The organism is Nocardioides terrigena (assembly GCF_003047265.1).
Classification (GTDB): Bacteria; Actinomycetota; Actinomycetes; order Propionibacteriales; family Nocardioidaceae; genus Nocardioides; species Nocardioides terrigena.
This window is the reverse complement of record NZ_PZYY01000003.1, coordinates 168,120-225,790: the sequence shown is the minus strand read 5'-3', so window position 1 is coordinate 225,790 and position 57,671 is coordinate 168,120. Positions and strand designations below refer to the sequence as shown.

Below are 57,671 nucleotides of genomic sequence, written 5' to 3'. Positions count from 1 at the left end.
GATCAACACCGTGATCGCGTTCGGCGTCACCGTGACCCTGTGGCTGGTCCCGGCCGTGGTCGGACTCGTCTCCGGCACGAGCTCCGAGGCCTATGCCCTGGTCGACGACCGCCTCAACGAAGGAGTCGTCGCCGTGATCGGCGCGTCCCTGCTCTTCATCCTGCCGGTCAACTGGAGTCGCCGGGAGGCGACCATGGACTGGAGCGACGCCGCCAAGATCGACTGGGGCACCATCGTGCTCTTCGGCACCGGCATCATCTTCGGCGCGATGCTGTCCGCGACCGGTCTGGCGGAGACCATCGGCGGCGCTGCCTCCGACCACCTCGGCATCACCAGCTCGTTCGCCATCATGGCCTTCGGAGTCGTCCTCGCGATCCTCATCTCCGAGACCACCAGCAACACCGCCTCCGCGGCCGTCGTGGTCCCGATCATCATCCCGCTGGCGATCGCGGCGGGGGTCGACCCCGTCCTGCCGGCCATCGCGGCCACCTTCGCGGCGTCCTTCGGCTTCATGCTCCCGGTGTCCACGCCGCAGAACGCGATCGTCTACGGATCCGGCTGCGTGCCGATCACCAAGATGATCAAGTCGGGCATCTGCTTCGACGTGCTCGGTGCCCTCGCCATCATCACCATCGTCCCGATCATGGCCTCCCTCACCGGGCTCGCCTGATGCCGACCGCCACCGTCCTGCTGGCCCCCGACAAGTTCAAGGGTTCCCTGGACGCGGCCGCTGTGGCCCGTCACCTCGCCGAGGGGATCCGGTCTGCGGACGCCGGGGTCGTGGTCCTTACCTGCCCGATCGCCGACGGAGGAGAGGGCACCGTCTCCGCGGCGATCGCGGCAGGGTGGGACCCGCGCACCACGACCGTGGAGGGCCCGACGGGTCGACCCGTCTTCGCGACGTACGCCGTCCGCGGCACGTGCGCGATCGTCGAGCTCGCGGAGTCCAGCGGCCTGCACCGACTGCCGTACGACGCGCTCGCCCCGTGGAGCGCCTCGACGTACGGGCTCGGCCAGACCATCAACGCAGCCGTGGCCGCTGGCGCGACCACGGTCGTCGTGGGCCTGGGGGGTAGCGCGAGCACCGATGGCGGGTCGGGGCTTCTCCAGGCCCTCGGCGCCGTCATCCTCGACGGCGAGGGCCACGAGATCGGACGAGGAGCGCGGCACCTGGGCAGGGTCGGGAGCATCGACCTGGCCCGCGCCCACGCACTCCTCGGCGGCGTGCGTCTGGTCGCCGCCTGCGACGTCACCAACCCTCTCCTGGGCCGGACCGGAGCCGCCCACGTCTTCGGTCCCCAGAAGGGCTTCGCGCCCGACGACCTCCTCGCGGTCGAGGCCGGGTTGCACGCCTTCGGGCAAGCCACCGCTCGTCACCTCGGCCGCGACCTCACCGAGGTCGATGGGGCCGGCGCCGCGGGTGGTGCCGGGCACGCGCTCCTGGCCCTGGGAGCCGAGTTCAGGCCCGGGATCGACGTGGTCGCCGACGTCACGGGGCTCCACGACCACCTCGCCAAGGCGGACCTCGTCGTCGTGGGCGAAGGACGGCTCGACGAGCAGAGCCTGGCCGGCAAGGGCCCTCTGGGCGTGACGAGGCTCGCGCAAGCGTCAGGCGTGCCTGCCGTGGCGGTCGTGGGTCGTTGCGACCTGACCCCGACGCAGCTGCGTGAAGTCGGACTCGCTCACGTCATGGAGCTCCAAGCCCTCCAACCGGACCCCTCGCTCAGCATCACCCAAGCCCCAGCACTGCTGGAGGACATCGGACGACGCATCGCACTTATGACCGCCACACAAGGTGACCACGCCCGCTCCTGAGAGAGGGCCGCCGCGCGGTCGCGCCTGAAATACAAACCGATCCCTGCGATGACATAGATCGTTCGAATGTCCACATCTAGCCGCACTTGGGGCGTTCTCGGAGTGCGTCATAGCGCCGCTAGGGGACCAGTCATCAGCCCGGGCGCGAACCCTGGTTGGTGGACCAGCACCACTCTCCGACTCGCACTTACCACCCGAGGGTGCCGCCGGTTCAGTACGGTCCGGCCATGAAGGCGATCGTTCAACACCGGTACGGATCCGTCGACGACCTCGCTCTGAGCGAGGTCCCTCGCCCGGAGCCAGCCGCGGATGAGGTGTTGGTCCGGGTCCGGGCAGCGTCGGTGCACCCGGACGTGTGGCACGTCGTGGCGGGCCGGCCCGCGGTCCTTCGCCTCATGGGCTCGGGGGTCAGACGCCCGCGTGAGCGAGTGCCCGGGACCGACGTCGCCGGGGTAGTGGAGTCCGTCGGGAGCGCGGTCACCCGGTTCGAGCCGGGTGATGAGGTCTTCGGTGAGACCATTCGCGGGGTCCAGTGGCGCAACGGCGGTGCGTTCGCCGAATATGCCACTGCACCGGAGGAGGGGCTGGCGCTGAAGCCTTCCGGTGTCAGCTTCGAGGAAGCGGCCGCGGTGCCGACCGTCGGGCTGATCGCGTTGAACAACCTCCCTCGACGACGAGTGCCCCCCGGGACGCGCGTCCTGGTCAACGGCGCTGCGGGAGGCGTCGGCGCGGTCGCCGTGCAGCTCGCCAAGTCCTACGGTGCCGAGGTGACCGGTGTCGACCATGAGAGCAAGCTCGCACTCGTGCGGTCCCTCGGCGCGGACCGGGTCATCGACTACACGTCCGAGGACTTCACCCGCTCCGGTGAGCATTGGGACCTCATCTTCGACGTGCCCGGCAACCACTCCTTCAAGGCGATCCGACGTGCCCTGGACCCGCGAGGCAGCTACGTGCTGATCGGGCATGACGCGTTCGGCGCAACCGGACACCGCTGGCTCGGCAGCATCCCGCGACTCCTCGGCCTCGTGGCACGCTCGGCGGTGTCCCCGCAGCTGCGGGGCGGGTCCTTCGCGTCACCGGACAAGCGGCAGTTGGTGGGCACGCTCGTGGATCTCATGGAAGCGGGCCAGCTGCGCGTGGTGGTCGACCGGATCTTCCCCTTGAGCCAGGCGCCACAGGCGATGCGCCACCTCATGTCCGGCCATTCTCTAGGTCGGGTCGTTCTCCGCATCGACCACTGAGACCGCGTCTAACCGCCGCCTGTCGGGAACATCTGGATCTGCCGATGTCCGGCTGTGCTGTCAACGCCGGTTCTGCGGGATGAGCGCAGGAGCACAGGTGCAGGCGCGGGACTGTCCGCTGCAAACCGGTCCGAGCGGGCGGCGGACCGCTGGCGAAGGCAGCGAGATCGAAGTCAGGCAGTAGTCGAAGGATGTGCGCGGTGGACGCTTATTAAGCCCGGCTCACCTGTTCCCAGGGCTTGGCGATCTCGAGCACATCGAGCAGGTCCGGCGCCATGAAGAAGGTGCGGTTCGATGCGACGAACTCGGTTAGGACGATCTGTTGCTTCTCGGTAGGCGATCGCTCAATCTTGAAGGCTTCAGCGAATTGGATCACCATCGGTACCGCCTTCTCGACGAAGTGGCGGCGCGCGTAGTTCGCGCCGACCCCGGTAAGTCGGCCAAGGCTTTCGGGGATCCCTTGAGCGCGGGGTGTGGCTTGCCACAGGCGTCCCCACGGCTCGTCAGCGAAGAGGTGGTCGATCATCCAGCCGTCTGTGGACAGCTTGGTCGTCCACGCCTGCGGCATGGCGCTGCCGCCGCGGCCGATGTCGAGCAGGTGGGCTTTGGTGGCGTGCGGCTTGTGGACCAGCCCACGCATGCCGAACCAGCGGTACGCGGCCGTAGCGAACATGGTGCGGCCGTTCTCGTCAACGTTGGTCAAGCCGACTAGGCGAGTTCTAGGGCTCCATTCGTGGAGCAGCGCGAAAGCGGACAGGCCGGAGTACGCGCTCTTCTCACCGAGGGAGAAGTCGAGGAAAGCTACGTCCCAGCTGATGGAGGCACGTGAGAGCGACGAACGCAGCGACTCGACGCTCTCGTACACGTCCACGTTCTCTTCACCGAAGATGCTGTAGAAGTGGCTATCGAGCGGCTCGTCCTCGAGCAGAAGAACTTTCGGCATCCTGTGTCCCCCTATGTGACCGGATCGGAGTGGGTGCGCCACCGCGCGACGATCAGTTTGGTGTCATCACGACCGCCGGTGCGCACGAGGTCCACGGATGCCTGGGGCCCAGTGCGCTCGAGCCGGAGCAGCATCCGTCTAATTCCGCCGCCTTCTCGCAGCCACACGGCCTGGTTGACGGGACGGCCGTCGTCCGTGGCCTCGACGACGAGCGTGTCACCGTCGCGTCGCAGGTCCATGCGGCATGTCTGAGCGCCCGCGTTGGCGGCGTTGACGGCGAGGTTGTGCAGTAGGTGGTGCGCAATCATCCGATCGACGCGGCTCAGCTGCTCGGGGTAGATGAGGTCGAACTCAGTGAAGTAGAGCCGTGTCAGCCGGCGCAGGCGATGTTGAAGACGCCCGGGCCAATCAATGTCGCGGTCGAGTTCGGTCTCCATCGACAGCACGTCGCTGTAACCGCCTTCTAAGTCAGACACGGTCTCGTCGAGGAGCTGCAGCAGCGATGGGTCGTCCGCGAGTTGCACGCGCAGCATCGCGGTCGGTTGACCCACCATCTCGTGCACCGCCTCGACCATCTTGTGCCGTCCCGCGACTTCACGCTCCCCGGAGACCCGCCGGGCTTGGTGGAACCCGCGGTCGGTCTCGTTGACCCTGAACTGCACGCACCCGAACACGACGCACATGCCGGCCACGACCCAGCGCTCGTCCTTGGTCCAGTCCGCCGGGAGACCCATGAGCGCGGCGGCAGCGATGAGTACGAGCCATAGCGCCCGCTGCCGAGCAAGGTCGACGATCCGCCATCGAGGATCGACTTCCGGGTTGTAGAAGGCCGGGTCGGTGAAGACCGCGTTGACGCAGCTGGCGACCCAAGCGAGCGCCGCCGCGAACGCGAGGAGCCGCAGGGCGCCTGCTTCTGCTGGCATCAGCCAGGGCCCGATGCTGGCCAACGGCAGGTAGGACAATGCCTCGACGGTGCCGGGGACGTCGGGAAGCATGCGCCCGCTGCCGGTGACGGTCACTCGCAGGCTCCAGCGACTGACAGCGTTCTTGGGATGGTGTTCTTGGTCGACCTGCCAGTAGTTTGACGCCACCGACAGCAGGCCGCCGATCAAGGCGAACGCGACGATCAGATAGGCCCACGCGGATGCCTGGCCGGCAACGGCGCAAGCGCCGATGACGCATAGCATGGACACGCGGAAGCGTGCAGCGCGCAGGCCCATGTCGCCCACCCGCATCATCGCCACGTCGTAGGCGAACGCCGTGCGCGGGATCAACGGCGCGCAGTCCGACACAGGTGCCTCGATGACTGTCATGTCATAGGTACCTATCACCGGACCCGACCGGTGCGCGCCACTTTTGTGCGCCCTCCCCCTCTGGTGCGCCGTCAAGGTGGCACATCGAGCAGTGCGCTGCGGCTGGAATGGGTGCGACTCGGTGTAGGAGCCGGGCCGAATCGAGGTCACCAGCTCACCGCTCACCTGTCAAAGAGAAGGGCAACCGAAATGACGACCGAAACTCGACGCCTTCCGGTGCCCCGGAGGGAGTTGTTCGCTGATGACCGTCAACTCGGGGTCGCTCACACCATCCGCGAGCAGCCCGCCCGCGCTTGGGACACCCACGACCTGACCGACGACGAGTCCGCAGGACTCGCGTTGGCCGCATCCCGCGTGACGGCTGATCCGTCCACCGACATGGCGTCGTTCCGCATGGAAGCGCGTGCCGCGTTCGATGGCCTGCGGGACTCGACACGAGCGAAGCTCCGCAACCTCGCCGACGGCACGTCGGTGCGGCCCGAGTTGTACGTACGCAACCTCCCCGTTGTGCCCCTGCCTCTAACTCCCACGGTCGGCCAGCTCGCGCTCACGAAAAACAATGTCAGCGAGTTCATCCAGATCGCGTTTTCCATACCGTTCGGCTTGCCCATCTCGTACGCCGACCAGCGCGAGGGGCGCCTGTTCCACGACATCTACCCAACCGCGAGAAACGCCGAAGTCGTGTCCAGCCAAAGCTCGAAGGCGCATCTGGGCTTCCACACCGAGATGTTCTTCCACCCCGAGCCGCCCGACTTCCTCTTCCTGCACTGTCTGCGACCCGACCCGGCCGGGCTTGCCGAGACGGGGGTGGCAGCGCTAGCAGACATCATGAGCCTGCTCACCGCGGACGAGATCGTCGAGCTGAGCAAGCCGCACTTCGCCCTGGATCTGGCGCGCCTGCACGGGATCTACCGTCACGACGGCCGAGCCATCACGGAGGACGACCCCCGGCCCGTCCTGGCCGTCACTCCCGAGGCCGGTACGAGCCAGGAATGTGGGCGCTTCCGCTTCGAGCCCGGACTGACCACCCCCACAACCCCGGCTGCAGCCGCAGCGATGCAGGCGGCCGACGATGCCGCCGAGAAGGCCGTCGTCGCCGGCAAGCTCGAGTCGGGAACGATGCTCATGGTCGACAACCGCCGCACCGTGCACTCCCGCTCACCGTTCATCGCGAACTACGACGGCACGGACCGATGGCTGCGACGCGTGATGCTCGGGTCCTACGACACCGGTCCTTCCAACGACATCTCCAGCGACATCTCCAGCGACGTCACCGGCGACAAGCCTGGCGACGTCGGCTACTTCATCCGCAACGACCTCGAACTGTGCAAGGCGTGGCAGGACGACGGCGCCCACATTGCCCCCATTCCCTACGTCGCCCGCGGGGGTGTGGCATGAGTTCGGCGACCACCAAGACTGAGCTCACGTCGGCCCACACCTCGGACTGGTTGACAACCCTGGAGTACGACAAGGCGACGGCGAGCGAGGTGGCCTCGTCGGTCAGCGACATCGTGCGTGATCGGGGAGTCGTACGCGTGTCGTGCTTCCCCGGTGATGCGGCTGAGCTCATCGGCTTCGTCAACCACGTTGGAGACCCGCTGGAGTACTACGGCGGCGACACGGGCTCCCACCCCGACCAGCCGGCGGTGTGGCGAGTCCGCTATGAGCACGAGGCGTCGCTGCGGGGCGACACCCACGCCCTCGACGGTCCGCTGTCTGTCCACTCCTCGCAGTCGCTCCTCGAGCCCCGTCCCCGCTACTTCTGCATGCTCATGGTCAACCCCGGCTGGCAGGACAACGCGCCGGGCCTCAACGGCGAGTCCCTGCTAGCACCTTGGGCGAGGGCCTTCGAGAGTCTCGACCACGAGCACGTCGCCTACCGCGACATCCGCGACACGCTGCTCGCGCCGATGCGCTACCCCGACGGCACCATCAGAGCGCTGGCCTACGACCTGCCCGATGCCCGGAGCCAGTACGACTACGGCATCAGGCTCAAGAGCGATCTGGAGTCGTACCTTCGCGAGAGCCGACCTGCCAGCGTCGATTTCGACGCCGTCCGCACCTTCGCCCAAGCAGCGCAACGCACGGCACTGTCCGTGCAACTCGCCGCCGGCGACCTGATCGTCGTCGACAACAACCGGTGGGGCCACGGACGTCAGAGCGTCATCGGCCGACGTGGCGACGGTGCCGGCCTCATGCATACCAACCCGCGAGAACTGTGGAGCCTCACCCTCAAGTAGCGCAGCCCGCGCTTCCCAGCCGTGGTTCTCCGGGGCGCACGTACTCCGGAGCACTACGGCACCAGGACTCATCGCCCACCTCCCAGAGCGGCCCGTGGCACCGACCCACCCAGGTGCGATCCGGCACGGACCGCTGACTGACCCCTCACATCCCGCAATCCGGCATGCAGCCCCGGCACGGCTTCATGCCAGCTCATCACGAAGGAGCTTGACCCCCCATGCACCCCACAACCATGCGGCTCGTCAACAGGCCCGTCCTGGCCAAGTCTTCCGTCGCCAGGTCACTCATCGCGGCGTTCGGCCTCCTCCTAGCTATCTCCGGCCTTGTCGCGCCCCCGCCCGCAGTGGCGGCCGACTACGCCATCGCGTGGACCCAGATCGGCATCTACCCGCGCTCGGCCCCCAGCATGGATGCCCCCCGGGTCGGTCAGGCCATGCTGGACGACACCCACGTCACCGTCGACTGCGAACTGACCGGCACCCCGGTCAGCAACGGCTACCAGACCACCGACATCTGGGAACGCCTCAGCGACGGCACCTTCTTGCCCAACGCGTTCCTCGACACTGGTGTCGATGGATGGACCCCCGGTATCCCTCATTGCGACGAACTGACGACCCCCGCGGAGTCGACCCCAGCCGAGAGCCCGACGGCAAGTTCGGGCAGCTGGGTGCCCTACTGCGGCGCGAGCGAGTACCTGTCCGAGATCACCGTGACGGTGTGGGCGGACGAGGCGTTCATGATTAGCGCAGCACCGACAGAAAATGCACGCAGGTCGTCTGATCCCGGCGGCGTCACTGCCGCCCAATGGCATGCCATCCAGGCCTGCGTCTCCGGTCTCTACGGCGACCTCGCCGACAGCATTTGGGACCAGCTCGAATGCCACCAGCACCTCGCACTCGTTCCCGCGGTTCACGACTTCGCCTTCGGGTGGGCGACGGGCGAGACATACGACCTTGAGAGCTGGCGCGGCACATTTTCGGCTGGGGACTGGATTAGTGCTCGGTGCGGCAACGAGCTCAATATGGAGCATAACCACTTCGACGAGACCCCCGTCTTCGTCGGACGCCCCGACACTGGGGTCGGCGACCTTTTCTACGGCAACATCGCGTAGGGCACCGGCTCACGCTCCATCCTGCGGGCGATAGAAGCGTGGAGACGCAGATCCAGGCCCAGGACCAGGCCAACGACATTGCCCTCATGCATGGTGAAGCAAGCCAAGCACGACGGCGGTGTCGGCGCCGATGGACGAAGAAGGGCACAGTCAGCGCTAGGCACCGGTCGCGAACTTGAAAGGATCCGCCACACCCTCTTGGCACGCCGAACCTTTGTCTGCGGGCGAGGTCAGTGACCGACAACGCCACGTTCCACGTATTGGCCCTAACGGCGTGCACCTGTCGCTGCAGCAGGCGGACCACCCGGTCCCGGCAAGTGCTCGCGGGCGCTTCCCGTGTTCATCTTCGACCAGATGGCGACAATTGCACGGCTAGTCGAATTGGGCGCCACCCGTCGGACGCCACAATCGAGACCTGCTCGACCATGACGTGGTCATGGGTGACCACGACGCAACGCGGTTGCGGGCGCAGTCACCGGTTGGGGTCGCACCGCCGGCGACAACCACGAGAGGCCAGCACATCCGGACTAGCCGTGATGAGTGCGTCCTTCCGCCGCCTGCGGACGTGGTCTTAGACGAGCGGAGCGGGCTAGCGTCGGCGCGTCCATGAGCCCGGTCGTGTTGGCGGCGGGCGGGCCGGGCGAAGCGAGGTCGCCGCGTGAGGTGCCTCCATGTCCGGATCGACCATCCTCTTGCCGTTCCAGCCGACCTCGATGTCGACAGCCCAGCTGGCGGCGGTCTCCTACCTGGCCCGCTACAGCGGGCACACCCACAAGCTGTACGCCTCCCAGCTGCGCCGCTGGTTCGCCTGGTGCGAAACCAACGGGCTCGATCCGCTCGTGGGGATCCAGCGCGCCCATGTCGAGTTGTACATCCGGCAGCTCGGCGATGCCGGGCTCATGGACTCCTCGGTCACGACCATGATGCACGCCGTGCGTGGATTCTTCCGGTTCGCCCACATCGACGGGCTCATCGCAGCCGATCCGGCCGTCTACGCCAGGCTCCCCAGGGTGCATCGCGACGAGTCTCGCACCCAGGGACTGGACCGCCTCGAACTGATCCGGTTCCTCCAGGTGGCTCAGACCATCACCGTCCACCACGGCGCCTTGGCCTACCTTCTGGGCATCAACGCCCTCCGTGCCTCCGAGGCAGCATCGGTGCGGATCGAGGACTACGCCGACACACTGCGCGGCCACCGAGTGCTCCACCTCGTCGGCAAGGGCAACAAGCCCGCCACCATGCCGATCACCGTCCCGGTACTGCGCGTCCTAGAAGCGTGCCGAGGCCAACGAACCACCGGACGTCTCATCCTGCGGCCCATCTCAGGCAAGCCGATCGACCGGCGCGACGCCTACCGGATGGTCATCAGGATCGCGAAGGTCGCCGACATCCCACGCCACATCAGCCCCCACTCCCTGCGTCACGCAGCAATCACCAACGCTCTCGACGCGGGCGTCCCGCTCCGTGATGCCCAGATCCTCGCCCGCCACGCCGACCCACGCACGACCGAGCACTACGACCGCGCCCGCGGCAACCTCGACCGACACGGCGTCCATTTCCTCACCGCCTACGTCGCCGGAGTCTGAACAGCCACGCGATCGTGCACCGGGTTCGCCCAGGATGACGTCAGGTCTTGGGCGTAGGAACTAGCGCTTCAGGTTGAAGCTCGCGCTGTGAATACCGCCGTCGGTGAGTGTCACGAATAGTTCGTAGCAGCCCGCCTGTGAGGGCGACGCCCAGTTGTAGATGTACCGCCCGTCGTAGCGCAGCCCGGTGTTCCCGGTCGCGGTTGTCTCGAGCGCGTCGGCCGGGTCGCCGGAGAAGGTCCCGCAGGAGACCACCTTGTATCTGATCGAGGCGACTGCGGCCAGGCTGGTCACCTCGTTCCCATCGGCATCCACGATGTGCCACTTGACCGCGTAAGTCCTGCCCGCCTTGCCGTTGTTCACCACCGGCGGGCCGTCCACCGGTGCGAGGAAACCGCCGAAAGTGGAGGTGTCGCACACGTCGCCGCGGCCGTCGCCGTCGCCATCGGCCTGGCCCGGGTTGGCCACCTCCGAGCAGTTGTCGGTGCCGTTCGGCACCCCGTCGCCGTCGGGTCGGTGTCGGTGTCGGTGTCGCAGGCATCGCCCTGCCCGTCACCGTCGGCATCGGCCTGGCCCGGGTTGGCCACCTCCGAGCAGTTGTCGGTGCCGTTCGGCACCCCGTCGCCGTCGGCGTCGGTGTCGGTGTCGGTGTCGCAGGCATCGCCCTGCCCGTCACCGTCGGCATCGGCCTGGCCCGGGTTGGCCACCTCCGAGCAGTTGTCGGTGCCGTTCGGCACCCCGTCGCCGTCGGCGTCGGCGTCGCCAGTTGGGTCACCGAACTCCTTGACGTACACGTCGGACAGAGTGTCGGTATCGGCGGGATCAAGGTTGCTCGCGTTCGACGCGAAGGCGACCTTGGTCGTGTCGGCGGACAGGAAGGGTTCAAAGCTGGTGCTGTTAGCCTTCACGCCGGTGTCGGAGGTGGAGACCAGGGAGACGTCGCCGGTGACGAGGTCCTTGACGTAGACGTCTGCGAGGTTGTCGCTGTCGGCGGGGTCGAGGTTGCTGGCGTGCGAATAGAAGGCCGCCTTCCTCCCGTCGGCGGACAGGAACGGGTCAAGGCTGGAGTTGTTGGCCTTGACCCCGGTGTCGGAGGTGGAGACCAGAGTGATCTCGCCGGTGATGAGGTCCTTGACGTAGACGTCCGGGCCCGTGTTCGTGTCGGCGGGGTCGAGGTTGGTGGCGTGCGAAGGGAAGGCCACCTTGGTCCCGTCGGCCGACAGGAACGGCTGAATGCTGTTGCCGTTGGCCTTGACGCCGGCATCGGAAGTGGAGGCCAGGGTGATGTCACCGGTGACCAGGTCCTTGACGTAGACGTCCGTGCCCGTGTCCGTGTCGGCGGGGTCGAGGTTGGTGGCGGTCGACGAGAATGTCACCCGGGTTCCGTCGGCCGACAGCGACACCTCAAGGCCGGGGCTGTTGGCCTTGACGCCGGCATCCGAGGTGGAGGCCAGGGTGATGTCGCCGGTGATGAGGTCCTTGACGTAGACGTCGGTGCCCACGGTGTCGGCGGGGTCGAAGTTGGTGGCGTTGGAATGGAAGGCCACCTTGGTCCCGTTGGCCGACAGGAACGGATCAAAGCTGGCACTGTTGGCCTTGACGCCGGCATCGGAGGTAGAGGCCAAGGTGAGGTCACCGGTGATCAGGTCCTTGACGTAGACGTCCGTGAGCGGGTCGGTGTCGGCGGGGTCGAGGTTGGTGGCGGTCGATTGGAAGGCCACCTTGGTCCCGTCGGTCGACAGGAACGGCTGAATGCTGCTGCTGTTGGCCTTGACGCCGGCATCGGAGGTGGAGGCCAGGGTGATGTCGCCGGTGACCAGGTCCTTGACGTAGACGTCTGGGTTCGTGTCGGTGTCGGCGGGGTCGAGGTTGGTGGCGGCCGATTGGAAGGCCACCTTGGTCGCATCGAGTGACAGCGATACAACAAAGCTGGTGCTGTTGGCCTTGACGCCGGCATCCGAGGTGGAGGCCAAGGTCGTGTCTCCCGGCGCCGCCGACGCAGGGGCCGTTGGCAGCGTCACCATGAGCGCAGCGGCGGCGACGGTGCCTGCCAACAGGTGGCGACCCCGGGCGCGGGCGAATCCGGAAAGCGCTCTCCCCCTGGTCAGATTCGGTGCCAGAATCCCCATACCCACCACAGCTTCCCGCGACACGGATGCCGCATTCATCGAAGCCCCCGAGCGGCACAACCGCGCTCACGCTAAGGCGAGGCGCGGCGCGACGAGTAAGGCGGAGAGGGCATCTCCCCAAAAGTGGCCATGCCCCGACACCCGGCGTGTCATCCTCAGCACGGCTCCTCGACCCAGAGCGTCATATCGCCGCCTGTCGGCGCGGCTCGCAACACCCGCTGATGCCGATGAGCGGTCGGCGGGGTCTTCGCGGCCCCGGGCGGCGGGATGTCCCCAAATACTGACCTCGACACATCGAGGCAGTCGTTCGTAAACTGAGAGGCTGAAACGGGGTCCTCACGATGCACAAACTAGCCTGCATGCTGGTCTCTCATAAGTGGGTAGTGCGCCGAGATCCAGGCGTGAAACCGTACGTCGTATGTAAGCGCTGCCAGAGGACGAAACTGATCGACTTCAGCCCCGACGGCGTGGCAAGCGGACTCTTTACTCCGTACGACAAGTAGCGCCGTTTCCCTCGGGACGAGGAGGTCTCGCTTGATCATGGAGCCGATTCGCTGGACGGCTGGCCCCGCGCGAGGCACGCCTACTCCGTTGGCGGGCCTCCTGCCCGTCACCCGGGGGAGCTCGTTGGACGCGGGTCATGGTCCGAAGACCTCCCGCCTCGACAAGAGGTGTCGAAATTCGCACCCGCCGAACTCGGTCACGGGGGTTACGGAATCGCTAGCCTGCCGACATGGAGCGCACGCGTTCCCGCAGAGCGTCGCCAGTTGCCCGCCGGAGGCTGGCCTCGCCAGACGACCCGATGACCGAGACGATTCCTCCACTGCCGCAGCAGCATGGTGTAAGCCTCGCGAGGCGCGGGTGAGATGAAGTTCGACCTGATCACGCGAGCCTCGCCAGCGCAGGTGCTTGAGGCAATGACGGACTTCACGGATCGCAGGCTCGAGATCTGGAACACGACGCTCGACCCGAACATCTACAAGGTCATCGAGCTAGGTGACACCTGGGCGGTAGCCCGGGAAGGATCACCGCGCTCGCCGTACTGGGTCATCGCCCGATACGACTGGTCCGACCCCGGTGTGGTCCGGTGGACGGAGTTGGAGACCAATCACGGAGATCCTGGCGATGGATTCATGCGGATCGAACCGAGCCGAGCGGAAGGCAGTCACCTTCACGTCGAGTGGAGCACCCATCCAGTTCGCATACGGGACAAGCTGGCCATATTCCTGCTGCACCACACGATGAACCGCGTCATCGCCCGTATGTGGCGGAATGCGCTGGATCGATTCGCCCTTGCCTGATTTAGCAATCGACGGGCTGAGCCTCAGCCCGTCGAAGATGCCCTATGAAGGCACCCTGATGACCCGCAAGGCCCATCGAGCGACCACCCGGTGAGCGGGTTTAGCTGGGTGCGTCGGGCGAGCAGCCGCTCCGGCACGCGCGAGTGCGTCCTTCCGCCGCCTGTCGGCGTGGCCGTGCGTCCGCCCATGCCGACCGCCAGATAACCCGATGACCGCCCAGGGTGAGGCTGCGACGCCCCGGCCAGACGCGACAGTCCTGGCTTTGCCTCCCAAGCCACTTCGGTCATCTCGGCTGGGTCAGTGTTGCCTGTAGTTGCTGCGCGACCGCGTCGGGGCTGGGCATCGCGGCGATGACGGCTCCCAGTCGCCGTGCCGCTTCTCGTTCGGGGGCGTGCTGTGTGGTCAAGGCGGTGGCAGCCGCAGCGATCGAGCCGGGCGGCGCGCCCGGGGGCACGATGCGGCAGGCACCTGCCGCGGCGAGGTGGTCGGCGTTCCAGAACTGGTCTGCGCCTTGCGGCATGACGATCTGCGGCAGCCCGTTGGCGAGGGAACCGATGACCGTGCCGGTTCCGCCGTGGTGCACGACGAGGTCGACATGCGGCAGAAGGTGCGCTTGCGGGACCTCCTGCTCGAGGTGCACCGCTGCCGGCAGGTCACCGAGCGCGCTCGGCTCTATCCCAGGGCCCGTCGCCACGAGGACATCACATCCCGAGCCGGCGATCTCGAGTGCCGCCGCGCGGAGCAGGTCCACGCTGCCGAAGACCGTCCCCATGGTCAGATACACCCGCGGAGCCCGCCGTGGCTCGAGCAGCCACGGCTGCACTGGACCGTCCGGGGACCAGGCCGTCGGGCGCATCGCCATCGTAGGAAACGGCGGGGTGGCGTCGACATCGGCCAGGAAGGGCGGGTGCGGGTCGATGAGACCCTCGGCCAACGCGCCGGCCACGGGTGCGTGGACCATCGCTGCCACGGTTTCGTAGATGGTCGACCACTGGCGGCCCCAGCCAACGATCGCCAAGCAGAAGGCCCTGATACCGGTCGTGTGGGCGGCCATGGCAGCACCGACGTTGCTCTGCTCGAAGACGACGAGGTCGGGTCGTTCTCGTTCCAGTACTCCAGTCATGACGTCCACGACGTGCGGCGCGCAGAGCTCGACGAAGAGCGTCTGTCCGAGACCCTCGTCCGACGCTGCCTTGCCAAGATGTTCGACTCGTCGCGCGATCTCCGACGTGGCGTCGGAGAAGGACCACGATTCCTCGGCTCCGGGGACAGCCCGCGCGGGTAGCCGACTCGCGAACTCCTCGCCAGTCGCGAACACCACTTCTGCCCCAGTCCGCTCGAGGGCGAGGGCCAGCGGTACCAGGGGATAGAGATGGCCGAACGCGGGCAGCGACGCCAGGACGACCTTCACGGCGTCATCGTGTGGGCCCACCGCTCCACATCCGCCTCATCGTCTGACCATAGGACGGATCCGGAGCCGGATCATCACCTCACCCGGGGATGACGGCTGTCCTCGCGGGGTGGAACCCCCTTGCTTGGCTGGTCCCGAGGATCGCGCCCATCGCTGGCGAGCCGAACACCCAACAGGTTGCGCCACACCGCCGCCAATCGGCGCCAGTCGTTTACCGGACCTGACGATGACAAGGCCGCTCAGCCGCTGCGGACAACCCGATAGATCGTCTCGGATGAGGGGGTAGGTCGAGGCACGTCGTTCCAACCGATCTTGAGCGCCTCCTGAGCAATAGCCGCCTTGACCTGGGCAACGTCCACGTCGTCTTGGAAGAAGGCGATCGACAGGCCGTTGCCGGTCGCCTCGTCGACCAAGTGGTAGGCGTTCAGCACACCGGGCACGGTCTTGGCGGCGTCGATCACCCACTGACGATCATCGTCTGGCATGGGCTCCCACGCTGCGAGTCGTGCGAACACGGTTGCACCTCCGTTGATCTCTGGGACATCAGCATGTCGCGATCACCGAGGCGAGGTCGCGCGTTCTGCATGAGCCTGATTCTGCCGCCGTACGCGCGGCCACGCGACCTGCGTCTTAGCGCCGCGTGTCGGCGTACTAAAACGTACGGACATGCCAAGGGGGACGTTGGACGCAGCGGAACGGGGTGGCCTGACCTGCCCGTCCCTATGGCTGCCGGGTCGGCCAGCGCACGAAAAGCTCGCGGCCACCGACTGCGAGGAGGGCCGCGAGCGTCCAGAGTCCGACTGAGATCGACAGGTAGTGGACGCCGTCGTACAGATTGTGATGGTCAGGGTCACCGACCGCGTAGGCAATGAAGGGCAGAGCCGCGAACCAGAGCGTCGCAAGAGTTGGAGCCAACCAGATTGGCCGCCGTCGGGCGAGCGCCCATCCGCCGAGCAGGGCGCTGAGCAGAAACAGCCCGAGGCCCATGGGGGCTCCCAGGAACGGGAGCGCGAGGAAGGCGGCGAGTCTCCAGACTTTGGAGCGGCCGGTCAGGCGCGCGCCTCGCACTAGTCCTAGTCCCAGTCCGCCGATTGCTGCACTGATGATGATCGCCAGCGTGCCGGCCCAGGTGAACGTCTCGGGGTACACGACGATCAGTCGCATCCATAGTCGCGCGAGCGCGCCGACCCAGGCACCCAGCAGGAGCCCCAGCGTGCCCCAGGCGAGCACGGTTCAGGCCACCGGCGTTGGCGTGGCCGTCATGGCTTGGCCGACACGATCGTCGAGAAGTCTGAAATGCCTCTGTGTGGCGGGATCAGCGCCGAGTGAGAGGACGACGGCCATACGCCATTGTCAGCCTGGGTGGCAGGGGCGGGCAAGAGACATGCCAGGGCTCCATGTCACGCACTCACATGTCGTCATCCGCGCGGGTCACGCCCGAGATTCGCTGCAGCTTTGTCCTGAAGGGTGTGCAAGCACCAGGATGGGTGGTGGCCTTTTGCGAGTCTGAGTCCCGTCTCGGACTCCGCTCGTGTAAGGCGCCGCTTTGTCGTCAGCGTGCGCTCTTGTTGCGTATGGAAACCACCCCTTGTCGAGTTCGACGCTGGCGCCTTGAGGGCGAGAAGTCGCGTAGCCACCATCTGGCTATCAGCACTCTGCGGAAGCGTCTCGCCTCCCTCACGCCTAGCCCTTGAGCTGACGACCTGACATGCCGCGATGGGTGCGTCTAACCGCCGCGAGGCGGGCCGCGCCCCTGGCGAATGACATGGGGCCATATTGAGCACACCTCCAAGCCAAATGCACTGCCAGCCGGTCGTCACGCGGGACGCACGCCGGCTGGAGTCCGCACCGGGACGCTTCCCGTGCCATCAAGGTCCGAGTTCGGCCCCGCTTCGACGTAGGGCGGCAAGTCGCGGCGGCGCCGCCACCGACTTTCAGCCCTCGGACGCTTCAAGCACGAGCTTGCCCCGGCTTTCTCCAACGGCGAGTCGGGCGAATGCTGCCGGCGCATCGCGGAGTGGGTACACGCGGTCAATCCGCGGCGTGACGGCGCGCTGGGCGACGAGGGCGGTCACCGCCTCGACCTCGGCTCGCGACTGGGGGACAACCAGCACGCCGACTCTCTTTCCGGTGGCACGTCCCACCAGCGGGCCGGCGACCGCCGTGCCCAGCAGGATCCTGGCCAGGCCGCCCACCATCGCGTACCTCCCGTGGCGCCGCAGGGCGCGGTGCACGCGGAACGGCGAGCGATGAGCCACCAGATCCACGATCAGGTCGAAGCTGTCGCGCTCGTCGGCCCAGTCCTCAGTGGCAAAGTCGATCGTGCGGTCAGCCCCGATCTCGCGCAGGAAGTCGGCCTTGTCGGCTCGATCGACCGCCGTCACCTCGGCACCGGCATGCTTGGCCAGTGCGATAACGAAAACACCGCCGGCGCCGCCCGCGCCGTTGACCAGAACCCGATCTCCCGGTCGGACATCGGCAGTTGCCCTGTGCGCGATGCCGCCCGCCTGCGGGATCGTCGAGGCCTCCGCGAACGACAGCCAGTCCGGCTTGCGGGCCAACAGCGTGGGTCGCGTGCAGACGAGGTCGGCAAGCCCGCCCCGGTATCCGGCCAGCTCGCCGAACAGCTCGTCTCCCACGGTGTACTCAGTGACCACACTGCCGACCGCGGCGACGACGCCTGCGACGTCGGATCCTGGCACCGGGTGTCGCGGTCGGCGCAGCCCGTTGGACCACCGCGCGTAAGCCGGACTTCCCGCCAGGTTCTCACGGTCCGACGCCGTTCAAGGAGACCGCACGCACCCGAAGGAGGACCTCGTTGTCGGCGGGGACGGGCTCCGGGAGCTCGCCCACCCGGAGGACGTCTGGAGGGCCTTACCTGTCCTGGATGACAGCCTGCATCGGGACCCCTGTCTGCGGCCGAAGCCGTTTGCTCACACCGATGCTACGGGCTGGAGCAGCCGCTTCCCGTAGACCCGGATTGTCACGGGACGGGCTTGGTCCTTGGGGTGTGACATTCCGCCCCAACCAGCTCGATGAGTTCGACACTCGCTAGTCACACGCACAGCTCTCGACCGTGCGCCGTTCCCGTGCTGCACCGTCGGTCGTCGAGAGCCTGATACAGACCCAACGACCGGATCAGGCGGCGACCGTGGCCGGGGCCTCCGTGGACAGCGCAAGACGAACGACATCGAGCACGTCGCCAACCAGATGCACGGTGACCGTCTCGAGGACCTCAGTGGGCACCTCGTCCAGGTCCGGCTCGTTGCGGAGGGGGGCGAACACCTCGGTCAGCCCGTGGCGCTGGGCGGCAAGCAGCTTCTGCTTGAGCCCGCCGATGGGCAGCACGCGGCCGTTGAGGGTGACCTCGCCCGTCATGCCGACGTCGGACCGCACCGGCCGTCCAGTCGCGAGCGACGTGAGAGCCGTGACCATCGTGATGCCCGCCGACGGGCCGTCCTTGGGGGTTGCCCCCGCGGGCACGTGCACGTGGATCGCCCGGTCGAAGAACGCCGGGTCGACGCCCAGCTCCGCCGCGTGCGATCGGACGAAGGTCAGCGCGATCTGCGCTGACTCCTTCATCACGTCGCCGAGCTGGCCGGTCAACGTGAGACCCGCCGGGCCTTCGTGCGCGGACGCCTCGATGAAGAGCACGTCACCGCCGAGACCGGTGACGGCGAGACCCGTCGCGACACCGGGCACCGACGTGCGCTCGTGCGCCTCCGGGGTGAACCGCGGCCGTCCGACCAGGTCCTTCAGATCGGGCAGGTCGACGTCGACATGGTCGGCGCCGGTCGCGAGACGGATCGCCGCCTTGCGCAGCGCCTTCGCGAGGAACCGCTCCATCTGTCGTACGCCCGCCTCGCGGGTGTAGTTGGCGGCGATCTCGCGCAGCGCCGCGTCGGAGATGGTGACTTCGTCGGTGCTCAGCGCGGCCAGCTCGAGCTGTCGGGGCAGGAGGTAGTCACGCGCGATGGCGATCTTGTCGTCCTCGGTGTAGCCGTCGAGGGTGACGAGCTCCATCCGGTCCAGCAGTGCTTGCGGGATCTGCTCGATCACGTTGGCGGTGGCGATGAACAGCACGTCGGACAGGTCGAGGTCGAGCTCGAGGTAGTGGTCGCGGAAGGTGTGGTTCTGTGCGGGGTCGAGCACCTCGAGCAGCGCCGCGGCCGGGTCGCCCCGGTAGTCGGCACCGACCTTGTCGACCTCGTCGAGCAGGATGACCGGGTTCATCGAACCGGCCTCCTTGATCGCCCTCACGATCCGGCCGGGAAGCGCACCGACGTAGGTTCTGCGGTGCCCGCGGATCTCGGCCTCGTCCCGTACGCCCCCCAGCGCGACGCGGACGAACTTGCGACCCAGCGTGCGCGCCACCGACTCACCCAGCGAGGTCTTGCCGACTCCCGGCGGACCCGCGAGCAGGATCACCGCGCCGGAGCCGCGACCGCCGACCACGTGCAGCCCACGTTCGGCGCGGCGGCTCCGGACGGCGAGGTACTCGGTGATCCGCTCCTTGACCTCGTCGAGGCCGTGGTGATCGGCGTCGAGCACGGCACGGGCCGCAACCACGTCGGTGGAGTCCTCTGTCGTGACGCTCCAGGGCAGCTCGAGCACGGTGTCGAGCCAGGTCCGGATCCACGCGGTCTCCGGGCTCTGGTCACTCGACCGCTCGAGCTTGTCGACCTCACGCAGCAGTGCCTCGCGTACGCCGTCTGGGACGTCGGCCGCCTCGACGCGGCCGCGGTAGTCGTCGGCCCCTTCCGGCTCGCCCTCTCCCAGCTCCTTGCGGATTGCGGCGAGCTGCTGACGCAGCAGGAACTCCCGCTGGCTCTTCTCCATCCCGTCGCGGACGTCCTCACCGATCTTGTCGGTGAGCTCGGCCTCGGCGAGGTGGTCTCGCGTCCAGCCGATCAGGGCCTCGAGCCGCGACGCGACGTCGGGGTTCTCCAGCAGCTCCCGTTTGCGGTCGACGGAGAGGTACGGCGCGTAGCCGGCTGCGTCGGCGATGGCGCTCGGGTCGGTCATCTGGTGGACCGAGTCGATGACCTGCCAGGCCTCACGCCGCTGGAGCACGGCGACGACCAGTCTCTTGTACTCCTCGGCGAGCTCACGGGCATGCTCGTCGACGTGGTCGTCGACGGGCTCGACCTCCACCCACAGGGCCGCCCCCGGCCCCGTGACGCCGGCGCCGATCCGACCCCGACGCTCGGCCTTGAGCACGGCCGCCGGGCTGCCACCGCTGAAGCGACCCACCCGCTCGACGGACGCAATCACGCCATACGACGCGTAGCGGTCCTCGAGCCGCGGTGCGACGAGGAGCCTGCCGTCGCTGCTGGCGCGGGCGGCGTCGATGGCGGCTTGCGAGGACTCGTCGAGTTCGAGCGGTACCACCATGCCCGGCAGAAGCACCAGGTCGGACACGAACAAGACGGGGAGACTGCTCGGGGATACGGTGTCGTTGCTTTCGGAGACTTGAGTCATGTTGGCTCAACTTCGACGCGCGGGATCGTGTTCCGCAGAAGTCCTGTGTTCGTCCAGGGCGAACACAGTCCCGACCGACATCGCCGTGAGGCGGGCGCTTTCCTCCTCACGGGGGTCCTTGACGGCCGAAGACAGGGCATCCCGCGCTCTAGGCTGATCGGGTGCTCACGAACCGTTCGGCACCGCACGAACGAGTCACCCCGGTGCTCACCGTGGCCGAGTCAGATCGGCCGTGGCGTGGTACACCGAGGTCTTCGGCTTCGTCGAGCACGTCCGCATAGGCGAGAGGCATCGCTCGCAGCTCGGCTTGCCGGACGGACCGGCGGCCGAAGCTCGTGGTCGCAGAGGTTCTGCCGGGCCGGCGAACGCCGGAGCGCGAACGCGCGCACCTATTGATGCTGAAGGTCGCCGACGTGGCGGCAGTGGTGGCGGCTGCAGTGGCACGGGGCGCTCACCTGGTCGATGAGAGCCACGACTGGGAGTACGGCGAGCGGCAGGCCGCCATCGATGACCCGTTCGGCCACCAGCGGGTGCTCAACCAGACGCTGACCGACGTCGAACCTGAGCAGTGGAGTGGAACAACAGTGACTCCACGTTCGCCGTCCCGGTAGGAGCAGGCAGCGTCACTTCGCCGCCTACCGGCGCCTGCAGTTACTCGATCCGCCGATGACCGGTCGTCTAACCGGCCAGCCCCTCCAAGTTCGCGCAGTTCAGGAAGCCGGCGAAATCCGGATCCAGGATGAAGCGCTCCAGGTACAGGCCGGGCCCGATCTGGACGATCGCCGGACCGGTCGGAGCCGCCACAACCTTTGCCTGCGCCTTCTCGAAATCGAAGTCGATCAGGACGCCGTCGAGGTACGGGGTGAACGCAACGACCCCCCCAGCGAGCACGGGTCGGCCGAAGTTCTTCTTCGTGTCGTCCGACACGCCGGGTGGTTCGATCTCACCCTTCCCCGCGCACCACGCCCCGTAGATCTCATGGACTACGGCAGTCGCAGGCGGTGGGGTAACCACGACAAGGGCTGCTGCCGCCAGCACTGTTGCTGTCAATATGCGCATCATGTCCGTGCCTTTCCTGACCCGAGGTCAACCGTTGGAGACCTTCTGGCACTCAGAGTGAACCAAGCGGCCTTGGGGTTTCCTTGTGTCCATGGCCGTTCATGCCGCGACCGGTTCCGCGGCGGCGAACTGGACGCTCGACGTCGACGAAGTGCTGTTCCAGTCGTCCCGTGCTGCGAAGTAGCTCTGGAGGTTCTGCAAGATCGGCAACGTTGAGCTCACCGCCAGCCAGCTGCGTGAGGGCCCACCGCTCGAGTGGTGGGAACGCGGGGCACCACGGCGCGAGAGACTTGGGTCTACCAAGCGCCAACCGGCGAACAATACTGACCGCCACGCAGGCGTACGCGCGTCTTCCGCCGGGTCAGTCCGCCCACTTGCAACGCCGCGTGACACACGCTGAAACCTGATCGTGCAGAAGTCTCTATCGGGAGGCCGCCGAGTTGGCACAGCTGTGGGGAGTTCCTAGAGAGGCGGACACCGTCTTCGGTCGACGGAGACAGATGCGCTCCCGCGCTAGTGCCGAGGTGGTCCACACTGAGTGTCATGTCTAGTGCGTACCGCTCGGCCGCCGGCGCCGAGCGGGTGCGTGACTGGTGCTCCGCTGGCCTGGCGAGGTGGGAGTTTCCGCACTCAACACACGAGGTCGACACTTCCCACGGGCAGACTCATGTTGTCGCACTCGGGGCGGGGGACGGCATTTGCATCTATCTGCCCGGTACGAACTTCAACGCCGCGACCAGCACGACGGTACTCAGTCAGCTCGCCACCAGTTGTCGCGTCTATGCCGCAGACCTGCCCGGTCAACCGGGCCTGAGTGCGGCCGAGCGGCCGCATCCCGAACTCCTCGGGTATGCCGCTTGGTTGAGGGATCTGATTGCTTGGGTCAGTGGGCGCCACGAACACGGAAGCATCGTGCTCGCCGGCCACTCCCGCGGTGCAGCGGTGGCGCTGTCGGCGGAGCCGGACAGTGTGCAGGGCCTGATGCTGCTGGCGCCTGCGGGCCTGAGCGAGGTGCGCGCGTCCATCGAGATGCTGCGGGCGACCTTGCCGTGGCTCGTCCGGCGCAACAGTGCCGGAGCGAGACGGTTGCTCGAGTACATGTCAGGCCCCGCACACACGGCTGAGGATGACGTGGTCGAGTGGATGACCCTCGTGTCTCGAAGCTGTCGCACGACTGGGGCTCCCGGACCGCTCCCGGACCACACCCTGCTCAGGTGGAAGGGCCGCCAAGTGCTGGTCGCTGTTGGCGAGCATAATGTGTTCTTTCCGGTCAGCAAGCTCCGTGTGTCATGTCGATCCAAGCTCGGGCGGGAGCCGGTGGTGATCCCCGGCGCCGGGCACCTCGTAGTCGACGAAGAGCCCGTCCTCGTGACGGAGCTGGTCACGAGCCTGCTCTGATTCAAGCCGCCGCTATGCCAGCTGGCTGGGCCGTGACGATGAGGCACCCCGGCGCCTCTCTTCTCAGATTGACGTTGGCTGCTGAATGGCCGCGGAGGTCACTGCGTGGGGTAGGTGGGCCGTGGCTTGGGTAGGGCCTGGATAAGTCGATCGAGCTCGTCGTCGGTGTTGTAGTAGTGGACCGAAGCGCGGACGAGGTCGGGGAGCTGCCGGTGCGACAGGTCTAGGCGGGCGTATTCAACGAGGGAGACGCTCACGTTGATGCCTTGCTCGGCCAGTCTTCGCTGCACGTCTTGCGAGTCCACGCCGGCCAGGGTGAAGGTGACGATGCCGCACTGGCTTTGTCCTTGGTCGTGGACGGTGACGCCGTCGACTTGGCGCAGCATGTTCCGGAGGCGTTCGGCCAGTGCCGTGACCCGTTCTGCGATGGCGTCGATTCCCCAGGACAGGGCGTAGTTGACGGCGACACCCAGTCCGATCTTCGCCGCGTAGTTGGTCTCCCAGTTCTCGAAGCGACGGGCGTCGGGACGGATGTCGTAGGCGTCCGGGGCCGTCCACCTGGCCGCGTGCAGGTCGAGGAAGGGTGGTTCGAGTTGGTCGATCATGGCCCGCCGGGCGTACAGGAATCCCGTGCCGCGGGGGCCTCGCAGGTACTTGCGGCCCGTCGCGGAGAGGAAGTCGCAGTCGATGTCGGTGACGTCGATCGGCAGCTGACCCACCGACTGGCAGGCGTCCAGCAGGTAGGGAACTCCTGCCTCGCGGGTTGCGACGCCGATCTCACGGGCAGGGTTGACCAGCCCGCCCTGGGTGGGCACGTGCGTGATCGCCACCAGCTTCACCGGACCGTCTCCGGTGTCGAGGCGGCGCCGCAGGTCATCGATGGAGAGCTGTCCGGTCTCGTCGTCATCGACGATCTCGATGACGGCTCCAGTGCGTCGCGCGACCTGGAGGAACGCGATGACGTTGCTGGAGTACTCCGCACGAGCGGTGAGGATGCGGTCGCCCGGGCTGAACCGAAGTCCGTAGAACGCCATGTCCCAGGCCCTGGTCGCGTTCTCGATGACCGCGACCTCGTCGGTCTGGCACCGGATCAGCCGGGCAATCGCCCGGTAGGAGTTCTCCACGCGGTCGTGGGCCTCGGCCGCTGCCTCATAGCCGCCGATCGCCGCCTCGCGCTGCAGGTGGTCGATGACAGCGGTGGTCACGCAGGTGGGCGGGAGCGCGGCACCGGCGTTGTTGAGGTGAGCGACGTTCCGGGTGCCCGGCGTCTCACGGCGGGCTCGCTCCACGTCGAGCGTCGACACAGTCATGACAGCTCCTCGAGTCGGGTGAAGAGTCGGTCGACATCCCACGCGTAGGTCGTGTTGGTCATGGCGACCATCGCCAGGCGACGTTAGGGGTAGATGCGCATCGCGTTCCAGTAGCCGCAGCCGGTGCCGTAGTGCTCGACGAACCCGGGGGTTCGGCCGGCGTCGGCCGGCCTGCGGAACCAGCCGATGCCGTGATCGAACCGCTTCCCGGGAGAAGCGATGGTGCGCATGGAGTCGATGTCGCCGTGGCTGAGCAGGCGCTCGGGGTCGTGGGATCGGCTGGCGTGGACGGCGGCCAGTCTCACGGCGTCGGTCACGGTGCCGACCAGGCCACCGAAGGCTGCTCCGTTGATCAGGAAGGGATTGAGTGCAGAGTGTCCAGCGACCCTGTGTCCCACGATCCCGCTCGGCAGAGCGGCCCGTAAGAGGGGTACGACGGGGGGCGGGACGCGGACGTAGCCCACGGACCTCAGGGTGTCTGGCAGGAAGTCGTAGCTCGTGGTGGTCATCGAGAGCGGTTGGAGCACTTGGTGGCGGACGTTGTCCTCGACGCTGTGTCCGCTCGCGGCGGCGATGACTTCGCCGGCCAGGAGGTATCCGATGTTGGAGTAGCTCGCTTGGTGGCCGACGGCCCGCACGGGGGTTCCGTGCTTGGCGATGATCCTGCTGATCGCCGTGGCGTCTGCAGGTTCGTGTTCGAGCCGCACCCACCGCACCGGAATCGGGTTGCTGAGTCCCGCGGTGTGGGTGAGCAGGTGGCGTGTCGTCGGGTGACCGTGCTTCGGGTGTGGCAGGTAGTCGGGGAGGTAGTTGCCGATGGGGGCGTCGAGGTCCAGGACGCCGGTCCGGTGCAGCTGCATGGCCGTGGTGGCTGTGGCGATCTTCGTCATGGAGAACCATGGGTACTGGTCGTCGACGGATGCGGGTCTGCGGTCTGCGAGGTCGGCGTACCCGACGGCGCCGGCGTAGAGGAGCGCGTCGGGAGTGGCGACGGCGACGGTCATCCCGGGGATGCGGTGTGCGGTGGCGACCTCCTCCATGAGGTCACGCGCGCGGTCGTCGTTGCCGGCGCCTGTGCCGGGCCCGCTGGTGGAGTTGCCGTTGGTGGTGTTCATGAGAGTGCCTTGCTGGGGGAGTGCTGCAGGACTGGGGTGTGGGTGGCGCCCGTCTCGACCGTGTCGAGCTGCTGCCGGTAGTCGGGGCCGAGGCGTCGTCGCGTCGCTACGGCTACGGCGGCGGTGAGCACGATGACCGCCAGGAGGCCCGCCAGCTTGCGTCCATCGCCCTCGACGAGTGCCGCGATCACGCCCTCGTCGTTGTTGCTGCGGTTGAAGACGCTGTGGAGTACGGCGACGGCGAGGATGCTGTCGCGGGTGCCGCGCAGGTACACGCCGAGCATGAGGCGGACGACCGCACAGACGAGCAGGAGTGTGACGAGTGCGCCGGCGACGGACGCGATGGAGAAGTCGCCGATGAAGTGGAGCGGCAGGTGCACCAGGGCGAACGGCACGGCTGTCAGGAGTGCGGCCTTGACCAGGCCGTACCTGCGCTCGAGCCGGGTCTGGACCACACCTGACCATGCGGTCTCTTCCCAGAGGTTGATCAGCAGGAGGTTGACCAGAAGCCCCAGCACCTGAGTGGCGACCAGGGGAGCCGCCTCGACGGTTCGGAGGTCGTCACCGAGGCAGACGGCGAACAGCAGGGTGAGAGTGGGAAGCGCGGCCAGGACCAGGATGGTCCAGCCGACCCCGATGCGCCAGGCGAACATGCGCCGGCGCAACCTGACCAAGCCGGGACGACCTTCGACGGCCCAGGTGACCCACAGTGCGGCGGGCAGGAGAGCGGTGAAGACCAGCAGCACGGAGGCAGTGCGCTCGGTGTCCACGCCGGCGACCTGAGGCATCCAGCCGCCCGGGATCACGCCATGGCTGGCCAGGACCGGGAGCGCCATGACCGGATAGCCAATGGTGAAGGCGACGATCATGAACGCCGCGACAGGGTGGCGGGTCGTCCAGTCCCGCACCCGGGCGGGCCGCGGGGGCCGGTCTACGTGCAGATTTTGCGGGTCGATGAGTGGATGATCGTGCTTCTCGAGGGTGTACATGGCGGTGCCTTCTTGGGCTTCGGCCGGCCGGAAGATCCGGTCAGGCGCGGTTCGCTTCCTGGCTGCGCAGGAAGTCGATGTAGAGGCGGACCTGCTGCTCTTCGGCAGCGCTGAGCGGCGCGCCCGTGTAGGCCAGCACCGAGGTGTCAGTGCGGTCGTGGTCTGACGAGTCCTGTTCCAGCGCGACCCGGTAGGGGCGCGGGTCCAGCCCCGCGCTTTCCCGAAGGATGCTGTCGAGGTGCTGCAGCACCAGGCGCTCGCGGATCGTGTCCGGGACGAACCTGGGCCGCAAGGTGTGCATGGCCGCGAGGAACGGCTCGGTAGCACGGTCGTGGGCCGCCTCCCCGGCGGGGGTGAGCCCGACGCGGTGCGAGCGACCGTCGGCCGGGTTCGCCGAGCGAGCGATGTGCCCCCGAGCCTGCAACCGCTTGAGGTGGGCGGACACGGTCGTGGGCCGCTGCCCGGTCCAGCGCCGGATCTGCGTGGGTGTGGCCGGTCCGAAGCGACGCAGCAGCGAGTACATGCCGTAGTCGTCGCCATTCAGGTCGGTGTCCTCGAGGATCCCATCGAGCAGCCCCGACGTCAGGCCGTTCAGGAGCCAGACGTCGAAGAGCAAGGACATGGGGCCATCGGAGGCGGGTGCTGGAGTCACTCGAAGATGATACGACGATGCAATAGAATAGTGCAAGTACGTAGTAATTCGCCATCCGTCATCAGACGCGCTCCCGTCCGCCGTACAGCGACGTCATTCGCGCCTCACACTCGTGGTCGGTGATGCCTGATCGCCTCCACGGGAACGGCAGCACGAGCTGAACCGGCTGGCGTCCCACCAGCCGCATCATCGTGATCTGCCGCGTTCCGTGTGTTCCCGGAGCGCGTCATAGCCGCGAGTGTCCGTCCAACGGGAGTTCACTGGCGAGTACCCGAATCTGAAGTCAACTGGCAGCTCGGAGATGACGTCCGAGCTCAGATCCCAGGATGAATCTGCTGCCGTCTGCTGCGCCTCCGTCGATGAGTCCACTGCTGCCTCCGTCGTCAACTGGACCGCTCCGGCCACCGTCACCACCGTCGTGATTCCAGGGCCCTGTCGTTTGGGCAACTCCCGGGTCCTCTGCTGTTCGAGCAGCCTGCGACGAGCAATCAGAGACGACGCTTGCCCAGTGCCTGCACCACGCGACGCTTGCGCCGGCGGAGAGTTGAGGGCCGCCACGTACGCCCCGCGCCCGGATCCCTGACTCCGTGACGCAGTGGGGGCGCTAGCCCAGGTTCGTCATACCAGCGGCAGCGGTGAGTCCCTACCGTCGTGGACGTTGCGCCCGACGCCGCCTGCGGCCCCCGACGTCTCGCGGCAGGCGCAGCCCCAGGCCGCCCACGTATGTCTCCAGTGCCGCGGGCGGTCTGCGGCGTTCCGGCGCACGCCTTGTACGCCGACCGTGGCCGCCTGTCCATAGCCCACATGGGGTCTGCCGCATGGCCACTCACGAACGTAATTTGCAGCCACGGGGGCCCAGGCGGTCCGGGGGGACGCCAGGTAGATCGGACCGCCCGCCGCGACCGACCCGAGACGGTCGCCGGCGGGCGGCCCGTTCTGATCGAGCACTTCCAGCGTTCCGGCCCACCGTCGCCGGAGCACCTCTACGCTCTGCCTGGCTCCTCCGGGAGCACGGCCCGCTCCCCACCCCATACGGGAGCATTGGGGGCGCCGTGGGCATAAACCCGACCGCGGCACCGGGCCGGCGAGAGCTCTCACCCCCCGGGATCGCTCCGCCGGCCCGGTCCCTGCCGCTCAGTGGCGCTGAACGCCCCGACGACAAAGGCAGCCCATGACACACATCCCGACCAGTAGGGCGCCGGTCCCGCCAATCGCGGGGGCCGATAACCGCTTCGGGTGGGCAGGGTTGCTAGCAGGCATCTGCGGACTCACGTTGTTCTGGCTGCCCTACTTCTTCCCGGCGGCAGGGCTCGCGGCAATCGCATTGGGCTCTGTCGGGTACTCCAAGGCGCAGTCAGGCGCGGCGACTAACAGGAGGACGGCCGTGCTGGGCATCGTGCTCGGCGTCCTCGCTCTTGTGCTGCCGGTCGTGGCGATTCTGGGACTCGGCGTCTATGTCTCCCTTCACGGCATGTAGCAACCGACGTCGGGCGCCGCCTGGCAGCGAACCGCAGGGTCGCCATGCCGCCGGAGACCAACTAGCCACAACCGCAGTCGTTCTTCGAGGCTGGTATTCGTCCACCCGGCCCGTTACGTCCACCCGTCCGGCGAACGCCCCGGCGTCGAGGTCCGCATGAACGGCACCTGGTGAGGGGCTGACGTGTCCTGGCGGCCGCCCTGGCGAGACGCACCTCGACGTGGGCATTCCCCGTGTGTGCCGCGGCGGCCGGTCTCAGTTTGCGATGAGCGCGCCATCCCGGGCCTCATGCCAACAGGCCGAGTCGGAGGATGACCGGCCTCAGACCGCTGACGAAGTCCTGGTCTCACAGGTTGCCCGCCGGCGCTCGTCTGCGTAAGCGAGCACCTTCGGGCACCCCGTGAGCAGGACTAGGTCTACTCCGGGCATCGGGAAGGCACAACCATGGTTGAACGATCGACTTCTTCGCCCACCGTCCACCCGGCGATCTGCGCGTGGACCGCATCCCGGCCGGCCCGCCAACACGGTGCGGTCAGGTGCGTCCGCCCGCCGCCCGCCGCCCGCCGCCTACGCCTGTGCCGGAGGCCGTCCGATTCGTCAGGACGGAATGCGCCTGTGAGGTCATGGCTGAGATTCGTCCCGACGTACGAACGGTCCGTGCGGGTTCATGCCCGCGGTGCGGAGCACCGCTGCCGAAGGGCGGGCGGGGGAGACCCCCGAAGTGGTGCTCGCAGGCGTGCCGCAGAGCGGCCTACGAAGAACGTCGAGCGGCGGTTGCTGGAGTGCTGGCGATCGAGTTCGTCCGCGAGACGTTGAGGGAGCACGACCTGGGGGAGTGCGTGTCGCGAGTAGCAGGTTCCCCGACGGCGTGCAGACGCGTGCTTCAGGAGATGACCCAGCTCGCTCGAAGGGGCGACCTAGCGGCTGACCCGAAGTGGGTGCCGGTACTGGATGCCGTCGGCAAGTTCGCCGACGCTCTGGTCCAGCGCCCCGCGTCGAAGTCGCGTTTCTATCGCTGAGAAGCCCTAGTCAGGCGCCGAAGAGTTTCGTACGGACGGTTAACCAGAGCCGGAGTGGGCCTCTATGTCCACTGTCGATTCCAGGCCGCGGTCCGGAGTAGCCTGCCGGGCAGGTGGGTGCGGTGCGAACGCCTCAGCGAAGAGCAGGACCCGAGGCTGAGAGTTCTGCCGTGCTGCTGGCCTTCAGGCCGTTAGTCGCGCCTCGTTTGCGTCGTCCGCACCCACCGCCAACGACTGTCCACCGGCGACGGTTGACCGTGGTCGGTGCACTGGTGAGGCGTGTGGTGAGGCGACCGGTTGGGTGCCAGCGGAGGCCTTCTCGGCGTCGGCGCGCATGGTGCGGTAGATGACGTCGGAGAGCCGGCGTTTGAGGCAGCGGATCGCTTCGCGGCTGGTCTTGCCCTCGGCTCGTTTGCGGTCGTAGTAGGCGCGGCCCTCCGTCTCGGCGCGGATCTGGGTGATCGCGACCGTGTACAGCGCGCGGTTGAGCTGGCGGTTGCCGCCGGGGTTGAACCGATGCCGGACCGTCCTTCCTGAGGAGGCGGGTAGGGGAGCGGTGCCGTTGCTGGCCGCGAAGGTGTCCCGGTTGGGGTAGCGGCGTGCGTCGACGACGTCGGCGAGGAACCGGGCCGCGACGAGGGGGCCGATCCCGTACTCGTCGGTGAGGGTGGTGCCGCTGGCTTCGACGAGGGTGGCGATCTGCCGTTTGAGTTCGGCTGCTTCGGTGTCGATCGCGGTGACCCGTTCGAGTCGTCGTCGGCACAGGTCGGCGCGGACGCTGCGGTCGGGCTCGAGCAGGGCCAGGACGGTGCGGACTCGGGTGCGGGTGGTGAGTTTGGTGACTTGGGCCTGGTAGCCGGGTGCCAGGCCGGTCAGGTCGGCGTGGACCCGGTTGACCAGGGCGGTGCGTTCGGCGATCAGGTCGTCGCGGTAGTCCAGGAGGGCACGCAGGTCCGCGGCGGGACCGATGGCGAGCCGGACCGGGGGCAGCTGGGTTTCGCGGGCGGTGATCCTGGCGATCGCGAGCGCGTCGACGGGGTCGGTCTTGCCCTTGCCGGGCTGGGCCCGTGGCTCGCGTGAGGTCATCAGCGTCGGCACCTCGACGACGACCGTGTCCCGTCCTGGTTGCCATTCGATGGCCAGGTGGACGGCGATGGCGCGACCGAAGTTGCCGGACCCCTCGATGCCGACCCGGGTCACCTGATGGGTGTCGAGGAGCAGGTCACCGAATCCGGGTTCGGTGTTGGGGACCTCGCGGTGGGCCAACTGGCGGCCGTTGGGGTCGATGACGGCGACCGCGAGAGTGTCTTTGTGGGTGTCGATGCCGGCGAACAACGGCGCCTCCTTCTGCGGGTCCGGAGCAGCGGGGGTCGGCGACGCGCATGCCACTTCTGGGGACCGGAGTTCGAGCTTCAGCTGACGGATTCCCATGCCTCTATTGAGCGTCACCGCCGACCACCGGACGCCGCCGGGAGGCATCCACTCTGAGAGCCTCACCCGCGCCGACACGGCGTGGATGGGCAGCATGAGGTCGGGTCTTCCCGGCGACGTTTGCGGTCCGGAGTTTCGTACGGACGACAGGGACTGTTCCAGAAGTGCATGAGGTGTGCAGGCTTGCGACTTCGTCGCTGCGTTGGGGGATGAGAATCGGGGGGTCGCTCGGCGACGTCGGATCACACTGGTGCGGGGTGAGCCCGTTGAGGTGTCTGACGCGGGGTCTTCGGGTGCCTTTGGATTGTTGCTGCGAGCACGAGGGTCTGTATCCCGGCAGAGGACCTTCCGAGCGACCCGGCCCGACCGCCCGGGCGGGCCGGCGGGTCTGGTGAGGGAGCTGATCGGCATGGAAGTGCTCTACGAGAGAGTCGCGGGGCTGGATATCGGCAAGGCGTCGTTGACGGTGTGTGTGCGCACGCCGGGTGCACGACGTGGACGGCACAGCGCCACGCGGACGTTCAAGACCACGACCGGTTCGCTGGGGGTGATGCGGGACTGGTTGGTGGAGTCGGGGGTGACGATCGCGGCGATGGAGTCGACCTCGACGTACTGGAAGCCGCCGTTCTACTGCCTGGAGGAGGTGATGGAGGTCTGGTTGCTGAACGCGGCGCACATGAAGGCAGTGCCGGGTCGCAAGACCGATGTGCGTGACGCGGAGTGGATCGCGCAGCTCCTGGAGTACGGGTTGCTGACGCCGTCGTTCGTGCCGCCACCGGCGATCCGACGGTTGCGGATGTTGACGCGCTATCGGGTCCAGCTGATGGGGGACCGGACCCGGGAAACGGTGCGGTTGGAGCTGATGCTCGAGGACGCCTCGATCAAGCTGTCAACGGTCGCGTCGTCGCTGACCACGGTGTCAGCGCGGGCGATGTTGGCCGCGATGATCGAGGGCGAGACCGACGCGCGGGTGCTGGCCGAAATGGCGAAGGGTCGGATGCGTCGCAAGATCCCCGACCTGGCCCAGGCGTTGGAGGGCCACTTCGATGCCCATCACGCGCAGCTGGCGAGGTCGATCCTGGATCGGCTGGACAGGGTCGAGCGTGCGTTGGTCGAGCTGGACGAGGCGATCGTGGCGGCGTGCGAGCCCTGGGCGCACGAGATCGAGCTGTTGTTGACCATTCCGGGGGTGGGGCCGCGGGTGGCGCAGGTGATCATCGCGGAGACCGGTGGTGACATGTCGAAGTTCCCGTCGGCGGCGCATCTGGCGTCGTGGGCGGGACTGGCGCCGGCGATGTATGAGTCGGCGGGCAAGCGCACCCCGGCCGGTCGTCGGCGGGGTAACAAGTGGTTGTCGGCGATGCTCGTGGAGGCCGCCGGGTCGGTGGGTCGTATGCGCGACAAGAACTACCTCGCGGTCCAGCACTCACGGCTGACCCGACGGCGGGGGATGAGTCGCGCGCAGGTGGCGGTGGCGCACTCGATCCTGACCACGTCCTACTACATGCTCAAGCGCGACCAGCCCTACCAAGACCTGGGCACGGACTGGCTGGCCAAACGCAACGAGGAGGCACACACCCGCCGGCTCGTGGCACAGCTCGAGAAGCTCGGACACACCGTGGTGATCGATCCCGCTGCCGCCTGACCCGTACGGAACTGCATCGTCGGGCTCCGCCCGACGCGCGCTGTCGCGCGCCCCGGTACAGGTGATTCACGGGTCTGTGAGGGCTCGCGGGCTCCGTCCGCTCATCGGGAGATGGGAGGCGCGCGGTCGCCGGTGACGTCGGCTCATACCGGGGCAGGGTGGGCCCGTGAGGTGTCTGAGGCCGGGTCTTTCGGTGCCATTGAGCTGTTGCTGCGAGCACGAGAATCTGTATCCCGGCAGAGGACCTTCCGAGCGACACTGGGCCCGGCCGCCCGGGCGGGCGGGTCTGGTGAGGGGGTTGAGCGGCATGGACGAGCCCTCACTTCGGGTGTCGTCTACGATCGGCGCGCCGGTCCATCGCGTCAACATTCCCCCGTGTGTGCCGCGGCGGGCCGGTCTTTACTCCGATCGTCATCGTGCATTTGGGCGGTGAACGATCGGGGGAGTTACCCCGTAGCGGGCCTAGCCATCCTGCGAGGGAGAGCCCTACGGTCGAACTGACGCCCGACGCTGCGTGACGCTCACGTCTTCGGCCTCGCGGCAGGCGCCAGGCAGCCGCCCACGTCGCTCCCCCCGTGCGTGGGCGGTTTTGCGTTCGATGTCGCAATGGTTGCGTCTCCCCCGATCGGCCAGACCGGCGTCGGTGCGCTGCCCTCACAGGTGGATCACCTCTGTGGGTGGTACCGACGCGCACAGTCCCGCCTAGCATCGGGCTCGTGGTTCGCGGTCGGGGGAACGTTCCGACCATCATCCGACCGCCCGCCGGACACGCTCCGGCGGGCGGTCGAGTGGCCTAGCATCCGGGCTGTGCCCTCCCACGTCTACCCGCCAGGCGAGCGGCCCGAGGTCGCGGTACTTGTCGATCACGTCTGGCACTCCGGCGCGCTGTGCATGTGGTCCCAGCGCGACGACGGCACCTGGTGGGTGAACGTAAACTGGAGCCGCGACGGCATGCGCCACGTCGGCAGTTTCCCAGCCGACCGGGTGCGCCTCGACAAGTCCGAGTGGCGCCCGGACTGGTGACAACCGTCACCAACTCTGGTCACCTTCGCTGTTCACCCCCGCTGCGACTGGCCCTCGGCCTAATCTTTGTGTCGCCTCCTGGGAGGGAGTCTGCCCTGCCTCACTGCGGGCGGATCACTGCTGGCGAGTGTGAGTGGCTCCGGCCCGACCCACACCCCGGCCACGCACGTGAGCATCGTCTGCCGGCGTCGTCGGAGCCCACCCCATGGGGCTCCGACGACGCCGCACCCCGTATACGCGGGGAAGTCGGGGGTACGTCAGGTGTGCACCCACAACGGGGGTGGCTCTAGGGCCACTACCAGGGGGTGTGTGCCTTGAGCCATCAGGGTGCGATTGACGCGGCGCCCCGTCTCACGGTCTCTTCCGTGACAGGACGGGGCGTCGCCCAGTGCGAAGCGCGCGCGGTCTGATGTCGGGATAGCTACCCCTCGTCGTCGTCCTGGTCGTCGTCCCACCACTCGCGGTCGCGTTCCTCGAGGACATCCTGAAGGTCACGCCACGCTTCGTAGTCCTCTGCAGGCTCCGGTGCAGGCTGGGTCACCCAACCATGGTGCTCCGGACCGGTCCGCAGACGCAACGGGGACCGACACCCATGGCCGGATGACCCGCTCGGTCAGCCATTGGGCAAAGCGGCCCCCGGCCGATTGGGTGCTGCTTCTCGACGATGTAGTTCCGGGCTGCGGTCCACCCTTGACCGCACGCCACGCGATCGCTGCGTCGCGCAGCATCCCAGCGCCCGTGCCACCGGCCATGCTGGGTGCCGTGCGCTACGGCTCGGGTGGCCGATCATGGCCGCGTCGTAGACCCGTCGAGGGTGTGTGTGCTTCGCCGAGCGGCCGGGCTGGCTGTGCACGACCGGGCGAAACGGCCACGGTCGGCTGCGCCGGGACTCGCAAGACCAACGACTTGCTTCGGCGGCGATCTGAACGGGTCATGCCGACTCGGGACTCTCCGAGCCGGCGCGGAGCACGGTGGCCTGGCGCTGGCGGCAACGACTTCCGAGGAGGGTTCGAGCTGGGTGCCTACACCGAGCCACGACGAACCTGCCGGCGCGCTGACGAACCCAGGCACGAGTGATCCATCTAGCGTCGTCCGCGACCACGTGCCCAGGCGCTCGCGAGCCCGTGGAGGTGGTCCCCCGAGGGCGAGGGGCGGAGGAGACGTGCCCGCGCCGCAGGGTCGGCGCATCTGCGGGATCCCACCCAGGTGCCATTCGCCCCTACATGACGGCGCACTAGCGGTGCCACGATTCCTGGATGGTGTGGTTTCTGCGAGCAATTGAGCTTGCCGACGGACGGTGGGCCTGTCGCCGGGGCGGGCACGAGTACGACGCTCACGAGTCCCTGGAACAGTCACTGGGACACCTCAGGTTGATCTCCGGCGAGCTCGGCAGCACGAAGTTGTTCGCACACCACCTTGACGGTCGCGTGACGCCTCATGGAGGACGGCCCGCGTCTCCCTCGGAATGGGACGCAACCGAGTTCGCCGACCGCCGAGGGGGCTGACAGCGTCGCAGAGGCCAAGACGCGCACGATCAGGCGCGGCAGCCCGGACGCGGGGTTCCTTCGCCGCTCGGAGGCCGCGCATCCCGTCGTCGGCATTCGCTTATGCGATGCGTCTCGCGCCGCCAGCCGACGGGTCGGCGCGCTGGGTGTGATCGTGACCTCTAACCCCAAGGATCCTCAAGGTCGATGCTGGACGATCCGTCTTACGAGGTCGGAATCGTGAGAGGAGATCGACATTCTCATCACGGTCATGCTCGTCGATGACAACCGCGTCATGCTCGACGCGCTGACCTACGTGGTTGGTCAGGAATCCGGTCTCCAGCTCGTCGCCACGGCCGCCGACGCAGAGGAGGCGGTCACAGCGGGTCGGCGTACGCAACCCCAGGTGGTCGTCATGGACATCAGGCTGCCGGGACGCGACGGCATCGACGCCACCCGCGAGCTGTGCCGCGAGCTGCCCGACGTCCGTGTCGTCATCCTGAGCGTCACCTGCACCCGCAGGCTCATTCGGGAGGCGTTCGGAGCCGGAGCCTGCGGATACCTCGTGAAAGACGGGTCGCACAGGCAGCTCGTCGACGCGATCCATTTCGCCGCCGACGGCGGCTGCCCCCTCACGCACGCCGCTCGCAGACTGCTCGAGGTACGACGCGGCCCCGGCCTCCCACCCGGACAACCGAGCGACGGCCGGCGCCTCGAAACGCTGCGTTGACAAGACCTCCACTCGGCCCGCGCTCTAACCGGGCTCCGCTGTGCCGCCGCTGCGACAGTGTCAGCAAACGTCACCCTCGCCTGGTGTGGCCGACCGCGGGTTCACGCCCCTGCGGCACTCACCCGACGGTCGGCCCCCGTGGCCGCGGTGGTCCCCCGACCCCGCGACCCCGGAGAGCGACTCTAGGCGCCAATGAGGACGACATGCCCCATCTTGTCGGTGTCCGAGACGCGCTCGCTGGTGGCGAACGGCGTGTGTGTGGCACAAAGCCCACCAGTGACCGAAGCGCTGTTCTGCACGCCTTCAGGCAAGGGGCGTGGCTGTCCGATTCGGAAGGCGTTGACGTGGTTCAACCCGGTGGCGCATTGCGTCACCCGCGCAGTTCTGGTTCACCGCACGGGCCTCAGTGCGCCTCACGACCGGTTCCGATGCCTCCGCCGAGGAGCTCGTCGAGAGCCGCCGCCGCGCGGGTCTGGGCGTCGTGGAGCAGGTGGGCGTAGGTGTTGAGCGTGACCTGGGCGCTGGCGTGCCCGAGGCGTTCCTGGACGACCTTGACCGACTGCCCGGCCTCGAAGAGCAGGGAGGCGTGGGTGTGGCGCAGCTGGTGCACGGTGAGGGCGGGCAGGTCGTGGTCGGGGTGCGCGTGGCGGTAGTGCTGTTGGACGCGTTGGAACGCGGCGAGCAGGCCGGACTGGGTGGCCGCGCGGCCGGGCAACGGGGGGAAGACGGGGTCGCTGGAGCGCAACCCGCGGAGCGCGGTGACGTTGTCTCGTTCCCCGGTCAGGGCGGCATGCAGGTCTCGGCGCCACTCCTGCAGCAGCGTGACGCAGGTGGTGTCGATGGTGACGGTGCGCGGCCGACCGCCCTTGACCGCGCCGATCGCGTACCGGTCCCCGGCGGGCCGGGTCTCGTCGTAGTGCAGGGCACGCTCGATGCGCAGCTCCTGCTTGACGAGGTCGACGTCACCCCAGCGGAGCCCCAACAGCTCGCCCGAGCGCAGTCCGGTGCGGGCGAGCAGCACCCAGGCCATCGCCCAGGGTTCGTCCTCGGTCAGGGCCCAGTCGCAGAACCGGGTGAGCTGCTCGACGTTCCAGATCGCAAACGGCTTCACCCGCTTGGCGCTCTCGCCCTTGGGGCGGCCGGCGTGCTTGGAGTTGGCGGGGTTCTTGACGATCAGTCCCTCGTCGAGCGCTGCCAGGAAGATCGTGTTGACCCAGTTCGCGTACCTCGCCACGGTGGAGGTGGCCAGCCCCGGGTGTGGACGCTTGGGTGACGGCGGCTGCCGGAGCCCCCGTTCGAGCCCCCGGTAGGCCGCGGCCAGGTCGGTGGCCCGGACGTCCGTGAGCGGGACCGAGCCGATGTAGGGGTCCATCGCCTTCAGCACCCGTTGGATGTACATCCGCGTGCCGTTGCCGCAGGCGTGACCGTCGAGCCACCGTTGCCCGTAGCCGCGGAAGGTGTCCCGGCCGACGGACTGCGGGATCCGGCGGAGCAGGTCGGCGCGCAGCAGGGTGAGGCCGGTCTCGGCCTCGTCGTGGCTGGTGAACCCGCCGCGGGACAGGGCCCGGGTGCCTTCCTCGGGCCGGCCGGGGTCGAGGGGCACGCGGATCTCGAAGCGCCAGCGGCGCCCGGCCTTCGTCCGGTAGGACGTGATGGACCCGGTGCCGCGCCCGCGGGCGGTGGAGGCCCGGCGTGCGGTCACGTCGAGGTCTCCTCATCGACGCCGAGGGCGCGCAAAAGGGGGCGCCGGGGGATCAGGACGCGGCGACCGACGTGGACGGCGGGGATGGTGCCGTCCTCGATGGCGTGGTCGACGGTGCGGGGGTCGAGGGAGAGGAGCGCGGCGACCTCGGCCCGGTTGAGGACCTCGCGGTCGCTGCTGCGCAGCTCGGCCCAGGTGGTGATCGGCACGGCGATGGTGTGGTTGCTCATGACGTGTACAAGCGCCACGGTCCGCGCGGGATCGGTCGCGAGGCGTCCGGATGCGGCCAGGCCGGGGCGGGGTCGCCGCCACGATGTTCTATGCCGGAGGGTCCCGTTCTAGGGTGGTTCGTCGCATGGAACGTCGCATGAAGCGCTTCGGAGGGCATTCTGAGTACCGTCAATTCTGATGTTTCCGCAGGTCAGCGCCCGGATGGGGGAGTGCGCCCGCCGGCGGCCGTCCTGTGGGACATGGACGGCACCCTCGTCGACACCGAGCCGTACTGGATCGAGACCGAGTACGCGATGGCCGCGAAGTACGGCGGCAGCTGGTCGGACGAGCACGCCCTCAACCTCGTCGGCAACGCGCTGCTCGAGTCCGGGGTCTACATCCGCGAGCACATGGGCATCGACCGCACCCCCGAGCAGATCGTCGACGAGCTGCTCGACGGCGTCGTCGAGCGGGTCCGACGTGAGGTGCCGTGGCGCCCCGGCGGTCGCGAGCTGCTGGCCGACCTGCGGGCCAACGACGTCCCCTGTGCCCTCGTGACGATGTCGTGGATGCGCTTCGTGGAGCCGATCCTGGAGCACCTGCCGGAGGGCACCTTCGGCACCGTCGTCACCGGCGACCGCGTGGAGTTCGGCAAGCCGCACCCCGAGCCCTACCTCAAGGCGGCTGCGGACCTCGGTGTGGAGGCCGGTGACTGCCTGGCCATCGAGGACTCCAACACGGGGGCGAAGTCCGCCGAGGCGGCCGGCTGCGTGGTGCTGTGCGTGCCCAACCACGTCCCGATCCTCGACGGGCGGCGTCGGGTCTTCGCGGGCACGCTCGCGGGCCTGACCACCGAGGACCTGGCGGGCTTCGTCAGCGGGCGGTGACGCCCTCGTCGGTGTCGACGTCCCCGGAGGGGTCCGGGACCGGCACCCGCTCGGGCAGCGGCGGTGGCGTGCCGCCGTACGACGGGCAGAACGGCTTGTAGCTGCACCAGTCGCACAGCCGCGACGGGCTGGGCTGCCAGTCGCCGGTCTCCTCGCACTCGCGGATGGCGCGCCAGACCGCCTCGACCTTGCGCTCGGTGGCGAGCAGGTCGGCCTCGTCGGGCTCGTAGCGCAGGATCTCGCCGTTGCCGAGGTAGACCAGCTGCAGCACGCTCGGCAGCACGCCGCGGGTGCGCCAGACGACCAGGGCGTAGAACTTCATCTGGAACAGCGCCTTGGCCTCGAAGCCCGGCCCAGGGCTTCGTCCCGTTTTGTAGTCCACCACTCTGACCCGGCCGTCAGGGGCCACGTCGAGGCGGTCGACGAAGCCACGCAGCAGGAGCTTGCTGTCGAGCACCGTCTCGACGTACAGCTCGCGCTCGGCCGGCTCGAGGCGGCGCGGGTCCTCGAGGGTGAAGTAGCGGTCGAGGACCTCACGGCACGAGGTCAGCCACGAGGCGACGTCGGGCCCCTCGTCACCGAACATCTCCGCGACCTCGGGGGCGGCCTCCAGGACTGCCTCCCAGGACGGGACGAGCATGTCGGCCGCGACGTCGGGCGTGCGGTCCGTCGCGGGCAGGTCGAAGAGGTCCTCCAGGACCTTGTGCACCACGGTGCCCCGGACGGCGTCGGGCGAGGGCTGCTCGGGGAGCTTGTCGATGGTGCGGAACCGATACATCAGCGGGCAGGTCATGAAGTCGCCCGCCCGGCTCGGGGAGAGCGCGCCCAGCACGTCGACGCCGTCGACCGGGGTGGAGACCCGGTCGGCGGGGGAGGGGGCAGTCGAGCTCATGCGCCGCACCCTAGGTGACCCCACCGACACCACGGCCCGCGGCTAGGCTCGTGGGGTGACCGAGACTCCTCCGCCGGCGGATCGACAACATGCCGATCGGCAGCGCCCTGCCGGCACGTTCCGCGTCGGCTCGGTCTCCGGCATCGACGTGCTCGTCACCAGCTCGTGGTTCCTCGTGGCCGCGCTCATCGCCTTCGCCATCGCGCCGCGCATCGAGCAGGTGGAGCCGGGGCTCGGCGTCTTCAAGTACGTCGCGGGGCTCGTCTTCGCCGTCATGCTCTACCTCGCCGTGCTGCTGCACGAGGCGTCGCACGCCCTCATGGCGCAGCGCTTCGGGTACGTCGTCAACTCGATCACCCTGCACTTCCTCGGCGGCATGACCGAGATCGACGGGGCCGCGCGCAAGCCCCGGCAGGAGTTCTGGATCGCCGTCGTCGGCCCGCTGACCTCGATCGCCGTGGGCCTCGTCGCTGCCGCTGCGTGGTTCGTGGTACCGGAGGGGCTCATCCGGGTGACCATCGAGGGTCTCGCCGGCGCCAACCTCCTGATCGGGGTCCTCAACCTCGTCCCCGGCCTGCCGCTCGACGGTGGCCGGGTGCTCAAGTCCCTCGTCTGGGGCGTCTCCGGCAACGAGCACCGCGGCACGCTGGTCGCCGGCTGGGGAGGGCGGCTCACCGCGCTCGCCGTGCTCGCCTGGCCGCTGGTCCAGCGCGAGGTCTTCGACGTCGAGCCGACCCTCTTCGACTACGCCCTCGTCTTCGTGCTCGCGGTCTTCCTGTGGACCGGCGCGACCGCGGCCATGTCCCAGGCGCGGCTGCGCCGACGCCTCCCGCACCTGGTCGCGCGCCCGCTCGCGCGTCGTACGCTCGCGGTCCCGGAGGACCTGCCGCTGGCCGAAGCCGTACGCCGCGCGCAGGAGGCCGGCGCCGGGAGCATCGTCACGACCACCAGTGCCGGTCGCGCCACCGGCATCGTCAACGAGGCGGCCGTGCTGGCCACCCCCGCCGACCGGCGCCCCTGGATGGCCGTCTCGGCCGTCGCCCGCACCCTCGAGGACGGGCTCTCGCTGCCCGCCACGATCGAGGGGGAGGAGCTGATCCTCGCGATCAGCCGACGCCCTGCCGACGAGTACCTCCTGCTCGAGGAGGACGGCCAGATCTGTGGCGTGCTCGTCACCGCCGACGTCGACAAGGCGTTTCGCGAGGCCCCGCGCCGCTGACCCGTCGCCGGACCTCTCGGTGGTTGAGGTGCGAGCGCAGAACGTGCTCTCGGACCCACGCCACCCGCCGCGCCGGGACCGTGCTGTCGGTGGTTGAGGTGCGAGCGCAGCGAGCCTCGAAACCCGGCCACCCACCGCCCCGGGACCGTGCTGTCGGTGGTTGAGGTGCGAGCGCAGCGAGCCTCGAAACCGCGCCGCCCGCCGGTCCGAAAAGTCGTCGAAAGTCGTGTCCACCATCTGGTCAGGAAGGGGTTCGACGGCCTCTGAATGTCGGTGGTCCCTGATTGGCTGGAGCCATGACCTCGACCACCGCACCCGCTCTCCCGGACACCCCGGCCGAGCTGTTGCGTGCGGTGAAGGACTCGCGTGATCGGGCCGCAGCGGAGGACGTCGAGATGATGCGCCTGGCGGTGCACTGGGCCGACCTGCACATCGCGGACCCCGAGTTCGCCGAGGCCTGCTTCACCTCGCCGAAGACGTTCGCCGGCGAGGGGTCCCCGTCCATTGATGAGTTCTGTGTGCCGGAGTTCGCGACCATGCTGGGTCGGACCAACGACAGTGCGGGCCGGTTCCTGACCGACTGTGTCGAGGTCGCCTACCGCCTCCCCAGGCTCTGGGGTGCGGTCCTGTCCGGGCTGGTCGCGGGATGGCGGGCGCGGATCATCGCGCAGACCACCCTCGCGCTGACGTTGGAGGCGGCGACCCACGTGGATGAGCAGGTCTTCTGGTGTGCCTCGCGGCTGACGCCGTCGCAGCTGCGCCGGGTGGTCGACGAGGCCAGGGTGCGGTTCATGCCCGACGCGGTGCAGAAGTCCCTGGACGACTCGGCGGACAAGCGGCACGTCACGTTCGACACCGAGCAGGCGTCGTTCGACGGGACGATGCACCTCGAGGCCGACCTGGAGATCCCCGACGCCCTCGCACTCGCCGAAGCCGTGAAGCGCGGAGCCGAGCACCTCGCGAAGCTCGGGTCCACCGACACCGTCGACGGACGCCGGGCCACCGCGCTCGGTGATCTCGCCCGGCACCAGTTCACCATCGGCTTCGACGACCCGGATGAGGCCGAGGACAACGCTGCGGGGGGTGAGGTGCGACCGCAGCGGCCGGTGAAGCCCGTGACGCAGATCCACCTCTACGCCCATCTCTCAGCGGACCCGATCACCCACGTCGACCACCCGGACGCGCCGGACGAGGCGCTGTGCGGGCGGATCGAGCAGGGCGGCCAGCGGTTGCTGTCCGTGGACCAGATCCAGGCCTGGTGCGGCCGCGCCGACGTGCAGGTGGTCGTCACCAAGGTCATCGACCTCCGCGAACGCCTCGAATGCACGGGTTACCGGCCAACCCCGGAGATGCGGGAGCACGTGATCGTCCGCGACGGCACGTGTGTCTTCCCGTGGTGTGGTCGCAACGCCAGGCTCTGCGACCTCGACCACGTGATCCCCTACGACCACGACCACCCCGAGGACGGCGGGCCGACGGCGACCGACAACCTCGCGCCGCTCTGCAGGCGCCACCATAGGCTCAAGACACGGGGCCGATGGCGGTACGAGATGACCGAACCCGGGGTCTTCGTCTGGACCAGCCCGCTCGGCCACACCTACCTCCGCGACCACACCGGCAGCCAACCCATCGGCCGCGCCTGGCCTGAGCCTGAGATCCCGTCCCCTCGCAAGGGCACCGACGCACCGGACCGGTACGACGCGCCGCCCAAACCCACGGGCTCGGATCCGGACGACCTGCCGGACCCACACCCGCCCGACCTCTGACCACCACGCCCCGGACCCCGCCAACGCAGCATCGGCGGGGCCACAGGCGCGTGCAAGGGCCACGTGACGCCGCGTTCGATGCAATCGAGTCAGCCCGTCGAGGTCTCGACGCTCCGGGCGGTCGCTGTGACCTCGAGGTCGACCCACGGCTCGGGCGGGCGGGTGACGGCGGGATGGATGGTCAACCACCGTTCTCGCGAGCGCACGCGCTGAGGTGATCCGGTGGCGGGGGAGTGGTCGGGGCAGCGACGCGGGTCCATGCTGGCGTGATGACAGGGGCGAGGGTTGCGGTCGTGGGTGGGCTGCTCGTGGTCCTCCTGGCCTTCTCCGTCGGCACCGAGCACCAGAGATCGACGCAGGTCATGGGTCGGACCCACCGCTGCGGCGCCGCGATCTCGGCGTCGTGGCTCGTGTCCGGTACGCCCGACACGGCAAGCAACGCGACACGCGCTGCGGACGCTCAACCGGGCGAAGCAGCGGCGTGCGGCCGCGTCATCCGGCAGTCCCGGGTGGTGCTGCTGACCACGATGGGCATCGGCGGGCTGATGGCGCTGGCCGGGTGGACGAGGATCCTGGCGCGTCGCGAGGTCGAGCCGCCGGAGTCGGCGCCCGTCCACGCGTAGCACCGGCGAGCCGAGGCGCGCCGCTGACCCCGGCCCCGGTCGACCCACCTACGACCCGGCGTACGCGTCATTTCCGCGACCACGGGCACCCAGCACTAGGGTTCCGCGCATGCCCGAGACGACCCCCGCCGTACCCTCCCCAGACGTCCCGCGGGAGGCGTGGTCCGGTGTCCACCGCGGCCCGCTGCGGGCCGGCGAGTGGGTGCGCCTGACGGACCAGAAGGGCCGCCGCCACAACTTCGAGCTGACGCCGGGCAAGCGCTTCTTCTCCAACCGCGGGCACCTCGAGCACGACGAGCTCATCGGCCGCGACGAGGGCTTCACGGTCGTGTCGTCGGCCGGCGGGCAGTACCTCGTCTTCCGCCCGCTGCTCAGCGAGTTCGTGGTGTCCATGCCCCGGGGCGCGGCGGTCGTCTACCCGAAGGACGCGGCCCAGATCATCGCGCTGGCCGACATCTTTCCCGGCGCCCGCGTCGTCGAGGCCGGCGCCGGGTCCGGCGCCCTGACCTGCTCGCTGCTGCGGGCCGTCGGCCCGTGGGGCCGGGTGACGTCCTTCGAGCTCCGCGAGGAGTTCGCCGAGGTCGCCAAGCGCAACGTCGACCAGTTCTTCTCCGCCCCCGAGGGCGAGACGCACCCGGCCTGGGACCTGCGGCTGGGCGACCTGAAGGAGGGGCTGCCCCAGATCGAGGGCCAGGTCGACCGCGTCATCCTCGACATGCTCGATCCGTGGAGCTGCGTGGACGCCGTCGCCGACGCGCTGGTCCCCGGCGGCATCGTCTGTGCGTACGTCGCCACGACGACCCAGCTCTCCCGCGTCGTCGAGACGCTCCGCGTCCACGGCGGCTTCACCGAGCCGCAGCCGTGGGAGTCGCTGGTCCGGGACTGGCACGTGGAGGGCCTCGCGGTCCGTCCGGGCCACAAGATGATCGGTCACACCGCCTTCCTCGTCACCGCCCGCCGGATGGCGCCGGGGGAGAAGCCCATGCGCAAGACCCGCCGTCCCGCGCCCGGCGCCTACGGCCCGGACTACACGGGTCCGCGTCCCGCCGACCTCCCCCCGCTCCCGGAGGCCGACGCCACCAACGCCGTCACCACCGACGAGGCGTGAGCCTCGAGGTCGTCGACTGGTCCCCGGACTGGGCGGTCCGCTTCGAGGAGGTCGCCGAGGTGCTGCGCCGGGCGGTCGCCGACATCCCCGGCGCCCGGGTCGAGCACGTCGGCTCGACGTCCGTGCCCGGTCTCGCGGCCAAGCCGATCCTCGACATCGACGTGATCGTCGACCGCGAGCACGTCCCTGACGCGGTCGGTGCGCTCGAGCGCGTCGGCTACGTCCACCGCGGCGACCTCGGCGTCACCGACCGGGAGGCCTTCCACGCCCCGGACACCGCACCGCGTCGTCACGTCTACGTGTGCGCCTCCGGCACCATCAACGTCCGTAACCACCTCGCCGTCCGCGACGTGCTGCGACATGACGAGGACCTCCGGACGGCGTACGGCGACGTCAAGCGCGCCCTGGCCGACGACCCGGCCATGGACATGGACGTCTACCTCGCCGGCAAGTCGGCCGTGGTCCAGGAGGTGTTGCGCGCGTCGGGGGAGTTCACCGACGACGAGCTGCTCGCGATCCACCGCCTCAACGACCCGTCGGCCTGAGGAGTCGCCGGCGGCGGCACCGCCGGTGGAGCCGGCCGAGTCCGGATCGCGACGAAATAGTGATCAACACTGGCGGTTATCCACTTCCGTCCCATCAGGAGATGGGTAGTGTCCGAAGGACCAAGGAGGTGACGCACATGTCCGAATCGACATCCACGCCCGCCGGAGCGGGGCGCACGCCCGACGAGCTCGTGCAGCAGGTGCGCTTCCTCGAGGCCGAGGTGGGTGACCTCCGTCGCCGCCTCACCGACATGCCCGGCCAGTCCCGGGGCCTCGAGCTGCGACTCGCCGACACCCAGCGGTCGCTGGCCGCCGTGACCAGCCAGAACGAGCGGCTCGCCCAGACGCTGCGCGAGGCGCGCGACCAGATCATGAAGCTCAAGGAGGAGGTCGACCGGCTGGCGCAGCCGCCCGCCGGCTTCGGCACCTTCCTGGCCCGCAACGAGGACGACTCCGTCGACGTGTTCACCGGCGGTCGCAAGCTCCGGGTCAACGTGAGCCCCGCCGTGGACCTCGACGAGCTCGTCAAGGGCCAGGAGGTCATGCTCAACGAGGCCCTCAACGTGGTGGCGGCGCTCGGCTTCGAGAAGGTCGGCGAGGTCGTCATGTTCAAGGAGCTTCTCGAGGACGGTGAGCGCGGCCTGGTGATCGCCAACGCCGACGAGGAGCGCGTCGTACGCCTGGCCAAGCCCCTCTTCGACGAGCCGCTGCGCGCCGGCGACTCGTTGCTGCTCGACGCCCGCGCCGGCTACGCCTACGAGCGGGTCCCCAAGTCCGAGGTCGAGGAGCTGGTGCTCGAGGAGGTCCCCGACATCGACTACTCGCAGATCGGTGGCCTGATCTCCCAGATCGACGCCATCCGCGACGCCGTCGAGCTGCCCTACCTGCACCCCGAGCTCTTCAAGGACCACCAGCTCAAGCCCCCGAAGGGCGTCCTCCTCTACGGTCCGCCCGGCTGCGGCAAGACGCTGATCGCCAAGGCGGTCGCCAACTCGCTCGCCAAGAAGGTCGCCGCCAGGACGGGCCAGGAGGGGAAGTCCTACTTCCTCAACATCAAGGGCCCCGAGCTCCTCAACAAGTACGTCGGCGAGACCGAGCGCCACATCCGGCTCGTCTTCCAGCGGGCCCGCGAGAAGGCGTCGATGGGCACCCCGGTGATCGTGTTCTTCGACGAGATGGACTCGCTGTTCCGCACCCGCGGGTCGGGTGTCTCCTCGGACGTGGAGAACACCATCGTCCCGCAGCTGCTCAGCGAGATCGACGGCGTCGAGCTCCTGGAGAACGTCCTGGTCATCGGCGCCTCCAACCGCGAGGACATGATCGACCCGGCCATCCTGCGACCCGGCCGCCTCGACGTGAAGATCAAGATCGAGCGCCCGGACGCGGAGTCGGCGCGCGACATCTTCTCCAAGTACCTCGTCGCGTCCCTGCCGCTGCACGCCGACGACGTGGCGGAGTTCGGCGGCGACCGCGACGCGACCGTGGCCGGCATGATCCGGGCCACCGTCGAGCGGATGTACACCGAGTCCGAGGAGAACCGCTTCCTCGAGGTCACCTACGCCAACGGCGACAAGGAGGTCCTCTACTTCAAGGACTTCAACTCCGGCGCCATGATCCAGAACATCGTCGACCGGGCCAAGAAGATGGCCATCAAGGACTTCCTCGAGCACGACCAGCGCGGCCTGCGGGTGCAGCACATGCTCCAGGCGTGCGTCGACGAGTTCAAGGAGAACGAGGACCTGCCCAACACCACCAACCCCGACGACTGGGCGCGCATCTCCGGCAAGAAGGGCGAGCGGATCGTCTTCATCCGCACGCTCATCACCGGCAAGCAGGGCACCGAGCCCGGCCGCTCCATCGACACCGTCGCCAACACCGGTCAGTACCTGTGACCCCAGCCGACGACGAGCTGGGGCACGGCGACATCGAGGCTGCGCTGGCGACCCGTCGCGAGCTCGGGGCGCGGTACGACGCGGAGCTGGTCGACGGGTTCGCCGAGCGCATCGAGCGGGCCGTCGAGCAGCGGGTGGCCGAGCAGGTCTCGCTGCAGCAGCGCCGGTCCGCCGCGGTGGCCGGCGCCGGTGCGCGCCAGCTCGCGCTGGGGATCATCTCGCTGGTCGCCTTCATCCCGATCAGCATCGCGCTGGGCGTCAACGACGCGTTCCTGCCGCTGCTGGTGACGCTGCTCGGCATCGTCGGCGTCAACCTCGCGCACGCCTGGCAGAGCCGGGGCTGACCCCGCCGGAAGCGGCTCGCGGGGTCGCCCGCGGGGGTGAGCCTCCGGCCCACTCCGGGGGGCTACAGTGACCGCTCCGGGACCCCCCGGAAGGCAAGATTCCTCGTCCCCCGGGAGTGCATCGTGCGCACCATCGTCATCATCGCCATCGTCGTCGTCGTGGTCCTGGCTCTCATGAGCTTCCTCCGCAGCCGCCGCTGACGTCACACCGAGGTCGCGACGCCCAGGGACAGATGGGTCCAGGGGCGTCCGACCGCCGGCCCGGGCAGGTACTCCTGCTCGAGCCACCCCGTCTCCCCGTCCGGTCTCCACCCCGCCCGGGCGAGCATGGCGGGCACGTCCCGCGTGAGGTGACAGCCGCCGGCCACCCGGCGCTGCACCGGCTCGAGCCGCCGCTGCCAGCGACTCACACCCGGCTCGGGTGCCAGTCCGTGCTCCACGAAGTGGAGCCGACCACCGGGCCGCACCACGCGGCGTACCTCCCGCAGCGCGAGCTCCGGGTCTTCGATCGTGCAGAGGCTGAAGGTCACCAGCGCGGCGTCGTGCGACGCATCGGTCTCGGCCAGGTGCTGACCGTCCAGGCCCGAGCGGGCCACCGGTACGCCGCTGCGCCCGCGCCGCTCCTCCGACAGCCGCCAGGCCACGTCGGAGGGCTCGACGGCGCTCACCCCGGTCACCTCCGGCGGGTAGAACCGGGTGTTGAGCCCGGAGCCGAAGCCGATCTCCAGGACCTGGCCCTGCAGCCCGGCACAGACGCGCTCACGGAGCACGCCGACCTCGCGACTGCGCAGCGACGCGTCCACCAGGTGCGGCACGACCCGGTCGTTCCAGATGCCCATCCCGCTCACTCCTCGCCCCGGCCTCGTAGGCTCGCCCCATGAGCGTACGGCGGATCATGGGCACCGAGGTCGAGTACGGCATCTCGGTGCAGGGCCAACCCGCCGCGAACCCGATGGTCGCGTCCTCCCAGGTGGTCAACGCCTACGCGACGTCGACCATCAAGGCGCGCCGGGCCCGGTGGGACTTCGAGGAGGAGTCGCCGCTGCGCGACGCGCGTGGCTTCGACATGTCGCGCCAGGTGGCGGACCCGAGCCAGCTCACCGACGAGGACCTGGGCCTCGCCAACATCATCCTCACCAACGGGGCCCGGTTGTACGTCGACCACGCGCACCCGGAGTTCTCCACCCCGGAGGTCACCACGCCGCTGGACATCGTGCGGTGGGACAAGGCGGGGGAGCAGGTCATGCTCGACGCCTCCCGGGCGGCAGGCCAGGTCCCGGGGGCGACGCCGATCGTGCTCTACAAGAACAACACCGACAACAAGGGTGCGTCGTACGGCGCCCACGAGAACTACCTGATGCGGCGCTCGACGCCGTTCGCGGACATCGTGCGGCACCTGACCCCGTTCTTCGTGTCCCGGCAGGTGGTCGTCGGAGCGGGCCGGGTCGGCATCGGCCAGGACGGTCGCGAGCACGGCTTCCAGATCAGCCAGCGCGCCGACTACTTCGAGGTCGAGGTGGGCCTCGAGACCACCCTCAAGCGGCCGATCATCAACACCCGCGACGAGCCGCACGCCGACCCGGAGAAGTACCGCCGGCTGCACGTGATCCTCGGTGACGCCAACCTCGCGGAGGTGTCGACCTACCTCAAGGTCGGCACCACAGCGCTCGTGCTCGCCATGATCGAGGACGGCTACATCACCCGCGACCTCGGCGTGGACCAGCCCGTCGCCTCGCTGCGCGCGGTCTCCCACGACCCGACCCTCCAGCACCTCCTCACGCTGCGTGACGGGCGCACCCTCACCGCGGTGCAGCTGCAGCTGGAGTACCTCGACCTGGCTCGCAAGTTCGTCGACGACCGGCTCGGCAACGACGTCGACGACCAGACGCGCGACGTCCTCGCCCGCTGGGAGTCGGTGCTGACCCGGCTCGAGCAGGACCCGATGCTGTGCGCCGGCGAGCTGGACTGGGTGGCCAAGCTCAAGCTGCTCCAGCAGTACCGCGACCGCGACGGCCTCGACTGGGACGACGCCAAGCTGCACCTCATCGACCTGCAGTACTCCGACATCCGACCCGAGAAGGGTCTCTACGCCAAGCTCGTCGCCGCGGGCCGCATCGAGCGGCTCCTCGACGACCGGTCGGTCGAGCGGGCCATGCACGAGCCCCCGGAGGACACCCGCGCCTACTTCCGCGGCCGCTGCCTCGAGAAGTACGCCGACAACGTCGCGGCCGCGTCGTGGGACTCGGTGATCTTCGACCTCCCCGGGCGCGAGTCGCTCCAGCGCGTCCCCACCATCGACCCGATGCGCGGCACCAAGGCGCACGTCGGCGACCTCCTCGACCGCTGCGACACCGCCCTCGAGCTCTTCTCCGCCCTCACCGCCCGCTGAGGCACACCACCGCGGGCGGACCGCCGCCGGTCACCCAGCGGCGAGGGCCGGGTCCTGGCCGGCGTCGGTGAGGGCGGCGGCCACCCAGCCGCCGGCGACCAGCTCGTCGACGAGGGAGCGCAGCCACGTGACCGCGGTGTCCGAGCGGTCCTGCGGGACCGCGACGGCCTGTCGGATCTGCATGAAGGCCGGCTCGAGGATGCGGTGGCCCGGGTGCGCCGCGACCCAGGCGGTCATCGGCTGGCGGATGCCGGCACCCACGTCGAGGCCCCGGTCGACGAAGGTGTCGATGCCCTCCGCCCCGCGCTCCAGCGAGGACTGCTCGAGGGCGCGGGACAGGTGCAGGTCGTACGCCGACCCCTCCTTGACGCCGATCCGCACGCCGTCCGCGTCGACCGCGGTCGTCCCGGCCAGCGGCGAGCCGGCCGCGACGACGTACACGCCCTCGATCAGGACGTAGGGCGACGTGAACTGCAGCGGACGTCCCGGGTCAATCGCGAGGAAGCCGATGTCGGCGCGTCCCTCCGCCACCGCGGCCACCGAGTCCCGGGCCGCGCCGTAGCACTGGAGCTCGGCGGTGACGCCGAGCCGGGCAGCGACCTCACGGGCCAGCGCGACGGTGATGCCCGACGGGTCGTCGGGGGTGCCCGAGGCGAGCACCGGGTTGCCGAGGTTGATGGAGGCGCGCAGTGCGCCGGTGGGGGCGAGATCTGTCCGGAGTGCGGGATCGACGGTGTCCACGACGCCGAGCCTAGGACGTGCCCGTGCGCGGCTTCGTTTTGTGGATAGGGTCGGAGACATGGCCCAGGAGCAGAAGCAACCGAGGAAGTCCTCCCAGGAGGAGACGACGACCGAGGAGGTCGTCGAGACCGACGTCGCCGAGCGCAAGGAGGTGATCGACGACGACGTCGACGCCATCCTCGACGAGATCGACGACGTCCTCGAGACCAACGCCGAGGACTTCGTGAAGTCGTTCATCCAGAAGGGCGGACAGTGAGCGACCGCCTGCCCGCGTCCTTCATGTCGCCCGGGACGTCGAGCTTCGCCGACTTCCTGGGTGACCACCAGCCCGACCTCCTGCCGGGCCGTCGCGCCGTGCCCGCGGGCAACGCCGGCGAGCTGGCGCCGCACGGCACGACCATCGTCGCCGCCACCTTCCCCGGGGGCGTCGTCATGGCCGGAGACCGCCGCGCCACGATGGGCAACATCATCGCCCAGCGCGACATCGAGAAGGTCTTCCCCGCCGACGAGTACTCCGTCGTCGGCATCGCCGGCACCGCCGGCCTCGCGGTGGAGATGGTGCGGCTCTTCCAGACCGAGCTCGAGCACTACGAGAAGATCGAGGGCACCACGCTCTCCATGGACGGCAAGTCCAACCGCCTCGCGACGCTGATCAGGGCCAACCTCGGCCTCGCGATGCAGGGCCTCGCCGTCGTCCCGCTCTTCGCGGGCTACGACCTCACCACCGACCAGGGGCGGATCTTCAGCTACGACGTCACCGGCGGTCGCTACGAGGAGACCGCGTTCCACTCGGTCGGCTCCGGGTCCCTCTTCGCCCGCGGTGCGCTCAAGAAGATCTACCGCGAGGACCTCGACGCCGAGGGATGCGTCACCGCCGCCATCCAGGCGCTGTACGACGCCGCGGACGACGACTCCGCGACCGGCGGCCCCGACCTGGCCCGCCGGATCTTCCCTGTCGTCCACGTGATCACCGCCGACGGCGGGCGCCGTGTCCCCGACGACGAGGTGGCGGCCATCGCCGACCGGATCATCGCCGCCCGCATGCAGCGGCCCGACGGCCCTGCCGCGGCCCTGACCTGAGCTGAGGAGCCCAGATGAGCACCCCCTTCTACGTCTCCCCGGAACAGCTCATGAAGGACCGGGCGGACTTCGCGCGCAAGGGCATCGCGCGCGGCCGCTCGGTCGTCGTGATCCAGTACGCCGACGGCATCCTGTTCGTCTCGGAGAACCCGTCCCAGGCGCTGCACAAGGTCTCCGAGATCTACGACCGGATCGCGTTCGCCGCGGTCGGTCGCTACAACGAGTTCGAGAACCTGCGCATCGCCGGCGTGCGGCTCGCCGACATGCGCGGCTACGCCTACGACCGTCGCGACGTCACCGGCCGCGGGCTGGCCAACGCCTACGCGCAGACGCTCGGCAGCATCTTCTCCTCGGGCGGCGAGAAGCCCTACGAGGTCGAGATCTTCGTCGCCGAGGTGGGCGAGCGGCCCGCCGACGACCAGGTCTACCGCCTGACGTACGACGGCCAGGTGGCCGACGAGCACGGGTTCGCCGTGATGGGTGGTGCCGCCGACGTGGTGGCCGGCCACCTCAAGGAGCACTACGTGGAGGGTGCGTCCCTCCAGGGCGCGGTCCGCCTCGCGGTGGCCGCGCTCGGGCACAGCGAGAGCGACGACCGGGTGATCCCGACCCGCGACCTCGAGGTCGCGATCCTCGAGCGCACCCGGCCCCAGCCCCGCAAGTTCGTCCGGCTGCGCGAGTCGCGTCTCGTCGAGCTGCTGGGGGAGCGGGGGGCCGAGCAGGGCGACGCCCCGCAGGCCGACGACACCGCGGGCGCTACGCCGCCCACCGCGCCGGCGGTCGACGACCCGGCCGACCCGACCGACCAGGTCAGCGGGGGCACGCCTCCTCTCGAGCACCCGGTGACGGGCGAGCCCACGCAGCCCCCCGTCGCCCCACCGGTGGCTCCGCCGACCGCCCCGCCCGTGGCCCCGCCGCCGACGCCGAGGCCGGAGCCGACCGACCCGGCGCATCCCGGCGAGCCGCGGCCGCCCGCTCCGCAGCCGCCCGCACCCGACCCGTCGCAACCCCCCGCGCCCGGCACCCCGCCGGCGGACCCGGGCGACCCGCTGCCCTGACGACGCTCCCGGCGGGGGCTTTCTGCGTGTCATCCGTCAGGACGCCCCGCAGGCGTGGTCCCGCCGCCTAGGGTGTGGGCATGGACCGGCGCATCTTCGGCATCGAGAACGAGTACGGCGTCACGTGCACGTTCAAGGGCCAGCGCCGGCTGAGTCCCGACGAGGTGGCGCGCTACCTCTTCCGCAAGGTCGTCAGCTGGGGCCGGTCGTCCAACGTCTTCCTGCGCAACGGTGCCCGTCTCTACCTCGACGTGGGCAGCCACCCGGAGTACGCCACCCCCGAGTGCGACGACATCGCCGAGCTGGTCACCCACGACAAGGCCGGCGAGCGGATCCTCGAGGGCCTGCTCCTCGACGCCGAGCAGCGCCTGCACGACGAGGGCATCGCCGGCGACATCTATCTCTTCAAGAACAACACCGACTCCGCCGGCAACTCCTACGGCTGCCACGAGAACTACCTCGTCGGCCGCGCCGGTGAGTTCAGCAAGCTCGCGGACGTCCTGATCCCGTTCCTCGTGACCCGGCAGATCATCGTCGGGGCCGGCAAGGTCACCCAGACCCCGCGCGGGGCGTCGTACAGCGTCTCGCAGCGTGCCGAGCACATCTGGGAGGGCGTCTCCAGCGCCACCACGCGCAGCCGTCCCATCATCAACACGCGCGACGAGCCGCACGCCGACGCGGAGAAGTACCGCCGGCTGCACGTCATCGTCGGCGACTCCAACATGAGCGAGACGACGACGATGCTCAAGGTCGCCTCGTGCGACCTCGTGCTGCGGATGATCGAGGAGGGCGTGGTGATGCGCGACCTCACGATGGAGAACCCCATCCGTGCGATCCGCGAGATCTCCCACGACGTCACCGGCCGCCGCAAGGTCCGCCTCGCCAACGGGCGCGAGGCCAGCGCCCTGGAGATCCAGGCCGAGTACCTCGGCAAGGCCCGCGACTTCGTCGACCGCCGCCAGATCAGCACGCCGCTCATCGAGCAGGCCCTCGACCTGTGGGAGCGCGGCCTCAAGGCCATCGAGTCCGACGACCTGGGCCTCGTCGACCGCGAGATCGACTGGGTCATCAAGTGGAAGCTCATCGACCGCTACCGCGCCAAGCACGGCCTGCCGCTGGGTCACGCACGCGTCGCCCAGCTCGACCTCGCCTACCACGACATCCACCGCGGACGCGGGCTCTACTACCTGCTCGAGAAGCGCGGGGCCGTCGCCCGGGTGACCAGCGACCTCAAGATCTTCGAGGCCAAGAGCGTCCCCCCGCAGGACACCCGCGCCCGGCTGCGGGGCGAGTTCATCCGCAAGGCCCAGGAGCGCCGACGCGACTTCACCGTCGACTGGGTGCACCTCAAGCTCAACGACCAGGCTCAGCGCACGGTCCTGTGCAAGGACCCGTTCAAGGCGTACGACGAGCGCGTGCAGCGCCTCATCGACGGCATGTGACCCGCCCGGACCGGTCGCCCGTGCGAGTCACAGGGGTCCCGGCCCTGCCTCAGGACCGTCTCAGCGTCGCCGGATAGGGTGACCGCGCCGTCCAGACGGACCATCGACCAGCTCGACCACCGCTCGACCACCGCAGCCATCGCTCAGCCATTCGAAAGGGTGACCCGCACGTGTCTCGCCCCCGCTCCACCGCCCGTCGTACCCGCCTCGCCGCCGTGAGCGGCGTCCTCCTCCTCTCCTCGGTCGGCCTGGCCGCCTGCGGTGAGGACGACGCAGCCTCGAGCGGCGCCGGCCTCGACGCGATCACCGTGGAGGGCGACGCGGGCAAGGAGCCGAAGGTCACCTTCGACGAGCAGGTCGCCCCCGTGGAGATCGAGTCGGAGGTCCTCATCGAGGGCGACGGCGAGGAGCTGGCCGCGGGCGACAACGCCTTCGCGCACATCTGGATGGGCAACGGCTTCACCGAGGAGAAGGCGTTCAGCACCTACGACGCCAAGTCCCCCGAGCTGCTCACCTACGCCGACCTCGGCGCCCCGTTCCAGGAGGCCATCGAGGGCCACACCGTCGGGTCGCGCGTCGCGGTCGCCGCCAGCGCCGAGGACACCTACGGCGAGGCCGGCAACCCGCAGCTCGGCATCGGCAACCAGGACGGCCTCGTGATCATCGTCGACCTGCTCGGCAAGGTGGCCACCGAGCCGAGCGGTGAGGAGCGCGAGCCCGCCAAGTGGGCGCCCACGCTCGTCGAGGAGGGCGACACCATCACCGGGCTCGACTTCACCGACGCCAACAAGCCCAGCAAGAACCTCCTCGACACGACCCTCATCAAGGGTGAGGGCCCGGTCGTCGAGAAGGGCCAGACCATCGCCGTGGACTACCTCGGCCAGGTCTACGACGCCAAGAAGCCCTTCGACGAGTCCTACTCCAAGGAGCCCACGTCGTTCCCGATCGGCACGGGCGCGGTCGTCGCGGGCTGGGACCAGGCGCTGGTCGGCCAGACCGTCGGCTCCCGCGTGATCCTGTCGATCCCGCCGGAGCTCGGCTACGGCGAGGCCGGCAACGAGCAGGCCGGCATCAAGGGCACCGACACGCTCTTCTTCGTCGTCGACATCCTCGGCGCGGCCTGATCCGAGCGGCAGACTGACCCGGTGGCGAGCGACAAGGCGGAGCGGCTGCTCAACCTCTACATCATGCTGCTCGCCCAGACCCGGTTCGTGTCCAAGCAGGACATCCGGCGCGCCCATTACGCGGAGTACCCCGACAACGCCAAGGGCGACGAGGCGTTCGAGAAGGCCTTCGAGCGCGACAAGGACGACCTGCGCGAGCTCGGGGTCGTGATCGAGGTCGGCTCGCTGGACGCCTTCTTCGACGACGAGCCCGGCTACCGCATCTCCACCGACACCTCGGCGCTGCCGGAGATCCGCTTCGAGGCCGACGAGGCCGCGGTGCTCGGGATCGCGGCCCGCGCGTGGGAGCAGGCCACCCTCGCGCGTCGTACGACCGAGGCGATGCGCAAGCTCACCGCCCAGGGCGTCGAGGTCGACGCGGCCCGGCTGGACCTGGTCCCGCCGAGCCTGCGCGCCGAGGAGCCGGCCTTCGACGCCTTCTGGGACGCCACCCAGAAGCGCCGGGTGGTCACGTTCGACTACAGGAGGCCGGGGGAGCAGCCCCGCAAGCGCCGCCTGCAGCCCTGGGGCGTCGTCCGCAGCTCCGGCCGGTGGTACGTCGTGGGGCACGACGTCGACCGCGACGCCGAGCGCGTCTTCCGGCTCTCCCGCGTGCAGGGCAAGGTCAGCGGCATCGGCAAGGCCGGGGCGTACGACGTCCCGCCCGGCACCGACGTCGCCGCCATCGCCGCCAACCTGGCGCGCCGCACGCCCGACGTCGAGGCCACGGTGCTGGTGCGCCAGCGGGCCGGCGTCGGGCTCCGTCGCCGCGCGACCAGTGTCGAGGAGGACGTCCCCGGACCGGACCGGGAGAGCGGCTGGGACCGGGTCGTCCTCACCGGTCCCGGCTCCGACCTGGCCGCCGAGGTGCTGACCTACGGGCCCTCCGTCGTCGTCGAGGCCCCCGACGAGCTGCGCGCCGACGTGCTGGCGCGGCTCCGCGGCATCCTCGAGCAGGAGGGATCCCGATGAGCCCGGCCAAGCCCGTCGTGCACGCCGCCCGCGAGCAGGTCGCCCGGCTCCTCGCCCTCGTGCCCTACCTCCACTCCCGCGGCGAGGTGCGGCTCGCCGACGCCGCCGCGGCCCTGGGGGTCGACCCCGACCAGCTGGACAAGGACCTGCGGGTCCTCTTCATGTGCGGCCTGCCCGGTGGCTACCCCGACGACCTCATCAACGTCGACCTCGACGCGCTCGAGGGCGATCGCATCATCCGGGTCGCCAACGCCGACTACCTCGCCCGCCCGGTCAGCTTCGCGCCGTCCGAGGCGGCGGCCCTGGTGGTGGCCCTCCAAGCCCTGGCCCAGAGCGCCGCACCCGAGACGCAGGACGTCGTACGCCGCACGCTGGCCAAGTTCGAGGCGGCCGGGCAGACCGCGGCGGCCGAGCGGGTCCACGTGGAGGCGACGCCCGAGCCGGGCAGCGAGCTCGTCCCGGTCCTCCAGGGCGCCATCGACCGGGGCCACCAGCTGGAGCTGGAGTACCACGTGGCCAGCCGCGACGAGCACTCCACGCGCGTCGTCGAGCCCCGCGCGGTCACCCGCGTCGGGGACGCGACCTACCTCGACGCGTGGTGCCACACCGCCGGCGGTGACCGGGTGTTCCGGCTCGACCGGATCCTGCGGGCCACCGAGCTCGACACGCCGGTCTCCGAGCAGGCCGGTGACGCCCGCGACCTCGGCTCCGGATGGTTCGCGGGGGAGGAGGCGGCCACCACGGTGACCGTCCGACTCGCCCCGCCGGCCCACTGGGTGACCGAGTACTACCCGGTGACCGACACGCGGCCCGGGCCGCGCGGCAGCCTCGACGTCGACCTCGAGGTGGCCAGCGAGGCGTGGCTGCGCCAGCTCCTCTTCCGCGTGGCGCCGCACGCCGCCGTCGTCGCACCCCAGGAGTTCGCCGACTCGTTCCGGGCCGGTGCCCAGGCGGCGGTCAGGCTCTACACCGAACCCGGCGTACGATGAAATGACCCCGCACGATCCCCGACATTGGAGAGTCTCATGATCCACACCCTGATCGGCATGCCCCAGGGCGCGGAGTGGCTGATCATCCTCGCCATCGTGGTCCTCGTCTTCGGCGCGGCCAAGCTTCCCGAGCTCGCGCGTGGCACCGGCCAGGCACTGCGCATCTTCAAGACCGAGACCAAGGGCCTGCGCGACGACGATGACGACGACACCACGCCGCCCAAGGCCGCGACCGAGCTGCCGCCGCCCACCCACACCGACACGACCCGCCCGGACGTGACGCGCACCGGCACCAACGACCTGCCGCCCGAGCCCCGCTCCGACAAGCACACCGGCTGACGGCCGCACCCGACGACCTTTCGTGAAGCTCCTCGCCCCGCTGCGCCTCTTCTCCGCGCGCCCGGCCCATCCCGTCGGTCCCGACGGCCGCATGGCCCTCTCGGACCACCTGCGCGAGCTGCGCGCGCGCGTGCTGCGCGTCGCCCTCGTGACGATCGTCGCGCTCGGCGTCGCCCTGTACTTCTTCGACTTCCTCTACGAGCTCGTCTACGGGCCGTACCAGGACGCCGCGGAGCAGCTGGCCGAGGGCACGACCTTCGCCACCACCAGCGGCGCCGCCGGTGGTCTCATGCTCTACCTCAAGCTCAGCGGCTTCGCGGCGCTCGTGGTGACGGCGCCCTACTGGCTCTACCAGATCTGGGCCTTCATCCTGCCGGGCCTGCACGCCCACGAGCGCAAGTGGTCG

At 69.1% G+C, this 57,671-nt stretch carries 50 protein-coding genes and 1 pseudogene (2 of these 51 cut by a window edge); 31 read left to right on the top strand and 20 right to left on the bottom strand.

The window, feature by feature from the left end:
• The 3 genes from DAE25_RS07785 to DAE25_RS07775 all read left to right on the top strand — a co-directional run.
• Nucleotides 1-670, top strand: partial view of an SLC13 family permease gene (locus DAE25_RS07785; RefSeq protein WP_107765647.1) — the end only. The gene continues 962 nt to the left of window position 1, outside the view; only the last 670 of its 1,632 coding nucleotides appear in the window; its start codon lies beyond the left edge, outside the window; its stop codon occupies nt 668-670.
• Nucleotides 670-1,815 carry a glycerate kinase gene (locus tag DAE25_RS07780; RefSeq protein WP_107765646.1) on the top strand — a complete coding sequence of 382 codons (1,146 nt, stop codon included), beginning with the start codon at nt 670-672 and terminating at the stop codon, nt 1,813-1,815. The genes DAE25_RS07785 and DAE25_RS07780 overlap by 1 nt, the downstream gene beginning before the upstream one ends.
• 227 nt (nt 1,816-2,042) lie before the next feature.
• Entirely contained in the window at nt 2,043-3,056 is a 1,014-nt protein-coding gene (locus tag DAE25_RS07775) for an NAD(P)-dependent alcohol dehydrogenase (RefSeq protein WP_107765645.1), read from the top strand.
• Nucleotides 3,057-3,267: 211 nt separating this feature from the next.
• On the opposite strand, the gene DAE25_RS07770 is transcribed toward DAE25_RS07775, so the two are convergent.
• The gene (locus tag DAE25_RS07770) at nt 3,268-3,999 is read right to left on the bottom strand and encodes a response regulator transcription factor (protein ID WP_107765644.1); all 732 of its coding nucleotides are present in this window, start codon (nt 3,997-3,999) and stop codon (nt 3,268-3,270) included.
• Between the two features lie 11 nt (nt 4,000-4,010).
• Entirely contained in the window at nt 4,011-5,312 is a 1,302-nt protein-coding gene (locus DAE25_RS07765) for a sensor histidine kinase (protein ID WP_159083636.1), read from the bottom strand.
• Between the two features lie 189 nt (nt 5,313-5,501).
• Here DAE25_RS07765 and DAE25_RS07760 point away from each other — a divergent pair, with 189 nt between their 5' ends.
• The 4 genes from DAE25_RS07760 to DAE25_RS07745 all read left to right on the top strand — a co-directional run bounded on the left by DAE25_RS07760 (nt 5,502) and on the right by DAE25_RS07745 (nt 10,250).
• Nucleotides 5,502-6,710 carry a TauD/TfdA family dioxygenase gene (locus DAE25_RS07760; protein WP_107765642.1) on the top strand — a complete coding sequence of 403 codons (1,209 nt, stop codon included), beginning with the start codon at nt 5,502-5,504 and terminating at the stop codon, nt 6,708-6,710.
• A complete protein-coding gene (locus DAE25_RS07755; RefSeq protein WP_159083635.1) occupies nt 6,707-7,552 on the top strand; it encodes a TauD/TfdA family dioxygenase in 846 nt (281 codons plus the stop codon). Before DAE25_RS07760 ends, DAE25_RS07755 begins: the two co-directional genes overlap by 4 nt.
• Before the next feature lie 218 nt (nt 7,553-7,770).
• A complete protein-coding gene (locus DAE25_RS07750) occupies nt 7,771-8,664 on the top strand; it encodes a hypothetical protein (RefSeq protein ID WP_107765640.1) in 894 nt (297 codons plus the stop codon).
• Nucleotides 8,665-9,335: 671 nt separating this feature from the next.
• On the top strand, nt 9,336-10,250 hold the full coding sequence (locus DAE25_RS07745; RefSeq protein ID WP_107765639.1) for a tyrosine-type recombinase/integrase: 915 nt from the start codon (nt 9,336-9,338) through the stop codon (nt 10,248-10,250).
• Between the two features lie 60 nt (nt 10,251-10,310).
• Here the strand turns inward: DAE25_RS07745 and DAE25_RS23515 are convergent, their stop codons facing one another.
• The gene (locus DAE25_RS23515) at nt 10,311-10,631 is read right to left on the bottom strand and encodes a PxKF domain-containing protein (protein WP_199907484.1); all 321 of its coding nucleotides are present in this window, start codon (nt 10,629-10,631) and stop codon (nt 10,311-10,313) included.
• A gap of 140 nt (nt 10,632-10,771) precedes the next feature.
• Nucleotides 10,772-12,274: pseudogene (locus DAE25_RS23095) on the bottom strand (TolB family protein); the annotation flags it as partial.
• Between the two features lie 971 nt (nt 12,275-13,245).
• Between DAE25_RS23095 and DAE25_RS07735 the strand changes: the two are divergent.
• The gene (locus DAE25_RS07735; protein ID WP_107765638.1) at nt 13,246-13,680 is read left to right on the top strand and encodes a hypothetical protein; all 435 of its coding nucleotides are present in this window, start codon (nt 13,246-13,248) and stop codon (nt 13,678-13,680) included.
• A gap of 283 nt (nt 13,681-13,963) precedes the next feature.
• Here DAE25_RS07735 and DAE25_RS07730 read toward each other — a convergent pair whose 3' ends face one another.
• From DAE25_RS07730 to lon, 5 genes are all read right to left on the bottom strand, one after another.
• On the bottom strand, nt 13,964-15,091 hold the full coding sequence (locus DAE25_RS07730; RefSeq protein WP_107765637.1) for a glycosyltransferase: 1,128 nt from the start codon (nt 15,089-15,091) through the stop codon (nt 13,964-13,966).
• Between the two features lie 239 nt (nt 15,092-15,330).
• A complete protein-coding gene (locus DAE25_RS07725) occupies nt 15,331-15,552 on the bottom strand; it encodes a hypothetical protein (RefSeq protein ID WP_199907483.1) in 222 nt (73 codons plus the stop codon).
• A gap of 259 nt (nt 15,553-15,811) precedes the next feature.
• Nucleotides 15,812-16,321 (bottom strand): hypothetical protein, encoded by a 510-nt coding sequence (locus DAE25_RS07720; RefSeq protein ID WP_107765635.1) that lies wholly within the window; start codon nt 16,319-16,321, stop codon nt 15,812-15,814.
• Between the two features lie 704 nt (nt 16,322-17,025).
• Nucleotides 17,026-17,730: an NAD(P)-dependent alcohol dehydrogenase gene (locus tag DAE25_RS07715; protein WP_159083634.1), complete on the bottom strand. Its 705-nt coding sequence runs from the start codon at nt 17,728-17,730 to the stop codon at nt 17,026-17,028.
• A gap of 499 nt (nt 17,731-18,229) precedes the next feature.
• A complete protein-coding gene (lon, locus tag DAE25_RS07710; protein WP_107765633.1) occupies nt 18,230-20,572 on the bottom strand; it encodes an endopeptidase La in 2,343 nt (780 codons plus the stop codon).
• A 290-nt stretch (nt 20,573-20,862) separates the two neighbouring features.
• Here lon and DAE25_RS23500 point away from each other — a divergent pair, with 290 nt between their 5' ends.
• Nucleotides 20,863-21,183 (top strand): VOC family protein, encoded by a 321-nt coding sequence (locus DAE25_RS23500; RefSeq protein ID WP_325050365.1) that lies wholly within the window; start codon nt 20,863-20,865, stop codon nt 21,181-21,183.
• Between the two features lie 67 nt (nt 21,184-21,250).
• Here the strand turns inward: DAE25_RS23500 and DAE25_RS23090 are convergent, their stop codons facing one another.
• Nucleotides 21,251-21,634 (bottom strand): hypothetical protein, encoded by a 384-nt coding sequence (locus DAE25_RS23090; protein WP_159083633.1) that lies wholly within the window; start codon nt 21,632-21,634, stop codon nt 21,251-21,253.
• A 540-nt stretch (nt 21,635-22,174) separates the two neighbouring features.
• Between DAE25_RS23090 and DAE25_RS07695 the strand changes: the two genes are divergently transcribed.
• The gene (locus tag DAE25_RS07695) at nt 22,175-23,029 is read left to right on the top strand and encodes an alpha/beta fold hydrolase (RefSeq protein ID WP_107765631.1); all 855 of its coding nucleotides are present in this window, start codon (nt 22,175-22,177) and stop codon (nt 23,027-23,029) included.
• Nucleotides 23,030-23,127: 98 nt separating this feature from the next.
• Here the strand turns inward: DAE25_RS07695 and DAE25_RS07690 are convergent, their stop codons facing one another.
• The 5 genes from DAE25_RS07690 to DAE25_RS07660 form a co-directional block, all read right to left on the bottom strand.
• Complete coding sequence (locus DAE25_RS07690; RefSeq protein ID WP_107765630.1) at nt 23,128-24,339, bottom strand: aminotransferase class V-fold PLP-dependent enzyme; 1,212 nt, start codon at nt 24,337-24,339, stop codon at nt 23,128-23,130.
• Between the two features lie 83 nt (nt 24,340-24,422).
• Nucleotides 24,423-25,454: a serine hydrolase domain-containing protein gene (locus tag DAE25_RS07685; protein ID WP_107765629.1), complete on the bottom strand. Its 1,032-nt coding sequence runs from the start codon at nt 25,452-25,454 to the stop codon at nt 24,423-24,425.
• A complete protein-coding gene (locus DAE25_RS07680; RefSeq protein WP_159083632.1) occupies nt 25,451-26,290 on the bottom strand; it encodes a CPBP family intramembrane glutamic endopeptidase in 840 nt (279 codons plus the stop codon). Before DAE25_RS07680 ends, DAE25_RS07685 begins: the two co-directional genes overlap by 4 nt.
• Before the next feature lie 193 nt (nt 26,291-26,483).
• Nucleotides 26,484-27,065, bottom strand: a complete 582-nt coding sequence (locus DAE25_RS07675; RefSeq protein ID WP_107765627.1) for a MarR family winged helix-turn-helix transcriptional regulator — start codon at nt 27,063-27,065, stop codon at nt 26,484-26,486.
• A gap of 2,709 nt (nt 27,066-29,774) precedes the next feature.
• A complete protein-coding gene (locus DAE25_RS07660) occupies nt 29,775-31,022 on the bottom strand; it encodes an IS110 family RNA-guided transposase (RefSeq protein WP_199907481.1) in 1,248 nt (415 codons plus the stop codon).
• 391 nt (nt 31,023-31,413) lie between these two features.
• On the opposite strand from DAE25_RS07660, the gene DAE25_RS07655 reads away from it, so the two are divergent.
• The 3 genes from DAE25_RS07655 to DAE25_RS07650 all read left to right on the top strand — a co-directional run bounded on the left by DAE25_RS07655 (nt 31,414) and on the right by DAE25_RS07650 (nt 35,904).
• On the top strand, nt 31,414-32,667 hold the full coding sequence (locus DAE25_RS07655; RefSeq protein ID WP_199907480.1) for an IS110 family RNA-guided transposase: 1,254 nt from the start codon (nt 31,414-31,416) through the stop codon (nt 32,665-32,667).
• Nucleotides 32,668-33,474: 807 nt separating this feature from the next.
• The gene (locus tag DAE25_RS23085) at nt 33,475-33,690 is read left to right on the top strand and encodes a hypothetical protein (RefSeq protein WP_159083631.1); all 216 of its coding nucleotides are present in this window, start codon (nt 33,475-33,477) and stop codon (nt 33,688-33,690) included.
• Nucleotides 33,691-35,445: 1,755 nt separating this feature from the next.
• The gene (locus DAE25_RS07650; RefSeq protein ID WP_107765624.1) at nt 35,446-35,904 is read left to right on the top strand and encodes a response regulator; all 459 of its coding nucleotides are present in this window, start codon (nt 35,446-35,448) and stop codon (nt 35,902-35,904) included.
• Between the two features lie 403 nt (nt 35,905-36,307).
• Here DAE25_RS07650 and DAE25_RS07645 read toward each other — a convergent pair whose 3' ends face one another.
• Both DAE25_RS07645 and DAE25_RS07640 read right to left on the bottom strand, forming a co-directional pair.
• Entirely contained in the window at nt 36,308-37,606 is a 1,299-nt protein-coding gene (locus DAE25_RS07645; RefSeq protein ID WP_107765623.1) for a tyrosine-type recombinase/integrase, read from the bottom strand.
• Nucleotides 37,603-37,836 carry a helix-turn-helix domain-containing protein gene (locus tag DAE25_RS07640; protein ID WP_107765622.1) on the bottom strand — a complete coding sequence of 78 codons (234 nt, stop codon included), beginning with the start codon at nt 37,834-37,836 and terminating at the stop codon, nt 37,603-37,605. Before DAE25_RS07640 ends, DAE25_RS07645 begins: the two co-directional genes overlap by 4 nt.
• Nucleotides 37,837-38,046: 210 nt before the next feature.
• Between DAE25_RS07640 and DAE25_RS07635 the strand changes: the two genes are divergently transcribed.
• Complete coding sequence (locus tag DAE25_RS07635; protein ID WP_234410914.1) at nt 38,047-38,703, top strand: HAD family hydrolase; 657 nt, start codon at nt 38,047-38,049, stop codon at nt 38,701-38,703.
• On the opposite strand, the gene DAE25_RS07630 is transcribed toward DAE25_RS07635, so the two are convergent.
• On the bottom strand, nt 38,690-39,595 hold the full coding sequence (locus tag DAE25_RS07630) for a RecB family exonuclease (protein ID WP_107765621.1): 906 nt from the start codon (nt 39,593-39,595) through the stop codon (nt 38,690-38,692). The genes DAE25_RS07635 and DAE25_RS07630 overlap by 14 nt on opposite strands.
• Nucleotides 39,596-39,650: 55 nt before the next feature.
• Between DAE25_RS07630 and DAE25_RS07625 the strand changes: the two genes are divergently transcribed.
• The 7 genes from DAE25_RS07625 (at nt 39,651) to DAE25_RS07595 (ending at nt 47,092) form a co-directional block, all read left to right on the top strand.
• Nucleotides 39,651-40,814 (top strand): site-2 protease family protein, encoded by a 1,164-nt coding sequence (locus DAE25_RS07625; protein ID WP_107765620.1) that lies wholly within the window; start codon nt 39,651-39,653, stop codon nt 40,812-40,814.
• A 296-nt stretch (nt 40,815-41,110) separates the two neighbouring features.
• On the top strand, nt 41,111-42,580 hold the full coding sequence (locus tag DAE25_RS07620; protein ID WP_107765619.1) for an HNH endonuclease signature motif containing protein: 1,470 nt from the start codon (nt 41,111-41,113) through the stop codon (nt 42,578-42,580).
• A 293-nt stretch (nt 42,581-42,873) separates the two neighbouring features.
• Nucleotides 42,874-43,203: a hypothetical protein gene (locus DAE25_RS07615; RefSeq protein ID WP_107765618.1), complete on the top strand. Its 330-nt coding sequence runs from the start codon at nt 42,874-42,876 to the stop codon at nt 43,201-43,203.
• Between the two features lie 109 nt (nt 43,204-43,312).
• Nucleotides 43,313-44,311, top strand: coding sequence for a tRNA (adenine-N1)-methyltransferase (locus tag DAE25_RS07610; protein ID WP_107765617.1), 999 nt, complete (start codon nt 43,313-43,315; stop codon nt 44,309-44,311).
• Complete coding sequence (locus DAE25_RS07605; RefSeq protein ID WP_107765616.1) at nt 44,308-44,856, top strand: GrpB family protein; 549 nt, start codon at nt 44,308-44,310, stop codon at nt 44,854-44,856. The genes DAE25_RS07610 and DAE25_RS07605 overlap by 4 nt, the downstream gene beginning before the upstream one ends.
• A gap of 137 nt (nt 44,857-44,993) precedes the next feature.
• The gene (gene arc, locus DAE25_RS07600) at nt 44,994-46,748 is read left to right on the top strand and encodes a proteasome ATPase (protein WP_107765615.1); all 1,755 of its coding nucleotides are present in this window, start codon (nt 44,994-44,996) and stop codon (nt 46,746-46,748) included.
• Nucleotides 46,745-47,092 (top strand): hypothetical protein, encoded by a 348-nt coding sequence (locus DAE25_RS07595; protein WP_107765614.1) that lies wholly within the window; start codon nt 46,745-46,747, stop codon nt 47,090-47,092. The genes arc and DAE25_RS07595 overlap by 4 nt, the downstream gene beginning before the upstream one ends.
• A 203-nt stretch (nt 47,093-47,295) precedes the next feature.
• Here DAE25_RS07595 and DAE25_RS07590 read toward each other — a convergent pair whose 3' ends face one another.
• On the bottom strand, nt 47,296-47,931 hold the full coding sequence (locus DAE25_RS07590) for a class I SAM-dependent methyltransferase (RefSeq protein ID WP_107765613.1): 636 nt from the start codon (nt 47,929-47,931) through the stop codon (nt 47,296-47,298).
• Nucleotides 47,932-47,969: 38 nt separating this feature from the next.
• Here DAE25_RS07590 and dop point away from each other — a divergent pair, with 38 nt between their 5' ends.
• Complete coding sequence (gene dop / locus DAE25_RS07585) at nt 47,970-49,481, top strand: depupylase/deamidase Dop (protein WP_107765612.1); 1,512 nt, start codon at nt 47,970-47,972, stop codon at nt 49,479-49,481.
• Nucleotides 49,482-49,511: 30 nt separating this feature from the next.
• Here dop and DAE25_RS07580 read toward each other — a convergent pair whose 3' ends face one another.
• A complete protein-coding gene (locus DAE25_RS07580) occupies nt 49,512-50,222 on the bottom strand; it encodes a transporter substrate-binding domain-containing protein (protein ID WP_234410913.1) in 711 nt (236 codons plus the stop codon).
• Between the two features lie 58 nt (nt 50,223-50,280).
• Here DAE25_RS07580 and DAE25_RS07575 point away from each other — a divergent pair, with 58 nt between their 5' ends.
• The 9 genes from DAE25_RS07575 to tatC all read left to right on the top strand — a co-directional run.
• Nucleotides 50,281-50,478, top strand: a complete 198-nt coding sequence (locus DAE25_RS07575; protein ID WP_056889116.1) for a ubiquitin-like protein Pup — start codon at nt 50,281-50,283, stop codon at nt 50,476-50,478.
• Between the two features lie 23 nt (nt 50,479-50,501).
• Complete coding sequence (gene prcB / locus DAE25_RS07570) at nt 50,502-51,302, top strand: proteasome subunit beta (protein ID WP_107765905.1); 801 nt, start codon at nt 50,502-50,504, stop codon at nt 51,300-51,302.
• Between the two features lie 14 nt (nt 51,303-51,316).
• On the top strand, nt 51,317-52,360 hold the full coding sequence (gene prcA, locus DAE25_RS07565; protein ID WP_107765610.1) for a proteasome subunit alpha: 1,044 nt from the start codon (nt 51,317-51,319) through the stop codon (nt 52,358-52,360).
• 80 nt (nt 52,361-52,440) lie between these two features.
• Nucleotides 52,441-53,802: a Pup--protein ligase gene (pafA, locus tag DAE25_RS07560; protein WP_107765904.1), complete on the top strand. Its 1,362-nt coding sequence runs from the start codon at nt 52,441-52,443 to the stop codon at nt 53,800-53,802.
• Between the two features lie 170 nt (nt 53,803-53,972).
• On the top strand, nt 53,973-54,926 hold the full coding sequence (locus tag DAE25_RS07555; RefSeq protein WP_107765609.1) for an FKBP-type peptidyl-prolyl cis-trans isomerase: 954 nt from the start codon (nt 53,973-53,975) through the stop codon (nt 54,924-54,926).
• Nucleotides 54,927-54,947: 21 nt separating this feature from the next.
• Nucleotides 54,948-55,937, top strand: a complete 990-nt coding sequence (locus tag DAE25_RS07550; protein WP_107765608.1) for a helix-turn-helix transcriptional regulator — start codon at nt 54,948-54,950, stop codon at nt 55,935-55,937.
• Entirely contained in the window at nt 55,934-56,926 is a 993-nt protein-coding gene (locus DAE25_RS24105; protein ID WP_107765607.1) for a helix-turn-helix transcriptional regulator, read from the top strand. The genes DAE25_RS07550 and DAE25_RS24105 overlap by 4 nt, the downstream gene beginning before the upstream one ends.
• Before the next feature lie 36 nt (nt 56,927-56,962).
• Nucleotides 56,963-57,265: a twin-arginine translocase TatA/TatE family subunit gene (gene tatA, locus DAE25_RS07540; RefSeq protein WP_107765606.1), complete on the top strand. Its 303-nt coding sequence runs from the start codon at nt 56,963-56,965 to the stop codon at nt 57,263-57,265.
• A gap of 22 nt (nt 57,266-57,287) precedes the next feature.
• Nucleotides 57,288-57,671: the 5' end (the start) of a twin-arginine translocase subunit TatC gene (gene tatC / locus DAE25_RS07535; protein WP_234410912.1), read on the top strand. The gene runs 453 nt beyond the window's last position; 384 of the gene's 837 nt are visible here — the first part of the coding sequence; its start codon is at nt 57,288-57,290; its stop codon lies beyond the right edge, outside the window.

Excerpts from the sequence above, each read along its gene's own strand:
- DAE25_RS24105 (WP_107765607.1), top strand. The coding sequence starts at position 55,934 with ATGAGCCCGGCCAAGCCCGTCGTGCACGCCGCCCGCGAGCAGGTCGCC.
- DAE25_RS07660 (WP_199907481.1), bottom strand. The coding sequence starts at position 31,022 with ATGGGAATCCGTCAGCTGAAGCTCGAACTCCGGTCCCCAGAAGTGGCA.
- lon (WP_107765633.1), bottom strand. The coding sequence starts at position 20,572 with ATGACTCAAGTCTCCGAAAGCAACGACACCGTATCCCCGAGCAGTCTC.
- DAE25_RS07770 (WP_107765644.1), bottom strand. The coding sequence starts at position 3,999 with ATGCCGAAAGTTCTTCTGCTCGAGGACGAGCCGCTCGATAGCCACTTC.
- DAE25_RS07640 (WP_107765622.1), bottom strand. The coding sequence starts at position 37,836 with ATGAGCAACCACACCATCGCCGTGCCGATCACCACCTGGGCCGAGCTG.
- DAE25_RS07765 (WP_159083636.1), bottom strand. The coding sequence starts at position 5,312 with ATGACAGTCATCGAGGCACCTGTGTCGGACTGCGCGCCGTTGATCCCG.
- DAE25_RS07755 (WP_159083635.1), top strand. The coding sequence starts at position 6,707 with ATGAGTTCGGCGACCACCAAGACTGAGCTCACGTCGGCCCACACCTCG.
- DAE25_RS07685 (WP_107765629.1), bottom strand. The coding sequence starts at position 25,454 with ATGAACACCACCAACGGCAACTCCACCAGCGGGCCCGGCACAGGCGCC.
- dop (WP_107765612.1), top strand. The coding sequence starts at position 47,970 with ATGAGCGTACGGCGGATCATGGGCACCGAGGTCGAGTACGGCATCTCG.
- DAE25_RS07630 (WP_107765621.1), bottom strand. The coding sequence starts at position 39,595 with ATGAGCTCGACTGCCCCCTCCCCCGCCGACCGGGTCTCCACCCCGGTC.
- DAE25_RS07620 (WP_107765619.1), top strand. The coding sequence starts at position 41,111 with ATGACCTCGACCACCGCACCCGCTCTCCCGGACACCCCGGCCGAGCTG.
- DAE25_RS07775 (WP_107765645.1), top strand. The coding sequence starts at position 2,043 with ATGAAGGCGATCGTTCAACACCGGTACGGATCCGTCGACGACCTCGCT.
- prcB (WP_107765905.1), top strand. The coding sequence starts at position 50,502 with ATGTCGCCCGGGACGTCGAGCTTCGCCGACTTCCTGGGTGACCACCAG.
- DAE25_RS07780 (WP_107765646.1), top strand. The coding sequence starts at position 670 with ATGCCGACCGCCACCGTCCTGCTGGCCCCCGACAAGTTCAAGGGTTCC.
- DAE25_RS07610 (WP_107765617.1), top strand. The coding sequence starts at position 43,313 with ATGCCCGAGACGACCCCCGCCGTACCCTCCCCAGACGTCCCGCGGGAG.
- arc (WP_107765615.1), top strand. The coding sequence starts at position 44,994 with ATGTCCGAATCGACATCCACGCCCGCCGGAGCGGGGCGCACGCCCGAC.
- DAE25_RS07575 (WP_056889116.1), top strand. The coding sequence starts at position 50,281 with ATGGCCCAGGAGCAGAAGCAACCGAGGAAGTCCTCCCAGGAGGAGACG.
- DAE25_RS07745 (WP_107765639.1), top strand. The coding sequence starts at position 9,336 with ATGTCCGGATCGACCATCCTCTTGCCGTTCCAGCCGACCTCGATGTCG.
- DAE25_RS23090 (WP_159083633.1), bottom strand. The coding sequence starts at position 21,634 with ATGATGCGCATATTGACAGCAACAGTGCTGGCGGCAGCAGCCCTTGTC.
- DAE25_RS07735 (WP_107765638.1), top strand. The coding sequence starts at position 13,246 with ATGAAGTTCGACCTGATCACGCGAGCCTCGCCAGCGCAGGTGCTTGAG.
- DAE25_RS07675 (WP_107765627.1), bottom strand. The coding sequence starts at position 27,065 with ATGTCCTTGCTCTTCGACGTCTGGCTCCTGAACGGCCTGACGTCGGGG.
- DAE25_RS07750 (WP_107765640.1), top strand. The coding sequence starts at position 7,771 with ATGCACCCCACAACCATGCGGCTCGTCAACAGGCCCGTCCTGGCCAAG.
- DAE25_RS07680 (WP_159083632.1), bottom strand. The coding sequence starts at position 26,290 with ATGGCGCTCCCGGTCCTGGCCAGCCATGGCGTGATCCCGGGCGGCTGG.
- DAE25_RS07690 (WP_107765630.1), bottom strand. The coding sequence starts at position 24,339 with ATGACTGTGTCGACGCTCGACGTGGAGCGAGCCCGCCGTGAGACGCCG.
- tatA (WP_107765606.1), top strand. The coding sequence starts at position 56,963 with ATGATCCACACCCTGATCGGCATGCCCCAGGGCGCGGAGTGGCTGATC.
- pafA (WP_107765904.1), top strand. The coding sequence starts at position 52,441 with ATGGACCGGCGCATCTTCGGCATCGAGAACGAGTACGGCGTCACGTGC.
- DAE25_RS07695 (WP_107765631.1), top strand. The coding sequence starts at position 22,175 with ATGTCTAGTGCGTACCGCTCGGCCGCCGGCGCCGAGCGGGTGCGTGAC.
- DAE25_RS07650 (WP_107765624.1), top strand. The coding sequence starts at position 35,446 with ATGCTCGTCGATGACAACCGCGTCATGCTCGACGCGCTGACCTACGTG.
- prcA (WP_107765610.1), top strand. The coding sequence starts at position 51,317 with ATGAGCACCCCCTTCTACGTCTCCCCGGAACAGCTCATGAAGGACCGG.
- DAE25_RS07760 (WP_107765642.1), top strand. The coding sequence starts at position 5,502 with ATGACGACCGAAACTCGACGCCTTCCGGTGCCCCGGAGGGAGTTGTTC.
- DAE25_RS07590 (WP_107765613.1), bottom strand. The coding sequence starts at position 47,931 with ATGGGCATCTGGAACGACCGGGTCGTGCCGCACCTGGTGGACGCGTCG.